General features: G+C 41.6%; 53 protein-coding genes and 1 other RNA gene. 41 read left to right on the top strand and 13 right to left on the bottom strand.

What is annotated here, in order from left to right:
* The 9 genes from BAU16_RS05865 to BAU16_RS05825 form a co-directional block, all read left to right on the top strand.
* The coding region (locus tag BAU16_RS05865; RefSeq protein ID WP_202621251.1) for an EpsG family protein at nt 1–296 on the top strand (296 nt) is incomplete at its 5' end.
* Nucleotides 297–317: 21 nt separating this feature from the next.
* A complete protein-coding gene (locus BAU16_RS05860; RefSeq protein ID WP_161526712.1) occupies nt 318–938 on the top strand; it encodes a sugar transferase in 621 nt (206 codons plus the stop codon).
* Nucleotides 935–2,029, top strand: coding sequence for a glycosyltransferase (locus tag BAU16_RS05855; RefSeq protein ID WP_161526711.1), 1,095 nt, complete (start codon nt 935–937; stop codon nt 2,027–2,029). The genes BAU16_RS05860 and BAU16_RS05855 overlap by 4 nt, the downstream gene beginning before the upstream one ends.
* A 25-nt stretch (nt 2,030–2,054) precedes the next feature.
* The gene (locus BAU16_RS05850) at nt 2,055–2,882 is read left to right on the top strand and encodes a glycosyltransferase family 2 protein (protein WP_161526710.1); all 828 of its coding nucleotides are present in this window, start codon (nt 2,055–2,057) and stop codon (nt 2,880–2,882) included.
* 37 nt (nt 2,883–2,919) lie between these two features.
* Complete coding sequence (locus tag BAU16_RS05845; protein ID WP_161526709.1) at nt 2,920–4,047, top strand: glycosyltransferase; 1,128 nt, start codon at nt 2,920–2,922, stop codon at nt 4,045–4,047.
* A gap of 185 nt (nt 4,048–4,232) precedes the next feature.
* Nucleotides 4,233–5,780, top strand: coding sequence for a lipopolysaccharide biosynthesis protein (locus BAU16_RS05840; protein ID WP_161526708.1), 1,548 nt, complete (start codon nt 4,233–4,235; stop codon nt 5,778–5,780).
* 17 nt (nt 5,781–5,797) lie between these two features.
* The gene (locus BAU16_RS05835; RefSeq protein WP_161526707.1) at nt 5,798–6,961 is read left to right on the top strand and encodes a pyridoxal-dependent decarboxylase; all 1,164 of its coding nucleotides are present in this window, start codon (nt 5,798–5,800) and stop codon (nt 6,959–6,961) included.
* Nucleotides 6,958–7,956, top strand: a complete 999-nt coding sequence (locus BAU16_RS05830) for an ATP-grasp domain-containing protein (protein ID WP_161526706.1) — start codon at nt 6,958–6,960, stop codon at nt 7,954–7,956. Before BAU16_RS05835 ends, BAU16_RS05830 begins: the two co-directional genes overlap by 4 nt.
* Nucleotides 7,957–8,015: 59 nt before the next feature.
* A complete protein-coding gene (locus tag BAU16_RS05825; RefSeq protein WP_048604236.1) occupies nt 8,016–8,447 on the top strand; it encodes a universal stress protein in 432 nt (143 codons plus the stop codon).
* 71 nt (nt 8,448–8,518) lie between these two features.
* On the opposite strand, the gene BAU16_RS05820 is transcribed toward BAU16_RS05825, so the two are convergent.
* Nucleotides 8,519–9,331: a hypothetical protein gene (locus BAU16_RS05820; protein ID WP_137604660.1), complete on the bottom strand. Its 813-nt coding sequence runs from the start codon at nt 9,329–9,331 to the stop codon at nt 8,519–8,521.
* 179 nt (nt 9,332–9,510) lie between these two features.
* Between BAU16_RS05820 and BAU16_RS05815 the strand changes: the two genes are divergently transcribed.
* From BAU16_RS05815 to BAU16_RS05795, 5 genes are all read left to right on the top strand, one after another.
* The gene (locus BAU16_RS05815; protein ID WP_137604659.1) at nt 9,511–9,999 is read left to right on the top strand and encodes a hypothetical protein; all 489 of its coding nucleotides are present in this window, start codon (nt 9,511–9,513) and stop codon (nt 9,997–9,999) included.
* A gap of 107 nt (nt 10,000–10,106) precedes the next feature.
* Nucleotides 10,107–10,313: a DUF1659 domain-containing protein gene (locus BAU16_RS05810; RefSeq protein WP_048604233.1), complete on the top strand. Its 207-nt coding sequence runs from the start codon at nt 10,107–10,109 to the stop codon at nt 10,311–10,313.
* A gap of 13 nt (nt 10,314–10,326) precedes the next feature.
* Entirely contained in the window at nt 10,327–10,539 is a 213-nt protein-coding gene (locus BAU16_RS05805; RefSeq protein ID WP_137604658.1) for a DUF2922 domain-containing protein, read from the top strand.
* A 52-nt stretch (nt 10,540–10,591) separates the two neighbouring features.
* Nucleotides 10,592–11,440: a GH25 family lysozyme gene (locus BAU16_RS05800; RefSeq protein ID WP_137604657.1), complete on the top strand. Its 849-nt coding sequence runs from the start codon at nt 10,592–10,594 to the stop codon at nt 11,438–11,440.
* Between the two features lie 80 nt (nt 11,441–11,520).
* Nucleotides 11,521–12,120, top strand: a complete 600-nt coding sequence (locus BAU16_RS05795) for an alpha/beta hydrolase (protein WP_137604656.1) — start codon at nt 11,521–11,523, stop codon at nt 12,118–12,120.
* 52 nt (nt 12,121–12,172) lie between these two features.
* Here the strand turns inward: BAU16_RS05795 and BAU16_RS05790 are convergent, their stop codons facing one another.
* Nucleotides 12,173–12,634: an S-ribosylhomocysteine lyase gene (locus BAU16_RS05790; protein ID WP_048604230.1), complete on the bottom strand. Its 462-nt coding sequence runs from the start codon at nt 12,632–12,634 to the stop codon at nt 12,173–12,175.
* 283 nt (nt 12,635–12,917) lie between these two features.
* Between BAU16_RS05790 and BAU16_RS05785 the strand changes: the two genes are divergently transcribed.
* Nucleotides 12,918–13,973 carry an aspartate-semialdehyde dehydrogenase gene (locus BAU16_RS05785; protein WP_048604229.1) on the top strand — a complete coding sequence of 352 codons (1,056 nt, stop codon included), beginning with the start codon at nt 12,918–12,920 and terminating at the stop codon, nt 13,971–13,973.
* Nucleotides 13,974–14,055: 82 nt separating this feature from the next.
* Here the strand turns inward: BAU16_RS05785 and BAU16_RS05780 are convergent, their stop codons facing one another.
* A complete protein-coding gene (locus tag BAU16_RS05780) occupies nt 14,056–14,439 on the bottom strand; it encodes a YxeA family protein (RefSeq protein ID WP_048604228.1) in 384 nt (127 codons plus the stop codon).
* A 96-nt stretch (nt 14,440–14,535) separates the two neighbouring features.
* On the bottom strand, nt 14,536–15,996 hold the full coding sequence (gene abc-f, locus BAU16_RS05775; protein ID WP_161526705.1) for a ribosomal protection-like ABC-F family protein: 1,461 nt from the start codon (nt 15,994–15,996) through the stop codon (nt 14,536–14,538).
* Between the two features lie 445 nt (nt 15,997–16,441).
* On the opposite strand from abc-f, the gene BAU16_RS05770 reads away from it, so the two are divergent.
* From BAU16_RS05770 to nagE, 8 genes are all read left to right on the top strand, one after another.
* Complete coding sequence (locus BAU16_RS05770; protein WP_048604226.1) at nt 16,442–18,124, top strand: ribonuclease J; 1,683 nt, start codon at nt 16,442–16,444, stop codon at nt 18,122–18,124.
* A gap of 124 nt (nt 18,125–18,248) precedes the next feature.
* Entirely contained in the window at nt 18,249–19,688 is a 1,440-nt protein-coding gene (locus BAU16_RS05765; RefSeq protein ID WP_161526704.1) for an MFS transporter, read from the top strand.
* Nucleotides 19,678–20,166 (top strand): YbaK/EbsC family protein, encoded by a 489-nt coding sequence (locus BAU16_RS05760; RefSeq protein WP_161526703.1) that lies wholly within the window; start codon nt 19,678–19,680, stop codon nt 20,164–20,166. The genes BAU16_RS05765 and BAU16_RS05760 overlap by 11 nt, the downstream gene beginning before the upstream one ends.
* A gap of 250 nt (nt 20,167–20,416) precedes the next feature.
* Nucleotides 20,417–21,091, top strand: a complete 675-nt coding sequence (locus BAU16_RS05755; RefSeq protein WP_161526702.1) for a metal-dependent hydrolase — start codon at nt 20,417–20,419, stop codon at nt 21,089–21,091.
* Nucleotides 21,092–21,100: 9 nt separating this feature from the next.
* A complete protein-coding gene (locus BAU16_RS05750; RefSeq protein WP_161526701.1) occupies nt 21,101–22,432 on the top strand; it encodes a DRTGG domain-containing protein in 1,332 nt (443 codons plus the stop codon).
* Between the two features lie 18 nt (nt 22,433–22,450).
* Nucleotides 22,451–23,401 (top strand): DHH family phosphoesterase, encoded by a 951-nt coding sequence (locus tag BAU16_RS05745; protein ID WP_048604221.1) that lies wholly within the window; start codon nt 22,451–22,453, stop codon nt 23,399–23,401.
* A gap of 275 nt (nt 23,402–23,676) precedes the next feature.
* Nucleotides 23,677–24,513, top strand: a complete 837-nt coding sequence (locus BAU16_RS05740) for a PRD domain-containing protein (protein WP_048604220.1) — start codon at nt 23,677–23,679, stop codon at nt 24,511–24,513.
* Nucleotides 24,514–24,524: 11 nt separating this feature from the next.
* A complete protein-coding gene (nagE, locus tag BAU16_RS05735; protein ID WP_048604219.1) occupies nt 24,525–26,507 on the top strand; it encodes an N-acetylglucosamine-specific PTS transporter subunit IIBC in 1,983 nt (660 codons plus the stop codon).
* 69 nt (nt 26,508–26,576) lie between these two features.
* On the opposite strand, the gene dapD is transcribed toward nagE, so the two are convergent.
* The 3 genes from dapD to dapA all read right to left on the bottom strand — a co-directional run bounded on the left by dapD (nt 26,577) and on the right by dapA (nt 29,009).
* Nucleotides 26,577–27,290 carry a 2,3,4,5-tetrahydropyridine-2,6-dicarboxylate N-acetyltransferase gene (gene dapD / locus BAU16_RS05730; protein ID WP_161526700.1) on the bottom strand — a complete coding sequence of 238 codons (714 nt, stop codon included), beginning with the start codon at nt 27,288–27,290 and terminating at the stop codon, nt 26,577–26,579.
* Between the two features lie 3 nt (nt 27,291–27,293).
* Nucleotides 27,294–28,061: a 4-hydroxy-tetrahydrodipicolinate reductase gene (gene dapB, locus BAU16_RS05725; RefSeq protein WP_161526699.1), complete on the bottom strand. Its 768-nt coding sequence runs from the start codon at nt 28,059–28,061 to the stop codon at nt 27,294–27,296.
* Between the two features lie 66 nt (nt 28,062–28,127).
* Entirely contained in the window at nt 28,128–29,009 is an 882-nt protein-coding gene (dapA, locus tag BAU16_RS05720) for a 4-hydroxy-tetrahydrodipicolinate synthase (protein ID WP_161526698.1), read from the bottom strand.
* A gap of 184 nt (nt 29,010–29,193) precedes the next feature.
* Here dapA and BAU16_RS05715 point away from each other — a divergent pair, with 184 nt between their 5' ends.
* From BAU16_RS05715 to BAU16_RS05690, 6 genes are all read left to right on the top strand, one after another.
* Complete coding sequence (locus tag BAU16_RS05715) at nt 29,194–30,348, top strand: M20 metallopeptidase family protein (RefSeq protein ID WP_161526697.1); 1,155 nt, start codon at nt 29,194–29,196, stop codon at nt 30,346–30,348.
* A gap of 22 nt (nt 30,349–30,370) precedes the next feature.
* Nucleotides 30,371–31,690, top strand: coding sequence for a diaminopimelate decarboxylase (lysA, locus tag BAU16_RS05710; RefSeq protein ID WP_048604214.1), 1,320 nt, complete (start codon nt 30,371–30,373; stop codon nt 31,688–31,690).
* Complete coding sequence (gene dapF / locus BAU16_RS05705) at nt 31,674–32,513, top strand: diaminopimelate epimerase (protein WP_161526696.1); 840 nt, start codon at nt 31,674–31,676, stop codon at nt 32,511–32,513. The genes lysA and dapF overlap by 17 nt, the downstream gene beginning before the upstream one ends.
* A gap of 51 nt (nt 32,514–32,564) precedes the next feature.
* A complete protein-coding gene (locus tag BAU16_RS05700) occupies nt 32,565–33,233 on the top strand; it encodes an HAD family hydrolase (protein ID WP_161526695.1) in 669 nt (222 codons plus the stop codon).
* Nucleotides 33,234–33,312: 79 nt separating this feature from the next.
* On the top strand, nt 33,313–33,543 hold the full coding sequence (locus tag BAU16_RS05695) for a heavy-metal-associated domain-containing protein (RefSeq protein WP_048604211.1): 231 nt from the start codon (nt 33,313–33,315) through the stop codon (nt 33,541–33,543).
* A gap of 78 nt (nt 33,544–33,621) precedes the next feature.
* Nucleotides 33,622–34,281 (top strand): Crp/Fnr family transcriptional regulator, encoded by a 660-nt coding sequence (locus BAU16_RS05690; protein ID WP_137604645.1) that lies wholly within the window; start codon nt 33,622–33,624, stop codon nt 34,279–34,281.
* A gap of 49 nt (nt 34,282–34,330) precedes the next feature.
* Here BAU16_RS05690 and BAU16_RS05685 read toward each other — a convergent pair whose 3' ends face one another.
* Complete coding sequence (locus tag BAU16_RS05685) at nt 34,331–35,764, bottom strand: flotillin family protein (protein ID WP_048604209.1); 1,434 nt, start codon at nt 35,762–35,764, stop codon at nt 34,331–34,333.
* Entirely contained in the window at nt 35,761–36,192 is a 432-nt protein-coding gene (locus BAU16_RS05680) for a hypothetical protein (RefSeq protein ID WP_048604208.1), read from the bottom strand. The genes BAU16_RS05685 and BAU16_RS05680 overlap by 4 nt, the downstream gene beginning before the upstream one ends.
* Before the next feature lie 229 nt (nt 36,193–36,421).
* Between BAU16_RS05680 and BAU16_RS05675 the strand changes: the two genes are divergently transcribed.
* The 9 genes from BAU16_RS05675 (at nt 36,422) to BAU16_RS05635 (ending at nt 43,518) form a co-directional block, all read left to right on the top strand.
* Nucleotides 36,422–37,132, top strand: coding sequence for a zinc metallopeptidase (locus BAU16_RS05675; RefSeq protein ID WP_161526694.1), 711 nt, complete (start codon nt 36,422–36,424; stop codon nt 37,130–37,132).
* 110 nt (nt 37,133–37,242) lie between these two features.
* Nucleotides 37,243–38,589, top strand: coding sequence for an RsmF rRNA methyltransferase first C-terminal domain-containing protein (locus BAU16_RS05670; RefSeq protein ID WP_161526693.1), 1,347 nt, complete (start codon nt 37,243–37,245; stop codon nt 38,587–38,589).
* A 65-nt stretch (nt 38,590–38,654) separates the two neighbouring features.
* Nucleotides 38,655–38,990, top strand: coding sequence for a hypothetical protein (locus BAU16_RS05665; RefSeq protein WP_048604205.1), 336 nt, complete (start codon nt 38,655–38,657; stop codon nt 38,988–38,990).
* A 156-nt stretch (nt 38,991–39,146) separates the two neighbouring features.
* Nucleotides 39,147–39,662, top strand: coding sequence for a tRNA adenosine(34) deaminase TadA (gene tadA / locus BAU16_RS05660; protein ID WP_137604641.1), 516 nt, complete (start codon nt 39,147–39,149; stop codon nt 39,660–39,662).
* Nucleotides 39,663–39,701: 39 nt separating this feature from the next.
* An RNA gene (gene ffs / locus BAU16_RS05655) (signal recognition particle sRNA small type) lies at nt 39,702–39,788 on the top strand.
* Between the two features lie 296 nt (nt 39,789–40,084).
* On the top strand, nt 40,085–41,467 hold the full coding sequence (locus BAU16_RS05650; RefSeq protein ID WP_161526692.1) for a bifunctional metallophosphatase/5'-nucleotidase: 1,383 nt from the start codon (nt 40,085–40,087) through the stop codon (nt 41,465–41,467).
* 34 nt (nt 41,468–41,501) lie between these two features.
* Nucleotides 41,502–42,122, top strand: coding sequence for a YutD family protein (locus BAU16_RS05645; RefSeq protein WP_048604202.1), 621 nt, complete (start codon nt 41,502–41,504; stop codon nt 42,120–42,122).
* A 3-nt stretch (nt 42,123–42,125) separates the two neighbouring features.
* Nucleotides 42,126–42,899 carry a TIGR01457 family HAD-type hydrolase gene (locus BAU16_RS05640; protein ID WP_161526691.1) on the top strand — a complete coding sequence of 258 codons (774 nt, stop codon included), beginning with the start codon at nt 42,126–42,128 and terminating at the stop codon, nt 42,897–42,899.
* Complete coding sequence (locus tag BAU16_RS05635; protein ID WP_161526690.1) at nt 42,892–43,518, top strand: TIGR01906 family membrane protein; 627 nt, start codon at nt 42,892–42,894, stop codon at nt 43,516–43,518. The genes BAU16_RS05640 and BAU16_RS05635 overlap by 8 nt, the downstream gene beginning before the upstream one ends.
* A gap of 45 nt (nt 43,519–43,563) precedes the next feature.
* On the opposite strand, the gene BAU16_RS05630 is transcribed toward BAU16_RS05635, so the two are convergent.
* The 3 genes from BAU16_RS05630 to BAU16_RS05620 form a co-directional block, all read right to left on the bottom strand.
* A complete protein-coding gene (locus BAU16_RS05630) occupies nt 43,564–44,073 on the bottom strand; it encodes a phosphatidylglycerophosphatase A family protein (protein WP_048604199.1) in 510 nt (169 codons plus the stop codon).
* A gap of 139 nt (nt 44,074–44,212) precedes the next feature.
* Nucleotides 44,213–44,824: a bis(5'-nucleosyl)-tetraphosphatase (symmetrical) YqeK gene (gene yqeK / locus BAU16_RS05625; protein ID WP_161526689.1), complete on the bottom strand. Its 612-nt coding sequence runs from the start codon at nt 44,822–44,824 to the stop codon at nt 44,213–44,215.
* Nucleotides 44,825–44,826: 2 nt separating this feature from the next.
* Nucleotides 44,827–45,807, bottom strand: a complete 981-nt coding sequence (locus BAU16_RS05620; protein ID WP_161526688.1) for an NAD(P)/FAD-dependent oxidoreductase — start codon at nt 45,805–45,807, stop codon at nt 44,827–44,829.
* Nucleotides 45,808–45,982: 175 nt separating this feature from the next.
* Here BAU16_RS05620 and BAU16_RS05615 point away from each other — a divergent pair, with 175 nt between their 5' ends.
* Nucleotides 45,983–46,570: a peptidylprolyl isomerase gene (locus BAU16_RS05615; RefSeq protein WP_048604196.1), complete on the top strand. Its 588-nt coding sequence runs from the start codon at nt 45,983–45,985 to the stop codon at nt 46,568–46,570.
* A 53-nt stretch (nt 46,571–46,623) separates the two neighbouring features.
* Here BAU16_RS05615 and BAU16_RS05610 read toward each other — a convergent pair whose 3' ends face one another.
* Nucleotides 46,624–47,793: a MalY/PatB family protein gene (locus BAU16_RS05610; protein WP_048604195.1), complete on the bottom strand. Its 1,170-nt coding sequence runs from the start codon at nt 47,791–47,793 to the stop codon at nt 46,624–46,626.
* Between the two features lie 87 nt (nt 47,794–47,880).
* On the opposite strand from BAU16_RS05610, the gene BAU16_RS05605 reads away from it, so the two are divergent.
* Both BAU16_RS05605 and BAU16_RS05600 read left to right on the top strand, forming a co-directional pair.
* Nucleotides 47,881–48,261: a CvfD/Ygs/GSP13 family RNA-binding post-transcriptional regulator gene (locus BAU16_RS05605; protein WP_048604194.1), complete on the top strand. Its 381-nt coding sequence runs from the start codon at nt 47,881–47,883 to the stop codon at nt 48,259–48,261.
* A gap of 70 nt (nt 48,262–48,331) precedes the next feature.
* On the top strand, nt 48,332–48,694 hold the full coding sequence (locus tag BAU16_RS05600; protein ID WP_048604193.1) for a hypothetical protein: 363 nt from the start codon (nt 48,332–48,334) through the stop codon (nt 48,692–48,694).
* Nucleotides 48,695–49,224 lie beyond the last annotated feature (530 nt).

Genomic DNA, 49,224 nt, shown 5'->3' with positions numbered 1-49,224 from the left:
TTTCTATGTTTCAAGTTTTAGATTATAATATTTGGGCGAATATGTTGATTATTTCTAGTTTGCTGACTTTATTAGGGATACAGACCGTTATCTTGTCACGTCTTTCCACTTATTTCAGCTTTTCATCAATCATAATAGTCCCCTATATTGCAAAACAACTTTTTGAGGAAAAAGACTATAAAATATTACGTTGGGTGATTATTGGATTATATTTTATTTTCTTTATTTTTGAAGTTGATAAATTTAACAGGGGAGAATATTTATCTGAGCTCAATCTAATTTTTTGGACAGAATAATAGAAAAGTGAGGTGAATCTTGTGGGAATAGAAAAAGTATATGCAGTAATCGGTAAACGCCTGCTAGATATTTTAATAGCTAGCATGTCGCTGATTCTTCTTTCTCCTTTATTGATGTTACTAGCACTTCTGATTCGTGTAAAGTTAGGTCCCAGAATCTTTTTTACTCAGAAACGACCAGGAAAAAATCAGAAAATTTTTCTGCTGTATAAATTTCGAACGATGACAGATGAAAGAGATGAGTTTGGGAATTTATTGCCTGATGATCAGCGACTGACTTTTTTTGGTAATCTCTTGCGATCAATGAGTCTTGATGAATTACCGGAACTTTGGAATATTTTAAAGGGAGAAATGTCGTTGATTGGGCCCCGTCCGTTGCTTCCAGAGTATTTGCCTCTTTACAATAGTGAACAAAAAAAGCGTCATCTGGTTCGCCCGGGGTTGACTGGATTGGCACAAATCAATGGACGGAATGCGACTAGTTGGCAAGAACGGTTTGCATGGGATTGTCGCTATGTCCAGAAAATAACTTTTTGGCAAGATTGTTTGATTCTTTTGGCAACGATTAAAATAGTTGTGAAAAGAGAAGGGATTTCAGAAGTCGATCACGTGACAAAGAAAGAATTCGAGGGGAATGAATGAAAAACATCTTATACGTAACGACGATTTCTAATACGATCAACTCTTTTCTGGTTCCGCATATTGCCCTTCTTTTAAAACAAGGACATCAGGTTAGTGTGGCCTGCCGAGTGAAAGAAACGTTGCATCCGTCTCTAGAGAAAGTGATTGTTTACGATTTGCCATTTGAACGTAGACCTTTTCATAAAAATAATTTAAAAGCCTATCGTCAATTTAAAAATATAATCAACAAAAATTTCTTTGACATAGTCCATACGCATACACCCATTGCCTCGGCAATCGTCCGATTTGCTTGTCGAAATCAGGCGTCAAAAGTCTTTTATACGGCTCATGGGTTTCACTTCTTTGAGGGTGCACCCTTAAAGAATTGGTTGGTGTACTACCCGGTGGAACGAGTATTAGCTAGACACACAGATGTCCTAATGACGATTAACGAGCAGGATACTAAAATTGCACAAACATTTTCGGCAAACAAAATTGTGCATATTCCGGGCATTGGTTTTGATTGGCATCGCTATCAAATCAAAGATACGATTGCTCGAGAACAGTTGAGACGAGAGTTGAATATCCCAATAGAAGCGAAGGTTATGATTTCAATTGGGGAATTAAACGACAATAAGAATCATCTAACCGGAATTAAAGCTTTAGCAAAAATGAAAGAGCCGATTTTTTATCTGATTTGTGGATCGGGAGACCATCTTCCACGGTTGCAAGGAGAAGTTCAAAAGCATGGCTTGACAGAACGGGTGATTTTTCTAGGAAATGTACCAAATGTAAGGAAGTATTTGAACATTGCGGATTTCTCGCTATTTATTTCTAAAAGAGAAGGGTTGGGACTTGCAGGCTTGGAAGCAATGGCCAGCGGGTTACCGCTAATCAGTTCTTTTGTTGGAGGAATCCGTGATTATACTCAAAATAATATAACCGGTATCACCATTCGTCAGCCAGAAAATGTCGCTGAAGTGACGGCGGCGATCCAACAGGTAGTGAATTATTCACCCAATCAGAAAAAAAATATTGGCGGAAACAATCGAAAAATAGCTGCTCGCTACCAACTGGATTATGCGGTAGAAGCAGTCAATAAATTTTATTAATAATTTTTTTGAGGGGAGGAACAAAATGGACGCTGAAAAAAAAGTTTCAATTATTATGGGAATCTTTAACTGTGAGCAAACACTGGAAAAAGCAATCACTTCAATTTTGGCTCAAACGTACGCAAATTGGGAATTGATTTTGTGTGACGATGGTTCACAGGATAAAACAAAACAGCTGGCAAAAAACTATGCGACTCAATTTCCTGAAAAAATCTTCCTGCTTGAGAATTCAGAAAATAAACGTCTGAATTATACATTGAATAAATGCATTGCGTTTGCTACAGGCGAGTATATCGCCCGACAAGATGCGGATGACTATTCTCATCCTGAACGGCTAGAAAAAGAAGTCGCTTTTTTAACTAAGCACTCCGAATTCGCTTTTGTCAGTACGGGAAAGGTCCATTTTGACGAAACAGGTGCTTGGAGTGAGGACTACAGTAAAGCAGAGCCGACCGCATTTGATTTGTTGAAGGCTTCTCCGTTTTGTCATCCTTCCTGTATGATTCGTTCGGAAGTTTTGCGAGAGGTCAAAGGCTACAGTGAAGGGCCTCGACTCATGCGAGTAGAAGATTATCATCTTTGGTTCAAGATCTATCGAGCGGGGTATAAAGGGTATAACCTGCAAGAATTGTTGTATTTTTACCAAGATGACAGAGCGGCGATGAAACGGCGAACCATGGGACATCGACTAAATGAAAGATATGTTAAGCGCTTGATTATTCGAGAGCTGGCCCTTCCAATCTGGCAGAATATATTTTTATTGCGCCCGTTACTAGTAGGGTTAGTACCTATTGGCCTTTATGGGCAGTTGCATCGAATGAAAATGCAACGACAAATAGAAAGAAGAAATTAGCAAAGATTTCTAGTTTATCGTGAGGAGAGTGGCAACAATGAGCAGAATCCTTTTTATGATCTCGACGTTAAAAGGCGGTGGCGCAGAAAAAATACTCGTTGATTTATTGAATCAAATCGAATTTGAGGATGTTCAAATTGATTTACTCGTTCTTTTTAACGAAGGTCCCCATTTTACTTCAATTCCTGAGCATGTTTTTGTTCAAACGATTTGGTCAAAACAAATTCGCGGAAATAGTCATCTGATGAAACTTTTTTCTAAGGAACGGTTGTCGCGACAGATTATTCGCGAAGACTATAATTTGATTATTTCATTTTTAGAAGGCCCAACGACACGGATTGTCGCAGGATGTTCTTCAGCGGAGACTAGCTTAGTTAATTGGGTGCATAGCGAATTTCACGAGTTGCGAGAACTTTCGAACAGCTATCGAAGTAAAAAGGAATTGGTTGAAAGCTATCTAGCTTATGATCATACCGTTTTTGTCTCCGAAACAGCTCGGCAATCTTTTTTGAAGCTGATACCTCTCGATGTTAATAAGACAAGTGTATTATACAATCCCCTTGATTTGGTGAAATGTGGGAATTACCCTCAAAAAACGCAGTTAGATGAGCGACTTACGTTCGTTACAGCGGGCCGACTAAGTTATCAAAAAGGCTATGATCGACTTTTACGGGTAGTGGATCGGTTGGTTAATCAAGATGGCTTTGATTTTCAGTTAGAAATTTTGGGCGTCGGTGAGCAGTTGGATACGTTGAAAAAAATGCAAAAAAAATATGGCTTAGAAAAACATGTCCATTTTCTCGGTTACCAAAAAAATCCCTATCCCAAGTTAGCAGCGGCGGATTTATTCATAGCCTCCTCTCGATTTGAAGGGTATAGCACAGTGGTTACAGAAGCAACGGTGTTAGGTGTTCCGGTTGTCGCCACAAATTGTTCGGGCATGGAAGAGATTTTAGAAGATACGGGTTGGATTGTGGATAATTCTGAAGAGGGGGTGTATCAAAAATTGAAGCAGATTTTGGCAACACCCAGTAAAATTTTGGATATGAGACAGAAAAGTCAAAAGCGTGGATTGGAATTAGCAACCAAGGATTATGTGGGACCTATTCGAAGCTTCATTCAGGAAAATGTACAAAAATCAGTGGAGGGTCGGGAATATGGATAATCAAGAATTTGGCATATAAATGGATCATGAGCGTATGTTTTATTTACCGATTAAAGTAGTCCCCTCTCATTTATAACAGTTAGTTTTTCTTGCATTAAAAAAGGATAGTCCTTTTGATTTCTTTACTAACAAAATTGACTAAGAAACTGCAAAAGAAACTTTAAAACGAAAGGTGGGTAAAGTGCTTGAAAGCAAAAAAAAGCCGCAGTGACTATGCCATTATCAATTCTGGTGTGGCGATGTTCAGTTATGTACTCAAACTGGTGTTCAGTTTTATAGTACAAAGTTTTTTTATTCGCTATCTAGGGGTCAATTATTTAGGCTTGAACAGTTTGTTTAACGACATCGTTTCCTTTTTGGCAGTAGCTGAATTAGGTCTTGGGTTAGCGATTGTTTATGAATTGTACGGACCGATTGCACGCGGTGATCATGAGGAAATTACGGCACTGATGCAGCTTTTCAAGAAAATATACCATGTAATTGCTGGGGTCGTTTGTCTGTTGGGTGTTGCGTTGGTTCCCTTCTTGCCACTTTTTTCTGGACAAGCAGATCAGCTCTTTGCACAATTCTATTTGATTTATTTCTTGTTTCTTTTAAATTCAATCGTGAGCTATTTATTTACCTATGATCGGTCACTTTTGATTGCCAGTCAGCAGAATTACTTGATTGTTTCAATCGATACCCTAATGATTGCCGTCATGACTGGTTTGCAGATCTTTGTTCTAGTTACTTCTCAAAATTATCTGCTCTTTTTACTCATTCGAATCATTGGGACCGTTTGTGCAAATGTGATGATTACCCTCTATTCACGAAAGAAATATCCGCAATATAAAAAACGCGGCACATTCAAATTGTCAACGGTAAAAAAAGACAATCTAAAAAAAATCACATTAGGGAATCTTTCCTCAAAAATTGGTGGATTTGTGGTCACCGGTACAGACAATATCTTGATTTCTATATTTGTCGGGTTGACTACTGTAGGAATCTACGCCAATTATCTCTTGATCTTTACTGGTATCCAAATTTTGTTGCGACAAACGTTAGCTGCTACGACCGCTAGTATCGGGCATTTAGGCGTGACACAAGAGGTAAAATCTATTCAACAGACCTTTAAACGTCAACAATTTATTAATTTTACTCTTTTGTTTTTTACAGTAAGTCTATTAGCAGCGTTAATTAATCCATTTATTCGATTATGGATTGGCGAGCAATTCCTATTGTCACCCGTTGCTGTCTTTCTGATTTTAGTCAATTACAGCACCTCAGTAATCCGAATGACACCGTTGATTTTTATTGATGCTTTTGGTTTGGCTTGGCACCAACGCTGGAAAGCGTTACTGGAATCTTTGTTAAATATTATTTTCTCGTTATTTCTTTTAATTGTATTTGATCTTGGAATCACTGGCATATTGTTGGGAACGTTGCTATCGACGGTGTCCACTGTCCTCTGGTTTGAACCTTATATTGTTCATAAGTTTGCATTAAAAGCGAATCTCGCAACTTATTTGCAGCAAATGGTCAAACAATTTTTAATTTTGGGAGGCAGCAGTCTTTTGGTTGTTCTAGTGACAAATCAATTACCTGAAGGAGGATTTGGTCCATTCATCCTTCGAGGAGTGGTGACAGTCATTCTCACCATGAGTATGTATCTTGTTTTGTTCTATCAAACGGATGGGTTCAAGTATAGCTTTTCACTACTAAAAAAAATCAAGGATTCGGTTTTTGCATCCTAGATGATTGGAGGAAAAAAATGGAGACACCATATTTCGTTATTGACGATGATGAATTGGAAAAAAATATCAATGAATTAAAAACAGCATTAAAGACCTATTTCCCTTCCAATATTATGGGATATTCGGTAAAAACCAATTCGTTGCCTTGGATAGTAACAAGGATGAAGGCAACGGGATTTTATGCAGAGGTAGTTTCAGATGACGAGTACAACTTAGTTAAAGAGTTGGGTTACTCACCAAAAGAAATTATTTATAATGGGCCTGCAAAATCGGAAGAAACATTTTCTGAGGCTATCCGTAATCAGTCAATTGTGAATATTGAAACCTATCGCGAGCTTGATTGGTTGGAAAAATATGCTGAAGAAGAAACGAGGGTTGGTCTTCGTCTTCGGATAAATCTGGAGGAGCTTTGTCCAGGAGAAGGACCGATGGGCGACAATGGCGGACGGTTTGGGTTTCCGCTAGCGGAGCTGCCAAAATTAATTGCCAGAGTTCAGAAAAAGGCGATTCTTGCGGGGCTGCATGTTCATTCAACAAGTAGAACGAGAAGTCTGGAAGTCTACAAAAAAATTACAGCTGAGCTAGTCAAAGTCATTCAAAAGCATTCCTTGAACTTGGAATATGTAGACATTGGTGGTGGTTTTTTTGGTGGGGTACCGGATAAGCCAAGCTTTATGGAATACATGGCAACAATTTATCAGGAATTGCAACAGGTCCCCAATCATCAGGAGCTGACGTTGATTGTTGAGCCTGGCTCATCTATGATTGCATCGCCAATTTCATTTGTTACCTCAGTCATTGATGTAAAAAAGACACCTCAAAATATTTTTGTCACCACAGATGGAAGTCGCGCTAATACCGATCCTCTGCACCAAAAGGATACCTACACTTTTGATATTTCAAATGAATCATCAGAACCACAAGAGGAGGTGCCTGTACAAATTATTGTTGGTTTTACTTGTCTGGAAACAGATCAAATTATCCACTTGAAAAAGTGGCCGCTCCTAAGAACGGGGCAACAGATTACCTACTATAAAGTTGGTGCCTATACAATGGGGCTTAATCCTTTATTTATTCGCTATTTTCCTGAAGTGTATGTCAAAATAAAAAACCGTTATGAAAAAGTCCGTTCGAAATGGACGGCACATGAATATATGCAGAAAGCGAAGGTGTATCAATGAATCTATTAATTTTAAGTCCTGGAACCCGCGTTGAAACCGTCTGTTGTTTTGTTAGACAGAAAAATACTTGTGTCGTTTGTGCAGATGCCAGTGAGTATGCGCCAGCACTTTATGCAGGAGACGCACACTATCTGATTCCGAGAATCGATGAGGAAGGTTATTTAGAAGCGGTGATGGAAATCTGCAAAAAAGAAAGAATTAATGGCTTGATTTCACTGATTGATCCGGAGATCACGTTATTAAGTCAACAGGCAGAAATTTTTGATTCACTGAATGTGAAGCTGATTATGCCTCCCAAAGAAGCTATTGAAAATTGTTTTGATAAGATGAAGATGCATGATTTTTGTATCAAGAATGGCATTCCAACGATTCCAACCTATGGAACACTGGCATCTTTTGAGGAAGGCTATTGTAAAGGAGACATTGATTTTCCGGTTTTTATTAAACCAGTGTGTGGAAGTGCCAGCAACGGGGTGCAAAAAATTGAAACCCTTGAGGAACTTCAACAGGAATTAAAACAGACGGAGATTTTTTTGATCCAAGCCTTTATGACAGGTCCGGAATACGGAGTGGATGCCTATGTTGATTTGATCAGCGGAGAGATCGTTGAATTCTTCATGAAGAAAAAAATGAATATCGGTGGTGCCGAAACTGAAAAAGGACACACAATTCATAATGACAGTATTGAAAAAATAGCTCGAGATTTTTTAATAAAAAATAATTGCCGAGGACCAATGGATCTTGATATTTTTGAACATGAAGGCAAGTTTTATCTCACCGAAGCAAATCCAAGATTTGGTGGCGGCTATCCTTTTGCTGACGCGTGCGGGACAGACTTTCCCAAATTGATTGTGAATAATTTGATGGGTGAAATCAATCAACCCACGGACTTTGAGTACCAAGATCATATCAAGTTGATGAAGTGCTATAGTCCAGTCTTGGTATCCCCAGAGACACAGGCCAACGATCTGAAAATTGCTGAGTACGTCCAATAGGCGCTTCACTACCCGTCCTTTTTCCGCAATGGTATAATGAAGAAAAGGAGGTGTTTCCAATGAATGGATACAATGAAATTCTAGTAGCGATTGACGGATCAAAAAATGCCGATGCCGCATTTGATGAAGCAATCAGAATTGCCAGTTACAACCAAGCAAGACTCTTTATCGCAGCAATTATCAATGAAGAAGAATTGTCCACCAGTTCTTACGCCTATACGAAAATTTTGAAAGAAGAACAAGAAAAAGTGGAAATGGATATGCTGAAACGAATCCATGATGCAAAAGAAGCCGGGATCGAGCAAGTAGAGCCTATCGTAGAAGTCGGTAATCCAAAAGTCTACATCACCCGAACGATTCCGGAAGCTCATTCCTTGGATTTGATTATTGTGGGGGCAACAGGCATGGGTTCCATCACTCGGGAAAAAGCCGGATCAACCACCCAATATATCGTGAATAACGCACCATGCAGTGTGTTGATGGTGAAGTAACAGAAAAACTATCAGCTACAATTTAAACCAACAGCCCCAACCACCTTAAGTAAACGTGGTTGGGGCTGTTTTTATAAACGATTTTTCTCCAAAAGTCGTTCTTCTTTTTCAGTTAATGCACGAATAACTTCAATTTTCTTTTCGTCAAAATAGGAGCGAAACCAATCGCCACGCTTGCCGGGAATGTCAGCAACGAGGTGATTCTGAATTACATGATTGATCTCGCGAGTTCCGGGAAGATGCAGGTATTCTTGCAGCGGCAGATTACTTTGCAGGGATTCGTATTGCCATTCCCGTTTAATGATTCCTTGGCAAAGAAATCCCAGTAACATACTGTTATGAATACTTTGACGGGACATTTTACAAGCGATTCGAAACCCATTTCGTAAAATCAATTCTGTGCAGTTGAGTTCTTCACTGATCGCAGCAATTTGTGCCGGATTGACCCATATCGTATCTTTTTCTGTCACTCCCCCAAGAGGAATGAGGCAATAGTTTGGCAAACTACAAGGCAATCTGTATTTACACTGATCAAAGACTGCAGCAAGTGCAAAGCGATACAGTTGTGGTTGAATATGTAAATGATCATGGAGCAAAGACTCTGTGATTTTTTTATGTGTAGCCGCCACTTGCCGGAAATCCTCAGCAGTCAGCACCAAGGAGTGGGAACACTCTTTCCGGGCAATCGGCAAAAGGGCGTGAATAACTTTATAGGGATGAATTGTTGCAATCGGCTCGATTTTCTCACAGAGACAGGCAATATTTTCCGGTTGAAAAATTCGGGTCTGGCAATATTCTGTGATCGAAGAAAGAGGAATCTCTGTGATAAATTCCGGTGAAATGTTGATTGGTTCACCTGTTTTGAGACAAGAAAAATTTTCCATACATAAACACATCCTTGATTAATTAGTTGTAAAAAAAGTAATCCTTAAATAATTACGAAAGGTTTTTCAGTTTTTTTTATTTTATTTCGATTTTTTTCGTTGGATTTCCGAAAGTACGTAGATAGATGAATTTGTTACAGTTTAGGTACCGGCCGGAATGAAAATAAAGGATGTATAAAATGGAGAGAGGACAATTGAATGAGTGGTTGCTGCTTCATCAGGATTTTTTTGAGAAGATTTTGCGGCGAGCTGGAATTTCAGAAGGACAAGCAGATTTTGATGATTACTTGCAGGAACTGCGGTTGATTTGCTGTAAGCTTAGTGAGCCTTTTGCCACGCAACAAGCTTTTGAAGAAATCTGGCCTAAAGGGTTGTTGTTTCAAAAGCTTGTTTGGCAAGCGGCAGATATCCGCAGAAAACAGCGTAAACAGGCAGAAAGAGAAAAGTTAGGAGATACGGTGATTGCGTATTTGCCGGAAACTTTTTCGAGAATTGATGCCCGAACATTGGCCATTGATTTTTGGCAAGCGTTAGACAGCGGGGAACAAAAATTAGTTGCACGATTATTGGAGGATGAAACAATGACTCGGCAAATGCGGTACCATTGCCGCAGAAAATTACGGGCTTCTCAAAGAAGACTGTTAAATCAAGATTTCTTCCGAAATTAAAAAAATTTTTCAAAAAAATAAAAAAATCGCTTTACATTTGCCTCGAAAATTTCGTTATAGAGGTGTAAGGGGCGCAACTTACAAATCAACGAATTGGAGGAAGTAAAATGAAAACACACGTAAGTACGGAATTGGGGATTATGTATCAAGAAGATGGCAAGGAAAAATTGACCAAACAGCGTTTTGCAAATGTGGTTGCTGTACCGTCAGAAACAGAGATTCTGGCATTAGGTGATGCTATGGATCAGCTGGCACCAAATTCAGCTGTCGTTGTGAGTGTTATTGAAACAGTAGCAACACAGCACACAAAATAGGAGGAAAAAATAGATGAAAAAATTATATTTGACGTTTGCAAATGCAGAAGGTAAAAAACATAACCTAATTCCCAAATTGGCGGATGAAAATTTGACAGGAGAACAGGTCCGACAAGCGATGGAGGATATTACGGAATTGTCGCTTTTTGAAAAAGACGGGGTGGCATTGTTTGCTGCAGTAGAAAGTGCAAAATATGTCGAAGTAACCGAGACCCCATTATTTTAAGAGAAGAAGTGGGCGACTGCCCACTTCTTTTTTACTTGGGAGGAGGAAAAGTATGCGACCAAAACCACTGATTATTGATATTAGCGAATGGCAGCGCCCGGCTGTCATCAATTATGATCTTTTGGCAAAGCAAATTGGTGGTGTGATTATTCGGATTCAATATGGCAGTGCCTATGTAGACAAGCACTATCAAACCCATATTAAGGAGTTCAAAAAACGTGGAATCCCCTTTGCAGTTTATGCTTGGGTACGGGGAATTAATTTTAACGATATGGCACGAGAGGCGGAGTTTTTTTGGTTGCGGGGAAAAGAATTTCAGCCAAGTTTTTGGTGGTTGGACGTGGAGGAATTTTCCATGAAAGAGATGCGCAGCGGGTGTGAAATATACCGCCGTACGTTGAAAAAATTAGGAGCGAAAAAAGTTGGCGTGTATATTGCCAATCACCTGTACAAACAGTTGAATTTGGACGTCACCGCTTTTGATGGTATCTGGCTGCCCACTTATGGTGCTAACTCCGGAGTTTATACCGGCAGCAATCCAACGGCAACGACTGATTATGACCTGCATCAGTACACTTCAGCAGGACGACTGTCGGGATATGAAGGACCGCTGGATCTGAATCGGTTGCATCGAAAAACGCTTTCGTACTTTTTTGGGACGTCAACGGAAGGAGAGGGGGATTTTCCCATGAAAACTTTCAACTTAACAACGGCTGTTTATCTGCGACAAAAGCCTGACCGCAAAAGTCCGACGATTGCGTTGTTATCTGTTGGGCAGAAGATAAAAATCAACGATATTTGCATCGCCGATGGTTTTTTATGGGGCGTTCAACCACGAGAAGATGGAACAAAGGGCTTTTTCGCATTGGGAAAATTTTCTGGTTATGGTCAGTTCAATTAGGTAAAACAGATTGCTTGTCAGAAAAAAAGTCTCATGGTATCTTACACTTACAATAAGTAAGCAAAAAGGTGGGACGAAAAATGAAGTATTATTTCGATGCGGGAGAAGCCGGAGGAAAAAATTTGTTGCTGCTGCATGGTACTGGCGGTGATGAATATTCTTTGGTAGATATTGCTCGTTTTTTAGATGGTTCCTGTAAGATATTATCCTTTCGAGGAGAAGTACAAGAAGAAGGAATGAATCGCTTTTTCAAACGAAATGGTTTAAATCAGTTTGATTTTGACAGTCTGGAGGAAGAAGCAGACCGCTTGTACGAAGAAATTAAAGAATTAAGCAAAGAAAAAAATATTCCTATCGAGGATTGGGTATTAGTGGGGTATTCAAATGGTGCCAACATCGCTGCCCATCTCCTTTTGGAACGAGAGACCAACTTGACGAGAGGTATTTTCTTCCATCCGATGTCTTTGGAACGCCACACAAAGACATTTTCTTTGGCAGATAAAAAAGTTTGGCTTTCTTTTGGAGACGGTGATCCGATCGTTAGCGATGCCTCCTTTAATGAATTGGATCAAGCCTTTGAAACACGGAATGCAGAAGTAACGATTGCCCGTACAAAAACTGGTCATCAAATCAATATGGATGAGCTGCAAGCAGCGCGAGAATGGTTAAATAATCTATAATGAAAAACCAAGAATAGTGGAAGTCTCTTCCAAACTATTCTTGGTTCTTTTTTTATAGCTTGCGTTCAAAGGGATCGCTGGAAATACCTTGATCCAACACTTGAATCGCATATTCTTTGGCGCTGAAAAGAGAATGATCCCGATAATTTCCGCATTCTTTTGGGGAGACCGCCGGAACTTCATCGGTTTCGATGACATGTTTTTGCAACACAGTGGCTAACGCATCTCGAATTTCTTCGGTAGTATGTTCACCCCAAAGAATCAAATAAAAACCTGTTCGACAACCCATTGGTGATAAATCGATTACGCCTGTCAAATAATCCCGCAAATTAACTGCCAATAAATGTTCCAGCGTATGCAGTGCGGCGGTTGGCAAGGCGGCTTGATTTGGCTGTAAAAAACGCAAATCGTATTTTTGGATCAGGGTGTTATTATTTGTTTCACTGCCGGCAAGGCGGACATACGGTGCTTTTACTTCATTATGATTTAATTCAAAACTTTCTACTCGTGCCATGTGGTTAGCCTCCAGATATTAGAATGTGGCAACTATACCAAAAAAAAGACGGATTTTCAATGAGAGAAGGCAAAATGAGCCGAGTATTTGCGAAGCCCTCCGTGTGAAAAAGCATTTTCAGAATTTTACAACGGTTGTTACTGTAATTAATGGGAAAATGTGCTAAAATGGCAAAAAGTTAATTTTTGAGACTCGTTCTACTTTATGATGGATTTGGTAAGGATGGGCGGGAAAATCGCTTGAAATTTTGACAAAAATTTCTTGCCAAGAGGAGATGGAAGGTATGAGTACAGGATATCGGGTTGCGGTTGTTGGCGCAACAGGTGCAGTGGGCACAAGAATGATCGAGATGTTAGAACAGACTACTTTGCCGCTTGCGGAGGTAAAATTATTGGCTTCCAAGCGTTCAGCAGGAAAAATATTGACCTTCAAGGGAAAGGAACTGGCTGTGGAAGAATTAGTGCCGGAATCTTTTGAGGGTATTGATATTGCGCTGTTTAGTGCAGGTGGCGGAATTTCGAAAATCTTTGCGCCGGAAGCAGTAAAACGTGGTGCTGTGGTCGTCGATAATACCAGTCATTTTCGTATGGACCCGGAAGTACCGCTAGTGGTTCCAGAGGTAAATAAAGAAGCCTTGCGTCAACATAAAGGAATCATTGCCAATCCAAACTGTTCAACAATTCAAATGATGGTGGCATTGGAACCGATTCGTCAAGCCGTGGGGTTGGATCGAATCATCGTTTCGACTTATCAAGCAGTTTCCGGAGCTGGTGCAAAAGCAATGGAAGAATTAAAACGCGAAACCTTGGCTTATTTGGAAGGTGCTTCTGCTGACGAATTGAATCCAGAGATTTTACCTTCTGGTGGGGATAAAAAACATTATCCAATCGCCTTCAATGCTTTGCCACAAATCGATGTTTTTGCCGAGGATGATTATACCTATGAAGAGTGGAAAATGATCAACGAAACCCATAAAATTATGGCAGACGACAAAATTAAAGTAGCGGCGACCTGCGTGCGGGTTCCGGTATTCAGCGGGCATTCTGAATCTGTTTACATCGAAACCAAAGATGCAACCGATGTGGCAGCCTTGAAAAATCTATTAAAAGATGCGCCGGGAATCGTTTTGGAAGATGATCCAAGTCAACAAATTTATCCCCAAGCGTTAAACAGTGTCGGCAGAAAAGAAACTTTTGTCGGACGCTTGCGCCGAGATTTAGATGTAGCAAATGGGTTTCATATGTGGGTAGTTTCTGACAATTTATTAAAAGGTGCTGCATGGAATTCTGTGCAAATCGCAGAAACACTGCATGAAATGGGCTTGGTGAAAGCTAAATAAAACGCAAATAAAATACTCGATAGAATCGGACCTTTGTCCGGATTCTATCGAGTATTTTTCTTTGTATCGTGGTGAGAAAGGATTATTCCCCTAATTCCTTCAGCACTTTCTCGGGTACGGAGGATTTTTCAACCACATTTGGTCCTTTGATTACCCGTTTTTTACTGATAGAAGCTTTAACGATGGTATTTGGTTGGAAAGGAGTTGGATTTTCTCCACTCAATTCATAGGTCATTTCTTGGTGTTCACCATTTTCTTTTACAAAGGTGAAGGTGTATTTATAGGAAGACCAACCTTTGATAATTTCACCGGAATCACTTTTTGTTTGCACTTTTTCGGGAGTTGTTGCAGGTACTTTTGCATAAGCCGGGATTCCTTGGTACGTTTCTTTGTAGTAGTTATAACCAAAATAGGCACCGACGCCAAGGACCAAAATCAATACTAGCCCGCCAATTGTTTTTCTCATAATAAATCAACCTTTCTTTCTTGGTGCTTACAAGATACCACAGCTTAAGCGAAAATGACCATTGAAAAACCTAACAAAGTTGTAAGTTTGAAAAAATCAGTAGCGGCGTTTAAGCTGTTTTCCTTTGATTTCATAGACTTCATCTGCCACCGTTTTGACAAAGTACGGGTCATGGGAGGTAAACAAGACCGTTCCGGGATAAGCCCGAAGAAATCCTTCTAACGCGGATACAGTTGACAGGTCGATAAAATTTGTCGGTTCATCCAAAATCAACACATTGGCGGGTTTGACGAAAACGAGGGCCATGGAGACGCGTGTCGCTTCGCCGCCGCTTAATTTTTGGACGGGTTTGTCTAATTCGGTTTGTAAAAAGCCAAGATTATTTAAGAGACTGCGAACCAAACTTTCGGAATAATCCGTTCGTTTCATCAGAAAGGATAAAATTGTTTCTTGCTGATGAAGTTGATAATCCATTTGTTGATAGGTGCTGAAAACAACTTTTGGGGATAAGGTGATGCCCGGTTGATTTTCTTGAATGTATTGCAGCAAACTGGATTTTCCTGTTCCGTTATCACCAATCAGGGCAATTTTTTTGCCGAGGGGAAATTGAAAACTTGCTTGTTCCAGTAAGCATTTTTCTCCTTTAATCAAAGTGATTCTATCCCCCATGATGGGAAATTTGTTGTGGATCGTCAAAGCAATCGAAGGCGGGAAGATAATCTTTCTTTGTCCTGCCACATTCTGGACTGTTTCCAGTTGCTCCAATCGTTTTTCAATCGTTTTTGCTGTTTTTTGCGCCGCTTTTTGAACGGTATCTTTTTGTTTGGAGGAAGACAGGCGGTCAGGACGTATATTTTGTTTTTTCTTTTTATCTGAAACGCGTGCCAGTCGTGCCGCTTGTTCTTTTTTCTTCTGAGCTGCGGCAGCAAGGCGGTTTTTTTCCTGTTCATAGTGGGAAAAGGCATTTTCCTGCGCCAGACGTTCTTGTTCTTTTTGCTGTTGGTAGTCGTCGTAATTGCCGTTGAATTCGCGAATTTTCCCCTCCGAAACTTCCCAGATTTTGGTCGCCAGTTGATTGAGAAACCCGCGGTCATGGCTGACAAAAAGCAACGTTCCGTAATAATAGTTCAGTTCTTCAATCAACACATCAATGCTGCGGCGATCCAGATGGGTAGTGGGCTCATCCAAAAGCATGCCCAACTGATAATTTGTCAAGGCTTGGGTCAAGCGTAATTTTGATCCTTCACCCCCACTGAGTGTAGTGATGCTGTTGGTCGGAACTTTCATTCGTCCCAATAATTCGCCGTCTAATTCTGTTTCTGCTTCATCCGGTAAAGCAATCTGTGAAAAATAAGTAAAGGCTGTTTCCCGCTGAATTTTCCCACGATCCGGCTGGATTTTGTCGGCGATTAAGTTTAGTAAGGTTGATTTTCCTTGACCATTGCCACCGACGATTCCAATACGATCATTTTGATAAGCGGTCAGCTCATCGATTTGAAAAATATCTTTATTGCCGAATGTAACGGCAACATCTGTTAATTTCACTGCTAGTTCCATTGATTTTGCACTCCTTGTTTCCTTGGCAAAACGCAATTTTTGGGTACACAAAAAAGGGAGAGCCTTACGCTATCCCTTGGGTGATCATAATGTAACCAGCAAGCGGTTATAAAAATGTCGACACTTATCCCATGAAATCGTCGTTTTGACAAGACTTTTGAATTGTATTTAATTAGCTATTCAAAAGTACAAAACGCAATCGCATCGCTGCCGTCATTCCTTTCCCTACTTTCTAATTGTTCTATTTTGATGATACCATACTTCGTTATTGGTGCAAAGAAATTTGGGGTGAGAAATTCTGAAATTTTTCTTTTGATTTCCATGGATTCGGTGAGAATCGGAAGGAATCAGTCTACTTTTTCCTTATTTTATTGTATAATGGAACGTGGATGCTTATGCTTGGAAGTATTTGTATATATTAAAAAATATTCGAGAGGTGAATAATTTGAGCAGTATCAAAATTATCCCAATCAGTGGTGTACGAGAAAATGGAAAAAATCTTTACGCCGTTGAAGTGGGAGATGATCTATTCGTTTTGGATTGCGGTCTGCGTTATCCTGAAAGCGAATTGTTGGGAATCGATACCGTGATTCCTGACTTTACTTATTTAATAGAAAATGCAGATCGTGTTGCAGGTGTTTTTCTGACCCATGGACACGCAGATGCCATCGGGGCATTGCCTTATCTATTAGAAAAAATCAATGTTCCCGTTTTTGGGACGAAACTAACGATCGAGTTGGCAAAAATCAATGTCCACAAAAATGAGGCAACAAAAAAATTCAAAGCGTTTCATGTGATTGATGAACATACAGAAATCGACTTTAGTGATACCACGGTCAGCTTCTTCAGGACTACCCACTCCATTCCAGATTCAGTTGGGATCAGCTTGAAAACTCCTGAAGGAACGATCGTGTATACTGGAGACTTTAAATTTGATCAGGCAGCAGTGCCAATGTATCAAACAGATTTTGCTCGTTTGGCTGAAATCGGCAGAGAAGGTGTGTTGGCGCTACTAAGCACGTCTTCTAATGCAGAAAATCCAGCGAAAGTTGCTTCTGAACGCAAAATCGCTGATGAAGTTTACGACAACATCCGCTATTGGGAAGGACGAATTATCGTGGCCAGCGTTGCCAGCAATCTGCAACGGGTACAACAGGTATTGAATGCTGCCTATCGTTCCGATCGAAAAGTAGTCTTGACTGGGTTGGATTTTGGTCGAATCATCCGAACCGCGATGAAGCTAGGAAAATTGGAAGTTCCGGATGAAGACCTGTTCATCACCCAAAAAGAAATGAAAAAGTATCCACCAGAAAAATTGTTGATTTTGGAAACCGGTCGAATGGGTGAACCAATCAAAGCCTTACAAAAAATGGCGAATGGAACCCATCGCACCTTGCGTATTCAGGAAGGTGATTTGGTTTACATCGCTACTACACCAACCACTGCAACGGAAACCTTTGTGGCAAAAACAGAGGATATCATTTATCGTGCTGGCGGTGCGGTAAAACAAATTTCTGACAATATGCGCGTTTCCGGACATGCTAATCCCGATGATTTGCAACTGATGATGAATATGTTGCGACCAAAATATTTGATTCCAATCCAAGGGGAGTACCGTCAATTGGATGCCCATGCTGAACTGGCAAAATTAGTCGGCATTCCTGCCCGCAATATTTTTATTGCCGCGCGAGGAGATGTACTGGAATATCAAAATGGGGAAATGGTTCAAGCTGGATCTGTTCCCGCTGAAAATGTCCTGATCGACGGTATTGGTGTCGGAGATATCGGCAACATCGTCTTGCGGGATCGTAAAGTTTTATCGGAAGATGGTATTTTTGTGGTAGTTGTCACTATCAGCCGTCGCGAAAAGAAAATCGTTGCTCGTCCGCAAATCACTTCAAGAGGTTTTGTTTATGTCAAAGCCAGCCGAGATTTGATTCGGGAAAGTGGAGATATGGTAGCGGAAATCGTTGAGAAGCATTTGCACACGGATGATTTTGAATGGAGTAAGCTAAAACAAGATATTCGTGACCGATTGAGTCGGTTCTTATTTGAACAAACCAAGCGTCGCCCGGTTATTTTGCCAGTGATTATGGAATCCTCGCAACGCAACCGTGCCCGTAAATAATCCGACAGGACTGACTGGAGAAGAGCCGTTTAAACTCTTAGCCAGTCTTTCTTTTGCCGAGAAAAAATGTAAACTATATGAAAAGTTTCAACTTAATGTGTAATTAATGAAAGGAAGTCCTGTTATGCCTAGTTATCAAGAAGATGCGAGTGTTCAAAAAAATCGTTGGTGGATTCTCGTTGCAGTTTCCATGTTTACGTTTATGTCCACTTTAGATGGTAGTATCGTTAATATTGCATTGCCAACAATTTCCAAAGATATGAAGGTGCCGATGAATCAGGCAGAATTGATCGTATCGATTTATCTGATGGTGGTTTGTGCCTGCTTGCTTTTGTTTGGGAAAATTGGGGACAGTCTGGGAAAAATCAAAGTCTTTCGTTTAGGAATGTTGATTTTTACTATTGGTTCGTTGCTTTGTGGTTTTAATCATTCTTTAGGGTTCCTGTTATTTGCGCGAGTAGTCCAAGCTGTTGGTGCCAGTATGACGATGGCAACGAATACCGGAATCATCACTGAAGTTTTCCCTATGAGTGAAAGAGGACGCGCATTGGGATCAATCGGTGCCTTTGTTTCCTTGGGGTCAATTGCCGGTCCAGGATTAGGTGGACTGATTTTGGCACAATTTTCCTGGCCGTATATTTTTTGGATCAATGTGCCGGTGGGAATTTTGACGATGCTCTTTAGTCAACGTCTTTTGCCTCAAGATATTACCCTCAGCAAACAAAAAACCGACAAATTGGGCTTTGCGACCTTTGCTTTGTTTATTTTAACCTTTTTTGGCGGTGTCTTTTTAGGACAGGAACGAGGATTTTTGACCGTTATTCCTCTCGTTTTATTTGCATTGGCACTGGTTTCTTTTGTCGGATTTATTTTGGTGGAAAAGAAAGTCAAATTGCCGTTGATCACTTTTAGTATTTTTAAAAATAAAATTTTCACCATGAGCTTATTAACAGCGACCCTGATTTTTTCTTCCAACTTCTTTGTTAATGTCATCGTTCCTTTTTATTTGCAAAATGCTCGTGGGCTTAGTCCAAGTTATGCGGGCTTGCTGATGATGGTCTTTCCTTTTCTGATGGTGGTTGGTTCACCGTTAAGCGGGTATTTGACGGATAAAATCGGACCGGAAATTCTGGTGCTGATTGGATTAACGCTACTGTCTGTGACCCAGATAATGTATATGTTTATGACGATCCATACACCAATTTGGTTTTACGTGGTGGCAACAGCAATCATGGGTTTAGGAAATTCATTGTTCCAATCCCCAAATAATACAATGGTCATGAGTAGTGTGACCCGCGAAAACCTGGGCGTTGCCGGCAGTATGAATTCCTTTGCCAGAAATTTGGGTATGGTAATCGGAATCGCATTGGCAACAACGATTTTGTATGATGCTATGAGCAGCAAAATGGGGGAACGGGTGACGACCTACATCGCTGAACGTCCGGATGTCTTTATTTACGGCATGAAAATCACTTTTTTGGGTTCCTTTTTACTTTGTTTGGTGGCGTTAGTATTGACTGCTTTACGAATAAAACGGCAAGGAGGATTGCGACATGGCAAATGAAATTGAAACATTTTTATCTGAAAAAGGAATCCCCTTTGAAAGGTATGAATTTCCGTGGAGGCTGGAGGAAGAGACGGCTCGATTAAAAGCGGAAGAGTTGACGATTCCCGAAGAAATCATTTTTAAAACCTTAGTGGTAAAAGGAAACAAATCGGGAGCAACGATTGCTCTTGTTCCGCTGACTGCACATCTTGATTATAAAAAGCTGGCAAAAGCCACCGGCAACCGCAAAATCGGTTTTCCACCGATGGAGTATGTATTGGAAGCTACCGGTTATCCCCATGGCGCCAATACACCCATCGGAATCTTTTTGCACCATCCGGAATATCCGCTTGTGTTTGACGAACGTATCCGACAGTTTAAAGAAATTTTGGTATCCAGTGGAGAAATTGGTCATAGTGTAAAAGTCGCGGTGTCCGATTTGTTAGCCTTACTCCAACCGCTAGTGATAGATATTCTAAGTGAAAAAACAAAATAGCTGAAATGAAAGGGAAAAATCGAGAAGGAAACTTCGTGGTTTTTCCTTTTTTGGTGTTTCTTGGTAACAGTTTCAACGATTCTCTGTTACAATATAGAATGAAAGCTGTATTACTCAAAACCAACGAAGTACAACAAGTGGCAGTTCCGCTTTTAGTAACTATTCTATTGGGACGATACACAGCGTGAGAATCAATAAATTTTTCTGTCAAGAAATTGGAATAGCTTAAACCAAACAAGGAGGAAGACAAATGAAAATTACCTATCATGGACATTCCGTTATTGCCATCGAGACGCAGCAAACGAATATTTTGGTGGATCCTTTTATCACTGGCAACCGCTCAACAAATTTAACCGTGGATACCGTTTCGGCAGATTGGTTATTGGTCACCCATGGACACAGCGATCATTTAGGCGACACTGTTCCGATTGCTAAACGAACGGGGGCCAACGTCATCAGTATGGTAGAAGTTTGTTCCTTCGTTGCTAAACAAGGGGTAGAAAAAACGCACGGAATGAATATTGGCGGTAAATTTTTATTTCCTTTTGGAACCGTCAAAATGGTGGCGGCACAACACAGTTCAGGCTATGAAAAAGACGGAGAAATGATTTATCTTGGGGAACCTGCCGGATTCTTACTGGAAATCGAAGGCAAACGAATTTATTTGGCGGGAGATACTGCCTTATTCAGTGATATGGCTTTATTTGGTAAAGAGGGAATTGATATCGCCTTCTTGCCAATCGGTGATAATTTCACCATGGGACCAGAGGATGCAGCGCAGGCGGCAAAATTATTGCAGGCGAAAAAAGTCGTTCCGATCCATTACAACACCTTTCCAGTTATTCAACAGGACCCACAAAAATTTATTGATTTATTGCCCGGAAATGGCGAAGTGTTGTCAGTCGGACAAACAATCGAGGTATAGGAGAACAAGATGGCAACCAAACATGATTTGATTTTAGCTCATATCGAAGGACTTCCAGTTGGGGAACGAATTTCGGTGCGGGGCATTGCAAAAGCATTATCCGTCAGCGAAGGTACGGCTTACCGTGCCATCAAAGACGCAGAAAACATTGGACTGGTCTCCATGATTCAGCGTGTTGGTACGATTCGTATTGAACGAAAATTAAAAAAACATATTGAAAAACTGACTTTTGGGGAAGTCGTTCAGATCATCGAAGGGGATGTACTGGGGGGCAAGGCCGGCTTAGATAAAGTGCTGAATCGTTTCGTGATCGGCGCGATGAAAGAAGAAGCCATGGAGCGTTACATTACACCGGGTTCATTGATGATCGTCGGAAACCGGGAAGAAGTGCATCGCTTGGCCTTGGAAGATGGCGCTGCCGTTTTGATTACCGGTGGCTTTGATACTTCGGAAGAAATTTGTCGGTTGGCAGATGACGTAGAGATGCCGATTTTACGGACGACCTACGATACCTTTACTGTAGCCACGATGATCAACCGGGCGCTGAGTGATCAGTTGATCAAAAAAGATATTTTATTGGTCAGTGATATTTATATGCCTTTGGATAAAACCCAATACCTGACAGTACATGATACGGTCAAAGACTATAAACACCTTGCAGAAGAAACCGGACATTCTCGTTTTCCTGTGGTGAATAAAAATATGCGGGTGGTGGGAATCGTCACCGCCAAAGATATTTTGGAAAAAGCGGATACTCAGTTGATCGAGCGGGTAATGACCAAGGAACCAAGCATGGTGAAAAAAGAAATGAGTGTGGCTTCAGTCAGTCATCAAATGATTTGGGATGGGCTGGAAGTCATGCCGGTCGTAGCCGATGACTTGTCTTTGCTGGGTCTGGTTACCCGTCAAGATGTCATGAAGGCCATGCAGTTGGTTCAACGTCAAACCCAAGTGGCAGACACCATCTCCGATCAGATTTCAGCAGAAATGCAAATTGTTGAACAGGACATGGAAGGGAAAAAACTAGATACTCCCTACTTCAAATTTATGGTATCTCCACAAATGGTCAATGAAGTCGGAACAATTTCTTTTGGTGTGTTAAGCGAAGTCGTTGGCAATGCAGCCAAACGGACGATGCTGTTGAATCAACGGCGCAACAGTTGGATTGAGCAGGTCAACCTACATTATTTCCGCTTGATTCAGTTGGAAAGCGAATTGGCGATTTATCCGCGAATTTTGGAATTGGGTCGACGTTCCGCAAAACTCGACATTGAAATTTATATTGAAAATACTCTGATTGCGAAGGCAATCGTCGTGAGCCAAGTATTAGAACGGCCGTAACGTAGAAATGGAGAAAAAATGAACATCAGACATGAAATTTTAGCTGCTATCAAAGAATATTCCCGTATCATTATCCACCGCCATCAACGACCTGATCCGGATGCATTAGGTTCACAGGCTGGTTTGGCGGAAATTTTGCGGGTGAGCTTTCCCGAAAAAGAAATTTATCAAGTAGGCAGTAGCGTCGACGGTCTAGCATTTTTAGCAACGATGGATGAAATTGCTGACGAAAAATATACTGATGCACTGGTTATTGTGACAGATACCGCTAATGCACCACGGGTCAGTGACAAACGTTACGACAAAGGTGTAAAAGTTATCAAAATCGATCACCATCCAAATGATGAACCCTACGGTGATTTGGTGTGGGTCAATACCAAAGCAAGTAGTTGCAGTGAGATGATTGCAGATTTTGCCTTTTATTTTCCTGATGAATTAAAAATCAATGAAGCGGCTGCCCGGTTACTCTATGCCGGCATCGTTGGCGATACCGGGCGCTTTTTGTATCCGGCAACCACTTCATATACCTTGACTATCGCTGGTCGCTTATTGGATTATGGCTTTGATGCTGCGCTTCTTAATCGTCAGTTGCAGCAAATTCCAATGAAGGTCGCTCGATTATCGGGTTATATTTATGAGCATATCGAAGTGGACGAACATGGGGCTGGTCGTGTGATTTTATCTCAAGAGTTGTTAAAAGAATTCGGGATTGATGATTCTGAAACCGCACCGATCGTTTCCCTGCCTGGAACCATCGATACTGTTTTAGCCTGGGGGATTTTTGTTGAGCAACCAGAAGGCTACTATCGCGTACGCCTACGTTCGAAGGGACCTACCATCAATGAAGTTGCCAAGCGACATCATGGCGGGGGGCATCCTTTAGCAAGTGGGGCGAATGCGGCAAATTCTGACGAGATCAATGAAATCTACCAAGAAATCCAAGAGCTTTGCCGTTATTTTAACGAGTAAAGAAAAAAAGGGTTTTTCTTGTGAGACCGTTATCTTTTATCGAATAAGAAAAAAATAATAAAAAGTGTTGACAAAAAGTATTTTGGTCTATACAATTAAACCGTTAACATATTTGTTTCATGTGACTAGATCATACTAGGCATGGAAAGATGTCGTAGATAAGGAGACTTATTACGGGATTTTTCCATGCTTTTTTCTTTCGTTGGCAATCCTAGGGTCTAATGGGAGTAGTGGTCGGTTCATGAATCTTAATTCTGCAGAAGAGGATTGTTATTATGAAAATCAAAAAGATTTTTAACCAAAACGCGGTCTTAGTCGATGACGACGGTCAAGAAAAAGTCGCGATTGGCAAAGGCGTTGGGTTCGATAAAAAGCGCAATGACCTGATTTTTCATCGAGAAATCGAGCGAATGTTCGTTATGGAGCCGGAAGGTCAAATGAAACTGCAAAGTCTGCTGAATCAAATCGATGAAAAATTTCTTTTTGCCGCAGAGCATATCATTGATCATGCGGAAACTGTTTTGATGGAAAAATTGAATGAACATGTTTTGATTGCTTTGACAGATCACATCGCTTTTGCCGCTGAAAATATCCGCAATGGAATCGTGATCCGCAACAAACTACTGCGGGAGATCGAGGTACTATACAGTGATGAGTTCAGCATCGCTCAATGGGCGGTGGATTATTTAAACAAAGAGTTGGCGATTCCTTATACCTATGATGAAGCCGGTTATATTGCGATTCACATCCATAGTGGTCGCAGTGGACAAACCAGCAATCATCGCAGCATTCGGGAAGTCACTATCGTTTCAGAAATCATTCAATTGATTGAAAGAGAATTAGCAATCGATATTCATTCGGAACAAATGGCGTTGAATTATTCTCGGTTGGCCAATCATTTGCGCTTACTGCTACAACGCTATCATAACCAACAATATGCCGTTTTAGACGAGGAAATCGTTGAAATGGTCAAGCGAAAATATCCGGAGAGCTATGCGGTAGCGAAAAAAATCCGGGTATTACTGACAAAACAATACCAAATGTCCACGACAAGCGAAGAGCTTGGCTATTTAGTCATTCATATCGAACGCTTGCGGGGCGCAAAAGACTAGGAGAGAAAAAGATGAAAGCTTATATGCAACGGATGGGACGTTCCCTAATGTTACCAGTAGCAACCTTGCCAGTAGCTGCTTTGTTCATGGGAATTGGTTATTGGATCGACCCAAGCGGTTGGGGCGGTAATAATATTTTGGCGGCCTTCTTGATCAAAGCCGGGGGCACAATTTTAGACAACTTAGGAATTTTATTTGCAGTTGGGTTAGCTTTAGGCATGTCAAAAGACAAAGATGGTGCTTCTGCATTAGCTGGTTTAGTTGCTTTCTTAACACCAATTACGCTAGTAAACAGTGCATCTGTTGCTTTATTTACTAAAGTAGATGTTGAAAAAGTCAATGTTGCTTTTGGCGCAATCAACAATAAAAATGTATTTATCGGTATTTTAGCCGGTTTGGTCGCAGCTGCAATGTACAACCGTTTCAGCGGAGTAAAACTGCCAATGGCGCTGTCTTTCTTCAGCGGAAAACGTGCAGTACCGATCGTAACCGCCGGATTAATGGCAATTATTTCTGCATTATTGATTTTTGTTTGGCCACCGGTTTATACAGCCTTGGTAAGCTTTGGTGAAATGATTTCCGGTATGGGTGCTTTGGGTGCCGGCTTATACGGATTCTTCAACCGTTTGTTGATTCCAACTGGCTTACACCATGCCTTGAATAATGTTTTCTGGTTCAACTTGGCAGGAATCGATGATATCGGTAAATTCTGGGCGAGTGAAGGTGTGAAGGGTGTTACCGGAATGTACCAAGCTGGTTTCTTCCCAGTAATGATGTTTGGTTTACCAGCCGGAGCATTGGCAATTTACCAATGTGCCCGTCCTGAAAAGAAAAAAGTAACAGCTTCATTGATGTTGGCAGCAGCATTTGCTTCCTTCTTCACCGGTGTTACTGAACCATTAGAATTTTCATTTATGTTTGTTGCATGGCCATTATATGTTGTTCATGCGGTGTTGACAGGGATTTCAATGTTTGTTGCAGCAGCCTTCCATTGGACCGCCGGCTTCAACTTTAGTGCCGGTTTCATTGACTTCTTCTTGAGTTTACGGGTACCAATTGCAAACCAACCATTAATGTTATTGGTTCTAGGCTTAATCATGGCCGTAGTTTACTATTTCACTTTTATGTTTGTTATTAAAAAATTCAATTTGATGACACCAGGACGTGAAGTTGGTAATGGCGAAGCTGAAACAGACGTGGATGGATTTGTCGCTGCAGGAGATGATAAATTTGCTGCTTTAGCAAATCAAATCTACAATGCATTAGGCGGCGCAGCTAATGTTACTTCGATTGACAACTGTACAACTCGTTTGCGCTTGCAAGTCAACGATACATCAACTGTTGATCAAGGAAAAATCAAAGCGACCGGTGTACCGGGAGTCAAAGTTATCGATGACAAAAACATCCAAGTTATCGTGGGAACGGAAGTACAATTTGTTGCGGATGAAATGAGTAAGCTTCATGGGGGAGCAGCACGAAGCGTTGAAAAACCAGTTGTTGCCATGACACAAACTGAAACCGTTGTGACAGGACCACAAACCCAAGATGTTTTTGCAGTAGCAAAAGGACAAGTCGTTGCCATCACGGAAGTTGCCGATGATGTCTTTTCACAAAAAATGATGGGAGACGGGTTTGCTGTTCTGCCAACAAGTGGCGAAATTTTTGCACCAGTTGCCGGCACAATCATGAACATTTTCCCAACGAAACATGCAGTGGGAATCAAAACGGATTCCGGCATTGAAGTTCTGCTACACATGGGTATCGACACGGTTAACTTGAAGGGGGCACCATTTACTCTTTATGTTGAAGAAGGACAACGTGTTGCTCGTGGACAATTAATCGCCTTGGTAGATTTAGCAGCATTACAAGCAGCTAACAAAAAATCAGATATGATTGTTGTCTTTACCAATGCTGAAAAAGTGGACACGTTAACCGTTGAAGCTGGCAAATCAGTAGAGGCAAATGATGTTATTGGTCGTGTGAAGAGTAAATAAAAAATAGTGAGACAAAACAGCCCGTGCATTTCGGAAATTCACCGAAGTGCATGAGCTGTTTTTTTGAAATCATCCCCGCAAATCATCCAGAAATTCGGTTTTTGCGACGGTTTTTTCGTCTTTCATTTTAATGATTCGAGCGGGGGAGCCGGCAACGACTGCACCAGCAGGAACATCTTCTGTGACAACGGAACCGGCTGCGACAACGGCATCTTTGCCTACTCGAACACCTTCAAGAACGACGGTGTTCGCCCCGACAAGCACGTTGTCTTCAATCACGACAGGACTTGCAGAAGGTGGTTCAAGAACGCCGGCTAATACTGCACCGGCACCAATATGAGCCTTTTTACCTACAGTTGCACGAGCGCCTAAAATAGCCCCCATGTCGATCATCGTTTCTTCGCCAACGACCGCACCAATATTGATTACCGCACCCATCATGACAACGGCATTTTTGCCAATGACTGCTTGATCGCGAATGAAGGCACCGGGCTCGATACGGGCATCCACACTAGTCAGATCCAGTAAAGGAATCGCAGAATTGCGGCGATCATTTTCTAAATGAGAAAATTTGATTTTTTCTTGATGCTCTGCCAAAAATGTTTGAATCGGTTCTGCATCGCCAATAGCCAGCCAAAATTCTTCACTGCCGAACAATTTGACATATTCACTTGTGACGGTGGACAGATCACCTTGAATGTAGGCTTTGACCGGAGTTTCTTTGGTCGCATTTTTAATGTATTTTGCTAATTCATACGGATTGGAAAATTGAAGTTCAGACATAAGTTACCTCGTTTCTTTCGTTTCTAGTAAATCAGCCATGCTGTAAAGCCCGGCTGGTTGTTGCAGTAAAAAGGCGGCGGCTTTCAAAGCACCGTTTGCAAAAATATCCCGAGATAAAGCAGTGTGGGTCAGTGTAATGATTTCATCAGAACCGGCATAAAGAACAGTGTGTTCACCGGGAATCGTTCCCCCTCTGACAGCGTGAATGCCCATTTCCTTTAAAGCATTTTCGTTCTCATTACCAGAACGACCAAAAATATAGTTCTTCTTTTCCTCCAGCGTTTCATTGATACTATCTGCTAAAAGCAAGGCAGTTCCACTGGGGGCGTCTTTTTTCTGGTTATGATGTTTTTCAATGATTTCAATATTAAAATCAGCTGCTAATGATGGGGTGATGGCTTGCAGGGCTTTGATCAGGACGTTGATTCCCAAAGACATATTGGCGGAATAAAAAACGGGAATAACTTGAGCAGCAACCGCCAACATGGTTTTTGTTTCTTCTGATAGACCAGTTGTTGCTACCACTACTGGCCAATTACGTGTGACACAAACGTTTAGTAATTCCGGAACGACACTGTAATGGGAAAAATCAATCACAAGATCAATCGTTTCTTTGACTTCTGCTGGAGATTGATAAACAGGAAAAGCACCCGTGCCATTTGCTTGACGATCGATACCGGCAACGACTTCTAAATCCGGCTGTTGGGCAATCAACTGCTGCAACACCTGACCCATGCGTCCATTGCTGCCGCTTAACAAAATTTTCTTCATGGTGACCTCCTTTTTGTTTCGTTTTTTTGCGGGACGTTTTTTCTAACGAAAAATAAATTGGTTGGGTTATAAAAGACCGTAGGCAGTCATTTCACGTTGTAGTGCGGCTAAGGTGCTTTCTTCTGGTTTATCCAGCGGCAAGCGATAGGTCATGTCGCATTTTCCTAATAAAGAGACTGCGGCTTTGATAGGAACAGGATTGACTTCACTAAAAATCACATCAATCAGTGGTTTTTGCGCCAATTGGATGTTGCGGGCAGTTTTGAAATCGCCAGCGAAAAAGCTACGAACCAAAGTTGCTGTTTCTTGTGGGGCAATGTTGCCAATAGTAGAAATCACACCCGATCCCCCCACCGATAAGATTGGCAGGACTTGATCGTCGTTGCCGGAATAAAGAGCAAAGTCCTCATCTACCAAGCGGGCAATCTCAACGATTTGTGAAATGTCTCCGCTGGCTTCTTTGATTCCTTTGACATTTGGAATTTTTTTCAATTCTGCCACGGTATCCGGTGTTAAGTTCATGCCGGTACGAGAAGCAACAGAATATAAGATGACTGGCAGCGAAACTGCACCACAGATTGCTTGATAATGGGTAATCAGACTTTTTTTCGTTGCTTTATTATAATAAGGAGTAACGACGAGAAGGGCATCTGCGCCCACCCGTTCCGCTTCTTTTGATAAATGAATCCCGTGTTGGGTATTATTTGATCCGGTGCCGCCAATCACAGGAATTCTTCCCGCTGCTTGTTTGACGACGGCTTCAATGACAGCGATGTGTTCTTCGTCATCCAGTGTCGAAGCTTCTCCTGTCGTACCGCAAGCGATGATTGCGTTGGAGCCCTTTTCGATATGCCACTCCACTAATGCTTTCAGCTTATCAAAGTTCACCTTTCCATCTTCATTCATGGGTGTGACCAACGCCACGCCAGAGCCTTCAAAAATTGCCACTTTCGACACATCCTCTCATTTTATCTTTCTTTTCAAGAATCCAACGCCAATCGGAAAAATTATCTGAAATTTTTTTTTATTCAAATTATTATTGGATTATTGGAATTATATACTATAATGTAAAAAAATATCAATGGTTATCCCTGAACAAACGAGTTTAATTTTGAGAGAAGGACTGAACGAGATGATTATTCAACCAGAAATCCAAGCATTGTTGCCGGACGTGACTGCATTTCGCCGAGAACTGCATCAAATTCCAGAATTAGGATTACAAGAATTTCAAACGATCGCTTATTTAAAAAAACAATTGGCCTCTTTTGGCATTCAAGAGATTCACCAAGTGTTGGATACGGCATTAGTAGTAGTATTTGAAGGAGAGCTTCCCGGAAAAACGATTGCTTTTCGGACGGATATTGATGCGTTGCCGGTCACAGAGGAAACTGGTGCTTCCTTTGCATCAAAAATTCCCGGTCGGATGCATGCCTGCGGACACGATGGGCACATGGCGACCATGTTAGGGTTCGCCAAATATTTAGCAGAACATCCGGAAGTTATCCAAGGAAAAATCCTGTTGCTCTTTCAACCGGCAGAAGAAGGTCCCGGGGGCGCACAGTTAGTGATTGATGCAGGTGTTTTAACGAAATATGGCGTGGATGAAATTGTGGGACTGCATCTTTTTCCGGAATTTGATGAAGGAAGGATTGCTTGTCGAAAAGGCGGCATGATGGCCCGCAATGGAGAAGTGACCTTAACGATTACGGGGCAAAGTGCACACGGGGCTCAGCCGCAACAAGGAGCGGATGCGATTTTAGCTGCCGCTGCCGTGATCCAAGGCGTGCATTCGATTATTTCCCGCAACCTCAGCCCGCTGGATTCTGCTGTGCTGACATTTGGGGATATTCAAGGAGGAGAAGCCATGAATATCATTGCCGGAAAAGTCGTGATCCACGGAACAATGCGTGCATTTAGCGACACCGTTTACGACACGATGGTGGAACGAATCACGCGTTTGACGACAGAAATTGCACAAGGCTACGGCTGTCGCGGGGAAGTTTTTTTCAATCATATGTACCGAGTAGTTGACAATGATCCGCAAATGGTTGAAAATCTAGAGAAAATCGCTGGGGATAGTTATGTGGAATCACCGCCTTATCTGTTGGCGGAGGATTTTTCGATGTATCAGCAGGAAATTCCGGGTTTGTTTTTCTTTGTCGGTACTCGTAATGAAGAAAAAGGCTACACGTATCCACTCCACAGCGGGAAAATGCAGTTTGATGAAAAAAATCTGTTGGGGGGCATTCAATGTTACCTCCAGTTAATCGAGGCGTTAAACAACTAGGAAGCAACGAAGGAGCGAAAAAATGAAAGCAACGAAAAAGAATCATTTATATTGGGATGGCTGCGATACGGTCGCCTTAGCAGAGAAATATGGAACGCCGCTTTATGTCTTTTCTGAGACGGAAATCGTGGCGCAATGTCGTGCCCTACATGAAGAATTTTTGGATCGTTACCCAAAGACACGGGCAGCCTATGCCAGTAAAGCTTTTTCTACTTTAGCGATGGTGAAGATTATCCAGCGGGAAGGGTTGTCGTTAGACGTCGTGAGCGGCGGCGAATTAGTTACAGCGATTCAAGCAGATTTTCCTGCTGAAAGAATTGAATTTAACGGAAACAACAAGTCGGTGGAAGAATTAGAGATGGCTGTGGACTATGGCGTTGGACGAATCATTGTTGATAGTTTGCAGGAAGTTGCTTTGCTGCGGGAAATCTGTCGTACTAAAGAAAAAAAAGCGAAAATTCTCTTTCGTATCACACCGGAAGTCAAGGTGGATACCCATGCATTTATTTCGACGGGGCAAAAAGATTCAAAATTCGGAATTCCTTTGGATGAAGGCATTTTATTTCCCCAAATTCAAGAAGCAATCGAAGCACCGGAAATCGAATTTTACGGGTTTCATTTTCATGTGGGCAGCCAGTTGTCGGATAACCGGGCACATTTGGCAGCAGCAAAGGTTTCGTTGCAATTGATGCTTGAGGTGCATGAACGATTTGATTATGTCATCAAGGAATTGAATTACGGCGGCGGTTTTGGGGTGCGTTACACGGAGCAGGATGTGCGGATGCCCTACAGCTATTTCTTGACACCGTTAATGGATTTGACGGAGGAATTTTGTGAAACCCAGAATCTTCCTCGCCCAGAAATCGTTATCGAACCCGGTCGCAGTATCGTTGCTGAAGCAGGGATTACGTTGCACAAAATCGGCAGTATCAAAGAGTTACCAGGCATTCGCAAATACGTCAGCATTGATGGCGGTATGACCGATAATATTCGTCCAGGATTGTACCAAGCAACTTATACAGGAGTAGTGGCAAATAAAGCGGATGAACCAGCAACTCAAACCGTGACAATTTCTGGAAAAGCCTGCGAAAGTACCGATATATTAATCAAGGATCTGGAAATTCCTGATGTTTCTGCTGGTGATCTTTTTGCAACCTTTACTACAGGAGCCTATGGGTATTCTATGGCCAGCAATTACAATAAATTGCCGATTCCACCGGTAGTTTTGGTAAAAGACGGGGAGTCGCAACTGATTGTTAAAGGACAAAGCTACCAGCAATTACTGGAAAACGAGCAGCCTTATCAAGCATTTGGAGGTAGAGTAGATGAAAATTCCCTTTAATAAAATGCAAGGTGCAGGCAATGATTTTATTGTCATCAATAACCAAGAACTGGGTTTATCCGGCGAAGAGCTGTCAACCTTAGCAAAACAAATCTGCCAGCAAAAACGTTCCGTTGGCAGTGATGCGTTGATGGCTCTAGATACCCCGCAAGCCGAGGGTGATTTTCGGATGCGGTTTTATAATGCAGACGGCACGGAAGCTGAAATGTGCGGCAATGGGGCACGCTGTATCGCCCGATATGCCTATGAAAAGGGACTAGCAACGGATACAATGACAATCGAAACGGTGGCAGGAGATGTAAAAGCTTGGCGTTTGGATGCCCGTCGGTATAAAGTTCAACTTAACGAACCTACCCATACCCATTTTGATTGGGATTTCTCAGACGATTTGGATAAAATCGTGACTCAAGTGGATTATGTTGAGTTAGGGGACCCGGCGATTCCTCATTTAGTGATCCATTATCCAGCACTTGCAGAAAAAAACTTGGCTGACTTGCAAGATCTGGCAAAGAAATTGCGTTTTTGGGAAAAGTTACCAAAAGGTGCCAATGTGAATTTTTATGATTTCATGGAAAATGGCGATGTCTTGGTGCGTACCTTTGAACGTGGCGTGGAGGATTTTACCTTAGCTTGCGGTACAGGTTCCGGCTCAGTGGCCTACGCTCTGACTGAAAAAAAATTGACACCGCAAAATCCGGTTGTGATCCAAGTTTTAGGTGGTACACTGGAAGTAGAGGTAAAGGATCGTGAGCTTTATTTGATGGGAGATACCAATATTATCATTGAAGGCTTGATTACGGATGAAGATTTACCGCAGCAATAGGTAGATTTTCTACTTCACCGGAAGTAAAAACAGCTGAGGAGCAAAAAATTTATGGAAGCAATTATTTTTGATATGGATGGTGTACTGATCGATTCAGAGTACAGTTATTTCGAGGCGAAGGATGGTGTATTGGCGGCAGCCGGAAAATCGGTGCTCAGCAGTTACCATGGCAAATTTATGGGAACATCGTATCTGTATACTTGGGAGACAATGAAACAAGAACTCGATTTACCAAAGCCGGCAGAAGCATATGTGGCAGAAATGATCCAACGACGACAAGAAATCATTGATCGTGATGGGATTCGCCCAATCAAAGGAGCCATAGAACTGGTGCAACGCTTGGCCGAAGAACAACAGGTTTTGGCAGTGGCTTCTTCTTCTCCATTAACTGAAATCGAACGTTCTTTGCGAACCATTGGAATCTATGATCATTTCAAGGTCATTACCAGCGGCGAAGAGGTGACTCATTCCAAACCTGCACCGGATGTTTATCTTTTGGCAGCGAAACGATTGGGTGTAGATCCCGCAGCCTGTGTTGCATTGGAAGATTCTCCCAACGGCAGCCAAGCGGTCAAAAATGCCAACATGATGTGTGTTGGTTTTGCCAATCCAGACTACCCAAAGCTGACTTTAGCTTCAGATTGGGTAGTGGACAGCTATGATTTTTTGACGGCGACAACTTTGACAGAGAAATTTTCTGAATATCAAGCAAAAAACTGATTTTTCTTGACAGCTATCAATTTTTTTCCGCGGCTTTGGTCCTATACTAGAGCCATAGAAAAGAAAGAGGGAATTTCTCATGGAAAAAGTAATTATTCAATTAGACGCATTAACTTGCCCATCATGTATGCAAAAAATCGAAAGTGCAGTCGGACACCAAGCAGGTGTTGAAAAGGTCAAGGTTTTGTTCAATGCCGGTAAAGTAAAAGCCGAAATTGACAGCAGCCAAATCAGTGCCGACACCGTAGTCAAAGTTATTGAAGACCTTGGTTATGAAGTGAAAGGAACGAAGGTTAAAGAACTCGTCTAAGCGTTCCAGTTGACGAAAGGGTATACTTGCGGTTAGATAAAGGTAGGAAAAAAGTAAGGAAAAGAGACGATAAGCGAAATGACTCATGAGCATATTTGTGTGACGCTGGTTCCATTATTCAATCATTTGGATCTTGAGGAACAAAGAAAAATCAATCAGTTGGTCACCCATCAAGTTTTTGAAAAAGGGGAACAAATTGTTACTCCTGAGGGCGATCCGCAGCTTGTGATTGTTGCTCGTGGGAATATGAAGGTCTATCAGCTTTCACCTGCCGGACGAGAACAACTGTTACGGGTAGTAGAACCCGGCGGCTACGAAGGAGAAAGCCAACTGTTTGGTGCGCAAAATGATACACTCTTTGGTGAAGCTCTACAACAAACGGAGGTCTGTGTTTTGAAGCATCAGGATTTCCAGCAATTATTGTTGCGTTATCCCCAACTCAGCTTACGATTGCTAGAAATCAATGCGGAAAAAATGACTAAGGTTGAGCAGCAAACACAATTTCTGATGATGGAAAAAGTCGAAGAACGTTTAGCGACCTATCTCTTAGATTTGTATAAAGTCGGTGGCGAAGCGAATGTCACTATTCCGATGAAAATGAAGGAATTAGCCGCTTTTCTGGGAACGACGCCGGAAACCCTTTCCCGCAAGTTAAAATTGTTAGAAGACCACCAACTGATTCAACGCAAAGGCAGCCGCATCACACTGCTGGATTTGGACGGGTTGGAGGATATGTAAAAAAGACCAAAAAGCGGATTCGCTTTTTGGTCTTTTAGCATTTTGTAGGCTATTCTTTTTCAGAAACTTCTGCATGCTTCGGTTGTGCAGGAGCGGCTGGGGTTGCTTCTTTTACTGCGGCAACCAGTTCTTGGTTTCCAGCCCGGTTTGCCATTGTGTCGTTGATTAGTGATACGAGGTCGAGTCCGGTGGTTTCTTTGATGGTATCAAAAGTACGTGCTAAACCGGCTTCTCCCATTTCAGGTAATCCGTCACCACTGCCAAAGCTGACCACCTTGTCGATGTTGCTTAATGGTGCATTGACTTCTTTGGCGATTGCAGGCAAGACTTTGATGAATTCCATCAAAATACCGGCTTCGTTCAGTTTGGTCAAGGCGATAGCCATTTTTTCTTTGCTGTCGGCTTCGGCTTGCCCGACTTTTGCAATCCGTTCAGCGTCGGCTGCACCAAGTTTGGCAATTCGTTCTGCTTCGGCATTAGCAGCCAATTTGATTTTCTCTGCATCAGCTTCTGCTTGTGCGATTTCTTTTGCTTTTTCAGCTAAGGCGTTTTGTTCCACCACGTACTTGTCGGCTTCGGCTTGTTTCCGCAAGGTTGCGGTTAGTTGTTTCTCAGTTAATTCGGCTTGTTTTTCTTGGATTTCGATGTTTTTATCTTGTTCGATCAAGTTGATCTTCATTTTTTCACCAACGGCAATCTGTTCAGCTTGCGCGTCAGCAACTTCTTGTTCCTGCTTGTATTGAGCTTGTTTTAACGCCATATCTTTGTTGGCTTCGGCGATTTCGGTTTGGCGACGAATTTCTTCGTGTTTTGCCAACTGTTCGTTTTCTGCCTGTTTGATTCGTGTTTCCCGTAACGCATTTGATTCAGCAACTTCGGCATTTTTTTTCACTTCAGCAATTTGCGGACGTCCTAAAGCGTCCAGATAGCCATTGGTGTCGCTAACGTCTTTGATAGTGAAGGAAACAATTTCTAATCCCATTTTCTTCAAATCGGTGGAAGCGACATTTTGAACTTGTTCAGCAAAGTCGTCGCGATTTTTGTAAATTGCTTCAACCGTCATCGTTCCCAAAATCGCCCGCAAGTGACCTTCCAAAACTTCTTTTGCTTCATCTTCTAATTCTTCCGTTGATTTACCAAGGTATTGCTCAGCGGCAGTTTTGATGGATTCGTTGCTGTTTCCGACTTTCACCAACACGGTAGCGCTGGCTTTGATTGGAACACCTTGTTCTGTGTAAACTTCCGGGGTGCCAATTTCTAATTTATGGGTCAGCAAGCTCAATTTATGGGCCTTTTGAACGATGGGGATAACGAAAGTCCCGCTGTTTTTCAAAATCTTGATGCCTTCTTTACCTAAAAATGATCCGGTAACGATTAAGGCTTCATCGGGTTTTCCGATGCGGTAGCGAATCATTAGAAAAGCGATCAAAGCAAGTACGGCGATTACGATCCAAAAAATTGGATTTGCAAGTAAATCTGTCATTTTTCCACTCCCTGTTCTATAAAGTTTTCATTTTTCACAACTAAAGCGATTCCTTCTCGATCAAAGTCGATGATGAGTACCTTTGTTCCAACTGGTAATAGGAGATTTTCTTGGATGTCCTTTTCCCGAAATAAACGGGCAGGATGGATTGAACGGGCAGAGCCGCTGCCGGTTTCCATAACTTCTCCAAGAGCGTCACCGTGGATTTTTTCTGTCAATTCTCCTAATACATAGTCGTCTTCGATTAAAACATTGCTTTTGTTGCGATCTGTCAGCCGATTGTACAGCATCATGAAAGGGGTCAAAAGCAGACTGAAAACGGCAAATAGTACAGCCAATACCAGTAGGATCAAAAGAAACCATGCTACACCAGTGACGAAGGGTGGTAGCTGGTTGAGCGACTCGATCAGCTGACGTAACGGATTCATCCCATTTTCCTCACCTTCTTTGAAAAGTTGTTAGGTTTATCATAAGCGAAGTAGGTAGCGTATTCAAGGAAAGTGTGTAACAGAATTGTAATTATTCGAAAACGCATTTTTTTGTGTATTCAGTAAAAAAAGACGAAAAGTATTAATTAAAAATTTTTCCGGCTCTTTTCACAAAATATTCAAAGGTTTAATGGTAAAATAAAGACAAACGAAATAGGAGGATGGAACCATGTACGGTTATGGAATGGGACTGAGTTTTTTTGACCCGACATTTATTTTAGTCATTATTGGATTGGTGATCTCAATGGCGACTTCGGCATATGTCAATCACACCTTCCGAAAATTTGATGAGGTACGTAGCAGAAACAATGTAACTGGTACGCAAGCCGCACAATTCATCTTGCAAAGTCAGGGGATCACAGATGTTGGGGTCCAAGGTATTTCCGGCAATTTAACGGATAACTATAATTCGAAAACGAAACTATTAAGTCTATCACAGGCAACGGCACAATCAACTTCGGTTGCGGCAATCGGTGTAGCAGCCCATGAATGTGGGCACGCTGTTCAGGATGCGAAGGGATATTTTCCGTTACGGCTACGGGCAGCCATCGTTCCGGTGGCGAATTTGGGCTCTTCGTTGGCATTACCAATTATCCTCATCGGCGTTTTGCTGCGGGGACAATTTTTAATCAACTTAGGTCTGATTGCATTTTCATTGGCGTTGCTTTTTCAGTTAGTCACTTTGCCGGTAGAATTTGATGCCTCAAGACGGGCATTAAAGATCTTAGGGGATGGTGGACTGTTGACAGCAGAAGAAGTTCCGATGGCGCGCAAAGTGTTGATAGCGGCGGCATTGACCTATGTGGCAGCAGCCATTAGTACCTTCTTGCAATTGTTACGGTTGGTCCTACTGTTTGGCGGAAACAATCGGCGAGATTAAGCAAAGAATAAAATTTTTCCTCTCTTTTTAATAGGGAGGATTTTTTTGTTGCAGAAATTTCCAAATATGTTTATTATATTTTTTGCAAAAATATAGTTGGAAGTGAAACGATGAAGGTACCTGTTGCTTTTAAAGAAAAATATTTGCGCTTATTGGGGGAAGAAGCTGCCGCTTTTTTTACTGCGATTGAAGAGGAAACCCCTCAAAAAGCTTTTCGTATAAATCTATTGAAACCTGCGGCAAAGGAGATGCTGAAGGGCTACGTTTCTGAAAAGAAACCGGCGCCTTATGCACCAGAAGGCTATCTTGGGGAAGTCAGCGGAAAATCACTGCTGCACCAAGCAGGCTATGTGTACAGTCAGGAACCAAGCGCCATGATCGTAGCTACGGTCGCGGCAGCTCAGCCAGGAGAAAAAGTATTGGACCTGTGTGCCGCTCCCGGTGGAAAAACGACCCAATTAGCGGGACAAATGAAAAATAAAGGGTTATTAGTCGCAAATGAAATTTTCCCCAAACGAGCAAAAATTTTAGCGGAAAATGTGGAGCGTTGGGGAGCTGCCCATACGATCGTTACCAATCATGCCCCTCATGAATTGGTTTCTCATTTTCGTGGCTTTTTTGATCGCATTGTGGTGGATGCTCCTTGTTCTGGTGAGGGGATGTTTCGGAAAGATCAGCAGGCAATCAATGAGTGGACTGCTGAAACGCCCGAGGAATGTGCCAAACGGCAAAAAGAAATTTTGGCTTCGGCGATCCAAATGCTGCAAACAGAGGGGACATTAATTTATTCTACCTGCACCTTTGCACCGGAAGAAAATGAAGAAATCATCAGCTGGCTGGTAGAAAATTATCCTCTGACAATCCAACCCATTCATCAATTAGGTGTTTCTCACGGGCGTCCAGAGTGGGGCAGTGTAGCTGGCTTAGAAAACACGGTTCGATTATGGCCCCACAAAAATCAGGGAGAAGGTCATTTTGTTGCGAAATTAGTTTTTCATGGAAAAAATGAAGCCCCCAAAAAACGGAACAAACGCCAAAGGAGTCTTGATCGTCCTGCGCAACAATTGTGGGAGAAGGTCAGTCATCAATTACCAGCACCTGTGCAAGGAAAGCTGACTGTTTTAGGTGACCAATTGTGGCTACTACCGGAAATGGCGCCTGATTTGAATGGGGTGCGTTTTTTGCGGGCGGGCGTTCATTTAGGCACTCTCAAGAAAAACCGCATTGAACCAAGTTATTCCTTTGCGATGGCTATTCAGGAGCCGACAAACTATCCTCATCTTTCCTTAACGAAGGAAGAATGGGAACACTATGTGGCAGGTGAAACGATTCCTAAAGCCGGCAATGCCGGATGGGTCCTACTGTGTGTCGAAAAAATCCCGGTTGGTTTTGGTAAACAGGTGCAGGGAGTTATTAAAAATTTCTTTCCAAAAGGATTAAGATTCCACGCATCCTAGAGCTATCATTATTCATATTTTTTCCAATATGCTATCATAGAAGTAAGGATAAGGAGCTGATATGAATGAAAACTTCAACAAAAGTAACGATTGGATTAAGTATTGCTGCAGTAGCGGGAATCACAACGGTTGCTGTCGTTTCGGACAAATTGGTGAACAAATTGAAGCGTTCCACAGATCGCCGCAAGGTAAGGAAGTTTGTTGATGACAAATTTCATGGCAATGAACGATTGCTGGATGTTGTGGATAATTTGACCGATGAGGATTTGGATTCATTGATGAATATCATGCACAAAATCAAAGACAGCCGTAAACAAATCTCTGTCTATGGTGAAAATGTCAAAGACACAACGGAACTGTTGCGCAATAAATTGATGAGCTTCATTGATTCCGTGTTCTAACCATTACTTTTTCCAAAACGCTTGATTCTTTTCCGATGATGTTACGGAAGCGGGTCAAGCTTTTTTTGTCCAGTATTTCTTGGCTGTTCACCGAAAATTATGCTAAAGTAATTATCAGATTGATAAAATGAAAGGGTCATGGATCGGAGGAACCTTGTGGAAAAAGTCAGCACATTGAGTCAGGCTGAAAAAGAATTTTTTATGGAAGAAGCTATTAAGGAAGCCCATAAAGCAGGCGAGAAAAAGGAAGTTCCCATTGGTGCTATCGTCGTATTGGACGGCAAAATCATTGGACGGGGACATAATCTGCGGGAAGAAACCCAAGATGCTACGGCACACGCCGAAATGTTTGCCATTCGAGAGGCCTGTCGGGAGTTGGCAAGTTGGCGTTTAGAAGGTGCGCAACTGTTTGTCACCCTTGAACCTTGTACCATGTGCAGTGGAGCGATGCAGCTTTCCCGAGTAGAAGAAGTCTATTTTGGTGCGTACGATCCCAAAGGAGGAACAGCCGGAACTTTCATGAATTTGTTGGAAGATCAGCGCTTCAATCATTGGAGCTATGTTGAAGGCGGCATTTTGGAAGAGGCGTGCGGACAGCTACTGACAACTTTTTTCAGAGAACTGCGGGCAAAGAAAAAACAACGCCGACAAAATTCTTTGGAGAAAGACTAGCCAAAACTAGAAATATACGATATACTTATTTTTGCCGAAAGGCTAGGACAATGGTTGGCTTGTGAAGCGTGTCAGATCTGGAAGGAAGCAGCACTAAGCGAGTTCAGCCATGTGTCTTATTAAATAAGAAACCCAAAGAGCGCAAGGCTCTTTTTTTTGTCTTATGAATGACCAAAACAGAACGTGTTAAAAGGCGCTATCATCGGTCTTTTAACACGTTCTATTTTTGATTAAAAAAAGGGAACTAAAGAGAAATGCAATCATCGGCTAGCTCTTTATTCCTTTAAGACGCGAGGGATTTCTTTTATCAAAATTAGGTATGGCTGAGTTAGTTGGATTACTGGCAAAAAAAGACACCTACGACTATAATAGAAAAAATAATCAGTCCATAAAATTGAGAAGAAAAGAAACGAGGCGAGCTGATGGAAAAAATCGTGGTTTTACATACCAATGATCTCCACTCTCATTTAGAAAATTGGCCGAAAATTCGGCGTTATATCGATCAACGAAAACGGGAAGTGAGTCAGCTAGGAGCGACTCCATTGGCCGTTGATCTTGGGGATTTTACAGATCGTTGGCATCCATTGAGTGAGGCAACGAACGGACAGGCAAATGTCCAACTGATGAATCAAATCCATTATGATGCAGCAACGATTGGCAACAATGAGGGAGTTGGAAATTCGAAAGAAGAGTTGGATCATCTTTATGATCAGGCGAATTTTGATGTTCTTCTTGCCAATTTGTATGATAAAACGACGCTTCAATTGCCGTCATGGGCAAAGCCTTATAAAATCATTACTACCCCACAAGGAAGTAAAGTCGGTTTGATTGCTTTGACTGCACCTTTTCCTTTAACCTATGCGCCAAATGGATGGGATATCCGCCAACCGATGGAAATTTTGGCAAATTTGGCACGTACTTTGCGACCACAGGTGGATTTACTGATACTGATGAGCCATTTGGGAATTGAAGACGATCAACTGATTGCCAACGAATTACCGATGATTGATCTGATTCTCGGTTCCCACACGCATCATTTGTTCAAAGAGGGCAAAGTTGTCAACGGTGTTCAATTGGCTGCCGCCGGCAAATTTGGGCGATACATTGGTGAGGTGACGGTCACGCTTGATGATCAAAAACAAATTCTTCATCAAGAAGCACGGACGATTGAAACGTCAGATTTACCGGTTTTTCCTGAAGATCAAGCGGAAATTGACTATTATATGGAGGAAGGACACCGTTTGCTGAAAAATAAAGTCATGGCGGATCTGCCAGTTGAATTGTCTCTAGACCCTGAAGCAGAACATGCGCTAATCAAAGAAACACTAGCGGCAGTTAAAGAACGAGGAAAAACTGAGGCAGCACTGCTGAATACCGGTTTGTTTTTGGCGCCCTTACCAAAAGGAATCGTCGATCAAGACCAGCTGCATACTACTTTACCCCATCCAATGCATTTGATTCGGGTTACTTTGAAGGGAAGAGATGTTATCCGCTTGGTAGCAGAAATTGAAAAAAACCGTAATTTTTTGCGGAATTTCCCGATTCTGGGCATGGGTTTTCGCGGCAAAATTTTTGGACAAATCGTTTATGACGGCATTTTTTATGATGCCACGAATCACCAAGTATATTGGCAGGATCGTCCGATAGATCCGGACAAAGACTATCGACTGACCACGGTGGATCACTTGATGTTCGTGCCGTTTTTCCCTACCATCGAAATCGCCGGAACCCACGAATTTTTGTTTCCTGAATTTATTCGCAGTGTATTGGGCAACTACTTGCATGCTCACTATCCAATCCTATAAAAACAAGGTATAATGACAAATAGGTGGTGAAAAAATGTCAAAAGAAAAACAGCCTGAAAAGGCAACCGTGACAGACGAGCTGACCAGCGTGATCGAAGAAATTATTGAAGAACCTGTGAAACCCCAAAAAGGGGAAATCGTGACAACAATCAGCGATACAGATTTTATGATCGGCAGCCGTCAATACAAATTAGTTAGAAATCATCGTGAAGGGTTTGACCTTGAAAAATTGGGGGAACGCTACAGCGAGGTTTTAGCACGTTATGATTATATCGTTGGGGATTGGGGCTATGAACAATTACGGCTCAAAGGGTTCTTTGACACCGACAATCGTAAAGCTTTTCCCGATCAACGAATCGATACACTGGAAGATTATCTTTATGAATATTGCAATTTTGGCTGTGCTTACTTTGTGATCCAACGGGTAGGGGGCAAGAAAGAAAAAGGACATCCTCGACAACGACGAAAGAAGAGTCCAGCAACTGGAGAAAACCAGCAAGCCCATCTCTCTGAAAAACGTGAAGCGATCCCGCAGCGTAAAGTAAAACCAGTAATCAAAAATCGAAAAGATAAAGAAAAAACGAAGAAAACGAATGACAACCGCCCCAAAGCTGGAAAAAAAGAGGGCTTCGTGATTCGTCAACGGGAAGATTAATTGATGACATATAAAGGATATTTGATTGATTTAGATGGAACGATTTATCTGGGAACCCAACCGATCCCAGCTGGCAAACGCTTTGTTGAAAAACTGCAGCAGCAAAACATTCCTTTTTTATTTGTGACGAACAATACGACCCGCAGTCCACAAACCGTGGCGGATCGTTTAAAGAATGAGTTTGATATCCATGTAGGAGCAGAAACAATCTACACTGCCAGTCTTGCGACGATTGATTTCATGAAAGACGATAACAAAGGTAAAAAAGTTTTTGTGATTGGTGAAGCTGGTTTGATTGATTTGATTCTAGCCGCCGGATTTGAGTGGGAAGAAACCAACCCGGATTATGTGGTGGTGGGCTTGGATAACCAAGTCACCTATGAAAAATTTGTACTGGCGACCTTAGCCATCCAAAAGGGTGCTACGTTTATTGGCACAAATTCAGACAAAAATATTCCTACCGAACGGGGACTGCTTCCAGGTGCCGGTTCTCTAATCAGCATGGTGGAAACTGCTACGCAGACTCAACCAATTTACATTGGTAAGCCAGAAGCTATCATTATGGAAAAAGCGGTGGAAAAAATCGGATTGGCCAAAGAAGATGTCATTATGGTAGGGGACAATTATGAAACCGACATTCGTTCGGGATTGAATAATGGCGTAGATACCTTGTTGGTGCTTTCCGGCTTTACGCCAAAAGCTGCGGTACCAACTTTACCTGTACAACCGACCTTTGTTTTAGATTCTTTGGATGAATGGATTATTGTAGATGAATAAATGGCAGGAACGACTGGGGATCGTATTGGTTTTTTTGACATTGATCAGTTTAGCAGGAATCTTGGCAATCAACAGCCGCCCCTTGTATGTTTGGGCGATTGACCACTTAGAGATTCTCTCCTACACCGAGCTATCAAAAACCGAACTTCTAAAAAATTATGATTTGCTGATGAACTTTTTGAATAATCCCTTCAACACAACCCTTTCCTTACCGGATTTTCCAATGTCCGAAGCGGGGCGCGGTCATTTCTATGATGTGAAAAAATTGTTTCTGCTGGATTATGGGATTTTTCTAGTGACGGTGATTCCCAGCGGTCTATTTTTCCGGCGTATGTGGAAAGAAAAACGGTTGTGGCATCTGATCCGTCCTTTTCAATGGGGCATGGCGGTACCGGTTGTTTTGGGCAGCTTGATGGCAATCGGTTTTGATACTTTTTTTGTGAAATTTCATGAATTGTTTTTTGCAAATGATGATTGGTTGTTTGATCCGGTGACAGACCCGATCATCAATGTTTTGCCGGAAGATTATTTCATGTACTGCTTTATTTTAGCCTTCTTGCTGATTGAACTCTTTTTCTTTCTCGTCGTTTTAAGCGGCAAGCGGCAATTAAAAAAATAAAAAATGGTTAGCGATCCGTTTAAGGAATCGCTAGCCATTTTTGTTTTATTGGGTGATAGAGCTGGATTTTGTCGGGTGTTGATGGGCAAGGCGACTAGCAGCTGAAGCGGCGATTGCTCCCACGATATCATCAAGAAAAGTGTGAACATGTTTGCCGTCATGGGCGTTGAGTTCCTTCAAAATTCCCGGTTTGATTTTATCGATATAGCCGTAATTGGTAAAGCCGATTGATCCGTAAACATTGACGATCGACAGCGCCAAAATTTCATCGATGCCATAAAGCCCTTCATCTTCCGCAACGATTTCCTGCAATGGATCACAAAGCTTGCCTTCTTCCGCCAGCAGATCCAACTGAATACCGGTGATGATGGTGTTATGAACTTCTCGTTTTGTCAAAACGCTGTCTACACTTTCGATACATTGCTCCAACGTGATTCCCTCAATATAATCCTTTTGCAAAAATAAAACCAGCTCACCGATATCTTTGAGAGTCACCCCTCGAGATGCCAATAAGTTCCGCGCCTTTTCTTCTAAGGTATTTTTTTCAATAACCATGAAACGTCCTCCTCATTCATCTAGTAGTAGCAACTTTTTGTCCTTGTTTTTTCTTTTTAATAGTCTAAAGCAGGAGTTGATACCTTCTCATCAATCGTAGCGCATTCCCATTGTTGAATCAAATGAAAGAATCGTCAAATTAGTCAAGCTTTTTTTTCAGTTCTTCCCGTGCCGCAACAGCGAAAGGATGAGGAACCTGTAAATCTTCTCCGAACAGCCAATCGAGATAGCAAAGACAGCCGAGGGACATCGATTCTTTTAAAGCAAGCTGCAATTCAGATAAAAAAGGCGGAGTTTCTTGACGATCCCAACGAATTTTATCTGCCAGGAAAACAACTTGATCTAGCGGTGTTGCATGAGATTTTAATGTAGTATGACAAGCAATAGCAGAAAGAATTTCTTCATCCTCGATTAAAAAACAACTCTCTGCCAAAATAGCCGATTGCTGCTGATGTAAAAGCATTGGCAGTTGTTTTTCTTCTGGGAGGATTTCCTTCCCCAATTCCTCATGAAAGAATATCCGTTGATCGTCAGGAATTACAATACTGATATCATGCAGCAAGCCAGCTGTATAGGCTGCTTCTTGCGAAACACCAAAGTGGCTGGCAAGATGGTGGGCCTCCGATGCGACCGCCAGCAAATGAGGCAGGATCATCTCTGTCGGTATTTGATTTTTAAAAAGAAATTCTTCAATCTGGGAAGAAAGCTTTGCTGATTCAAAGGATTGTTTGTAATCTGCTAAAGTTTTCATTGTTATTCCTCTCCAAACAAACTACTGCTATGTCCTGGCTGGGTGCGGGTCTTAGGATCGATGTAGTGCAGTGCATTATTGACAGCCGTCGGGGCTTCACCAAAACCAGTCGCAATCAATTTGACTTTCCCGTCATACAACGCAACATCTCCACAGGCATAAACACCGGGTATTGAAGTCTGCATCGTACTTTCCACGAAAATTCCTTGTCTGGTACTGTCTAAGCCCCAGTTTTTTAAATTTAGCGAAGAGGTAAAGCCGTAATTTACGATTAAATAATCCACGGCTAAATGGACACTTTCTTCTCCTTTGACATTTTGCAGGACTATTTCAGATAGGCGTTCGTCACCTTGTAACTCACTGATAACGTAAGGGGTTAGAATGTTGACAGAGGATTCTTTTAATTTGTTCACGCTGTGTTCGTGTCCACGAAATTCGGCCCGGCGGTGGATCAAGGAGACTTCTGCCGCAATCGGCTCCAACATCAATGCCCAATCCATTGCCGAGTCGCCACCACCGGCGATGGCAACTTTTTTGCCGGCATATTTCATTAAATCCGTGACATAATAGTCAATACCGATAGCTTCAAAAGCTTCACTGCCGGCGACATTCAATTTACGTGGCTGAAAAGAGCCATTCCCTAAAGCTAAAATCACGGATTTCGAGTAATGGACTTCTTTGGTTGTCGTGATTTCAATCACATCATCTACCTTCTGAATACCCAGCACTTCTTCTTCCAAACGATAGGTGTGGTTAAACAACGTTAATTGTTTTTCCAAGTTTTTAACTAATTCGCCGGCTTTGATTTTTGGAGAACCGGGAATGTCATAAATATATTTTTCAGGATACAGGGTAGCCAATTGTCCGCCAAGTTGAGGCAGACTATCAATCAATTTGGTTTTTGCGTTACGCATACCAGCATAAAATGCCGCAAACATACCGCTGGGACCTGCACCAATAATCGTTACATCGTAGATATCCATTAAAAGCTCCTTTGTTCTTTTTTAGAAGATTTCTCAAAACCTCTTAGAAAAAACACGAGTGAATTAAAAATCCTTCATTCTAGTTGCATTATAACAAAAAAGCGAGAAAGAAACGTGGCAAAAAATCGTTTTTCTGCTATCATTAGGCTACATCAACTATGAGGAGGAGATTTTTTTGTCTCAATTTCCACAATTATCAGCAGAACATGCAACTGGACATCAAGCAACGATTAAAACGAACCGCGGGGATATCACCGTTCAACTTTTCCCTGAATTAGCACCTAAAACCGTGAAAAACTTTGTTGAATTAGCTAAAAAAGGCTACTACGACGGAATTATTTTTCACCGTGTTATCCCTGATTTTATGATTCAAGGCGGCGACCCAACCGGTACTGGTATGGGCGGTGAAAGTATTTACGGCGGTGATTTTGAAGATGAATTTTCAAAAGAACTGTTCAATATTCGCGGAGCCTTGTCGATGGCAAATTCCGGACCTAATACAAACGGCAGTCAATTTTTCATCGTGAACAATCAAAACGTTCCCGGCAATATGTTAGGCCAATTGGAAGGGGCAGGCTACCCTTCTGAAATCATCGAAGCATATAAAGCAGGGGGAACCCCTTGGTTAGACTTCCGTCATACAGTTTTCGGACACGTAATCTCCGGAATGGATGTTGTAGATGAAATCGCCAATGCTCAAAGAGGACCTCAAGATCGTCCTGTACATGATATTGTAATCGAATCAATCGAAATTACAGAATAAACGCAAAAACCGGACTCATTAGAGCTGTCACAGCCCTGAGTCCGGTTTTTATTTTATTCAGAAAAAGCTTCCGCAATTTGCTGAAGTCCTTGCGCCAAAATTTTACGAGGGCAGGCGATATTAAAGCGCATATGCTGAGTGCCACCCGGTCCAAAAGTGATTCCTGGATTTAACACCACACCGGCTTCATTAATTAATTTTTCCTGAAGTTGTTTGTCAGAAAGCTGAAAAGCAGAAAAATCCAGCCATAAGAGATAAGTACCTTCAGGTTGTAGAACTTTCAATTTGGGCATCTGATCACGAAAATAGTCGCAGGCGAAGGATAGATTTTCTTGAAGGTAGGTCAACAAGTCCGTCAACCAAACTTCTCCCTCACGATAGGCCGCTTCTGTTCCAATCAGACCAAATGTGTTGATTTGACTTTGTTCTGTTTTCTCCTGCTGAGTTGTAAAACGTTTTTTCAGTTCAGGATTTTTGATAAAGACCATCGAATTTTTGATTCCGGCCAAGTTAAAGGTTTTTGTAGCAGCTGTTAAAACAATTGAAAAGTCGGCAAAATCCGGTTGAACTGTATGGAAAGAAACATGATGATGGGGCTGAAAAATCAAATCTTCATGAATTTCATCACTGATTACTAAAACCTGATGCTTTTGGCACAGACGCCCGACTGCTTGCAACTCTTCTTTATGCCAAACCCGACCGCCAGGATTATGGGGATTGCACAAAATAAATAGTTTTATCTGATTATCCACGATTTGGGTCTCCATCGCCGCAAGGTCCATTTCAAAATGACCGTTTCTTTCTATTAGAGTGTTACGAACCAGTTTCCGCTGATTTGCGGTGACCATTTTGGCAAAAGGCGGGTACACCGGATCATGAATCAAAACGGCATCTCCCGGTTCGGTAAATGCTTGAATAGCAACGGCAATGCTGGGAACCACCCCAGGAGAAAACAAAATTTCTTCTTTCGCTATCCCATACCCATGTCGTCTTTTTTGCCAGTCAATAATAGATTGGTAAAGATTTTCCGGTGGAATGCTGTAGCCATAGATTCCTTTTTTTACAAATGTCTCCAGAGCTTGAGTCACCGGGCTGGGCGCCATGAAGTCCATATCGGCGACCCAAAAAGGCAAAAGCTTTTCTTTTTTATACGTCTGGGTGATGCTATCCCATTTGACACAGTTGGTATTCCGGCGATCATTAATTTGATCAAATTCCGTCATTTTTTCTGCCTCCCATCGAAGTCCAATGAGAACTTCAATTTTTTCTTTACTTACAGTATAATGAATTATGCAAAGAGAGGGAACCATATGACATATAAAATTGGACAAATTATAGAAGGAAAAGTGACCGGTATCCAACCTTATGGGGCATTCATTTCATTAGATGACCAAACACAAGGCTTGATCCATGTGTCAGAGATTCAATCAGGGTACACGAAAAATATCCATGATGTAATCAAAGTCGGTGAGGGGGTACGGGTGCAAATCATCGACATTGACGAATATTCTCAAAAAATCAGCTTGTCTCGCCGAACCTTAGAACCAACTTTCGTGCCGAATCGGACCCGACGAAAAAGATATTTTACAAATAAGAATAAAAAAATCGGCTTTGACAGCATCGAAAAAGCCCTACCTCAGTGGATCAGTGAAGCGTTGATGCGTCTTCACCAAGAGGGGACGAGAAAATGATTTTGTATGTTTTCTGAAAATATGCTAAAATCTATTCGTGTTAACAGATAAAACAATTGAGGTGGATATTTTGGAAGACAAGAAGGTCGCTGGTACTGTGATGTTACACTTGCAAAACGGCTCAAAGAAATTTTTGATGCATTCAGTTGGAGATACCATCGAGTTAGCATATACAAAATTTTCGAACGACCGCACAGGTTTAGCCAATATTTTACAACTATTAAAAGACACGGCACACTTGGATGTAAACAACTTGAATCTTGTTGAACTGACAAATGGACATATTGATGAAGAAAATATTCCACTTTTTGTTTTTGAAGCGGAAGAAGCAAAGCTGGTGGGGCTACTACCAGACGATTACCATTGGGAAGACCCAGAACGTTTCCAAAAAATCATTGAGGACTATGCGATTGAAGGCGTTCCGTTCTTCTGATAAGCAAAAAAAGCCGAATTCGGCTTTTTTTTTACATTTTTTTCACCCGGATATAGTCCCGCGAATTGTTATATTGTTTGCTTTTTATTCGATTTTTGAAAAAAAGTACTATAAAATATAGATTAGTTAGCAGAAAAGCGAATGATTAGGTTCATATCGGCAGAATATCTTTTTTTGGCAAGGCTAAAAAAAGTCTTTTTTTAGTTGACCAAAAGTTTAAGAAGTGGTAAATTAATCAACGGTAACAAAACAGCTCTTCAAAAAAACTTTTTCAGAAAAAAGTTGAAAAAGAGAGTTGACGAAACAAGAAACAGATGTTACTATAACAAAGTCGTCAAACGACGAAAGAAAATAAACCATGATACAACGTGAAATTTTCCTTTAAAAAGTTGTTGACAAATAACAACTCGTTTGATAAACTAATCAAGTCGCTGTTAAGCAGCTGAAGAAAATTCGATTTAAACACTTTGTTCAAACGAAAAAAACTTCAAACTTTTAGTTGACAATCGCTTGTCAATCTGATATGATTT

This window comes from Enterococcus sp. JM9B, from assembly GCF_009933265.1.
Taxonomy (GTDB): domain Bacteria; phylum Bacillota; class Bacilli; order Lactobacillales; family Enterococcaceae; genus Enterococcus_C; species Enterococcus_C songbeiensis.
This window is presented reverse-complemented; position numbering and strand designations above follow the sequence as displayed.

Excerpts from the sequence above, each read along its gene's own strand:
- BAU16_RS05855 (WP_161526711.1), top strand. The coding sequence starts at position 935 with ATGAAAAACATCTTATACGTAACGACGATTTCTAATACGATCAACTCT.
- BAU16_RS05850 (WP_161526710.1), top strand. The coding sequence starts at position 2,055 with ATGGACGCTGAAAAAAAAGTTTCAATTATTATGGGAATCTTTAACTGT.
- BAU16_RS05845 (WP_161526709.1), top strand. The coding sequence starts at position 2,920 with ATGAGCAGAATCCTTTTTATGATCTCGACGTTAAAAGGCGGTGGCGCA.
- BAU16_RS05835 (WP_161526707.1), top strand. The coding sequence starts at position 5,798 with ATGGAGACACCATATTTCGTTATTGACGATGATGAATTGGAAAAAAAT.
- BAU16_RS05830 (WP_161526706.1), top strand. The coding sequence starts at position 6,958 with ATGAATCTATTAATTTTAAGTCCTGGAACCCGCGTTGAAACCGTCTGT.
- BAU16_RS05825 (WP_048604236.1), top strand. The coding sequence starts at position 8,016 with ATGAATGGATACAATGAAATTCTAGTAGCGATTGACGGATCAAAAAAT.
- BAU16_RS05820 (WP_137604660.1), bottom strand. The coding sequence starts at position 9,331 with ATGGAAAATTTTTCTTGTCTCAAAACAGGTGAACCAATCAACATTTCA.
- BAU16_RS05815 (WP_137604659.1), top strand. The coding sequence starts at position 9,511 with ATGGAGAGAGGACAATTGAATGAGTGGTTGCTGCTTCATCAGGATTTT.
- BAU16_RS05810 (WP_048604233.1), top strand. The coding sequence starts at position 10,107 with ATGAAAACACACGTAAGTACGGAATTGGGGATTATGTATCAAGAAGAT.
- BAU16_RS05805 (WP_137604658.1), top strand. The coding sequence starts at position 10,327 with ATGAAAAAATTATATTTGACGTTTGCAAATGCAGAAGGTAAAAAACAT.
- BAU16_RS05800 (WP_137604657.1), top strand. The coding sequence starts at position 10,592 with ATGCGACCAAAACCACTGATTATTGATATTAGCGAATGGCAGCGCCCG.
- BAU16_RS05795 (WP_137604656.1), top strand. The coding sequence starts at position 11,521 with ATGAAGTATTATTTCGATGCGGGAGAAGCCGGAGGAAAAAATTTGTTG.
- BAU16_RS05790 (WP_048604230.1), bottom strand. The coding sequence starts at position 12,634 with ATGGCACGAGTAGAAAGTTTTGAATTAAATCATAATGAAGTAAAAGCA.
- BAU16_RS05785 (WP_048604229.1), top strand. The coding sequence starts at position 12,918 with ATGAGTACAGGATATCGGGTTGCGGTTGTTGGCGCAACAGGTGCAGTG.
- BAU16_RS05780 (WP_048604228.1), bottom strand. The coding sequence starts at position 14,439 with ATGAGAAAAACAATTGGCGGGCTAGTATTGATTTTGGTCCTTGGCGTC.
- abc-f (WP_161526705.1), bottom strand. The coding sequence starts at position 15,996 with ATGGAACTAGCAGTGAAATTAACAGATGTTGCCGTTACATTCGGCAAT.
- BAU16_RS05765 (WP_161526704.1), top strand. The coding sequence starts at position 18,249 with ATGCCTAGTTATCAAGAAGATGCGAGTGTTCAAAAAAATCGTTGGTGG.
- BAU16_RS05760 (WP_161526703.1), top strand. The coding sequence starts at position 19,678 with ATGGCAAATGAAATTGAAACATTTTTATCTGAAAAAGGAATCCCCTTT.
- BAU16_RS05755 (WP_161526702.1), top strand. The coding sequence starts at position 20,417 with ATGAAAATTACCTATCATGGACATTCCGTTATTGCCATCGAGACGCAG.
- BAU16_RS05750 (WP_161526701.1), top strand. The coding sequence starts at position 21,101 with ATGGCAACCAAACATGATTTGATTTTAGCTCATATCGAAGGACTTCCA.
- BAU16_RS05745 (WP_048604221.1), top strand. The coding sequence starts at position 22,451 with ATGAACATCAGACATGAAATTTTAGCTGCTATCAAAGAATATTCCCGT.
- BAU16_RS05740 (WP_048604220.1), top strand. The coding sequence starts at position 23,677 with ATGAAAATCAAAAAGATTTTTAACCAAAACGCGGTCTTAGTCGATGAC.
- nagE (WP_048604219.1), top strand. The coding sequence starts at position 24,525 with ATGAAAGCTTATATGCAACGGATGGGACGTTCCCTAATGTTACCAGTA.
- dapD (WP_161526700.1), bottom strand. The coding sequence starts at position 27,290 with ATGTCTGAACTTCAATTTTCCAATCCGTATGAATTAGCAAAATACATT.
- dapB (WP_161526699.1), bottom strand. The coding sequence starts at position 28,061 with ATGAAGAAAATTTTGTTAAGCGGCAGCAATGGACGCATGGGTCAGGTG.
- BAU16_RS05715 (WP_161526697.1), top strand. The coding sequence starts at position 29,194 with ATGATTATTCAACCAGAAATCCAAGCATTGTTGCCGGACGTGACTGCA.
- lysA (WP_048604214.1), top strand. The coding sequence starts at position 30,371 with ATGAAAGCAACGAAAAAGAATCATTTATATTGGGATGGCTGCGATACG.
- dapF (WP_161526696.1), top strand. The coding sequence starts at position 31,674 with ATGAAAATTCCCTTTAATAAAATGCAAGGTGCAGGCAATGATTTTATT.
- BAU16_RS05700 (WP_161526695.1), top strand. The coding sequence starts at position 32,565 with ATGGAAGCAATTATTTTTGATATGGATGGTGTACTGATCGATTCAGAG.
- BAU16_RS05695 (WP_048604211.1), top strand. The coding sequence starts at position 33,313 with ATGGAAAAAGTAATTATTCAATTAGACGCATTAACTTGCCCATCATGT.
- BAU16_RS05690 (WP_137604645.1), top strand. The coding sequence starts at position 33,622 with ATGACTCATGAGCATATTTGTGTGACGCTGGTTCCATTATTCAATCAT.
- BAU16_RS05685 (WP_048604209.1), bottom strand. The coding sequence starts at position 35,764 with ATGACAGATTTACTTGCAAATCCAATTTTTTGGATCGTAATCGCCGTA.
- BAU16_RS05680 (WP_048604208.1), bottom strand. The coding sequence starts at position 36,192 with ATGAATCCGTTACGTCAGCTGATCGAGTCGCTCAACCAGCTACCACCC.
- BAU16_RS05675 (WP_161526694.1), top strand. The coding sequence starts at position 36,422 with ATGTACGGTTATGGAATGGGACTGAGTTTTTTTGACCCGACATTTATT.
- BAU16_RS05670 (WP_161526693.1), top strand. The coding sequence starts at position 37,243 with ATGAAGGTACCTGTTGCTTTTAAAGAAAAATATTTGCGCTTATTGGGG.
- BAU16_RS05665 (WP_048604205.1), top strand. The coding sequence starts at position 38,655 with ATGAAAACTTCAACAAAAGTAACGATTGGATTAAGTATTGCTGCAGTA.
- BAU16_RS05650 (WP_161526692.1), top strand. The coding sequence starts at position 40,085 with ATGGAAAAAATCGTGGTTTTACATACCAATGATCTCCACTCTCATTTA.
- BAU16_RS05645 (WP_048604202.1), top strand. The coding sequence starts at position 41,502 with ATGTCAAAAGAAAAACAGCCTGAAAAGGCAACCGTGACAGACGAGCTG.
- BAU16_RS05640 (WP_161526691.1), top strand. The coding sequence starts at position 42,126 with ATGACATATAAAGGATATTTGATTGATTTAGATGGAACGATTTATCTG.
- BAU16_RS05635 (WP_161526690.1), top strand. The coding sequence starts at position 42,892 with ATGAATAAATGGCAGGAACGACTGGGGATCGTATTGGTTTTTTTGACA.
- BAU16_RS05630 (WP_048604199.1), bottom strand. The coding sequence starts at position 44,073 with ATGGTTATTGAAAAAAATACCTTAGAAGAAAAGGCGCGGAACTTATTG.
- yqeK (WP_161526689.1), bottom strand. The coding sequence starts at position 44,824 with ATGAAAACTTTAGCAGATTACAAACAATCCTTTGAATCAGCAAAGCTT.
- BAU16_RS05620 (WP_161526688.1), bottom strand. The coding sequence starts at position 45,807 with ATGGATATCTACGATGTAACGATTATTGGTGCAGGTCCCAGCGGTATG.
- BAU16_RS05610 (WP_048604195.1), bottom strand. The coding sequence starts at position 47,793 with ATGACGGAATTTGATCAAATTAATGATCGCCGGAATACCAACTGTGTC.
- BAU16_RS05605 (WP_048604194.1), top strand. The coding sequence starts at position 47,881 with ATGACATATAAAATTGGACAAATTATAGAAGGAAAAGTGACCGGTATC.